The sequence below is a fragment of the Pseudomonas sp. 57B-090624 genome, assembly GCF_003234055.1.
Classification (GTDB): domain Bacteria; phylum Pseudomonadota; class Gammaproteobacteria; order Pseudomonadales; family Pseudomonadaceae; genus Metapseudomonas; species Metapseudomonas tohonis.
In genome coordinates, this window is sequence record NZ_QKRU01000001.1 from 1 (window position 1) to 56,651 (window position 56,651).

Genomic DNA, 56,651 nt, shown 5'->3' on the forward strand with positions numbered 1-56,651 from the left:
GGGGCGGAGCACTATCTACGTTGCAGGCTCGCGGCCTAAGGGTGGATACGACTTCCAGCCCCTCCCCCGATGATCAGTCGGGGACTATTACCCCTGTGGAGGTATTAGTCGAGATACAAGGGTGGATAACGCTCTTCTTATCCACCAAGCGGAGCCGATCCCAGCACCTCTGCTCACCCCGTGGAATTCATTCGCGACGAAGCCGCAGCCACCTGGGGCTATCCAGCGGGCTGCAAGCCTTTTCGCGGCTGAAGCCGCTCCCACAAGTGCCCCCCACACCTGCCGGTTACAGCCTCCACGCCTTGCGCAACGCCGCCAGCGCCTTGGCGATCTCCGCCTCGGGCACGGCGGCGAAGCCCAGCACCAGTCCCGCGCGGTTATCCACAGGCGGCTCGTCCCCCGGCAGCCAGTAGCTGCTGAGCCCGGTGAGTTCGACCCCGGCCTCGTCGGCCGCCGCGATCAGCTCATGCTCGCGGGCCAGGCTGCCGACCCGCACACACAGGTGCAGCCCGGCGTCCACCGCCGGCATCGGCGCGCAACCGGGGATATCCACAGGCCAGCCGGCCAGCAGCGCGTCGCGGCGGCTGAGGGCGGCGGCACGCATGCGGCGGATGTGACGCTGGAAGTGCCCCGCGGCGATGAACTCGGCCATCACCGCCTGGGTGCCGATCTCCGAGTGGCGCATGTCCAGCGCGCGGCGCCGGGCGAAGGGCTCCACCAGGGCCGGCGGCAGCACCAGGTAGCCCAGGCGCAAGGCCGGGAAGGCGATCTTGCAGAAGGTGCCGACATAGAGCACCCGGCCCTGCCGGTCCAGCGCCGCCAGGGGGGCCAGGGGCGTGCCGCTGTAGCGGTACTCGCCGTCGTAGTCGTCCTCGACTATCCAGCCATCGTGGCGCTCGGCCCAGTCCAGCAGCTCCAGGCGCCGCGCCAGGGACAGGGTCACCCCGGTGGGGTACTGGTGGGACGGCGTGACGTAGGCGAGGCGGCAATCCCCGGCCCGCTCCAGGGCGGCGGTATCCAGCCCTTCGGCGTCCACCGGGATGCCGGCGAGCTGCGCGCCGGCCACCGCGAAGGCATGGCCGGCGGCGCGGTAGCCGGGGTTCTCGATGGCCACCCGGTCCCCCGGCTCCACCAGCAGCTGCGCGCAGAGGCTGATGGCCTGCTGGGCGCCACAGGTGACGATCACCTGCGCCGGGTCGCAATGCAGCCCACGGCTGTTGCGCAGGTAGGCGGCGATCAGCTCGCGCAGCTGCCAGTCACCGGCGGGGTCGCCATAGCCCAGGCGCGCGGGCGAGGGCTTGCGCCAGAAGCGTGCCGAGAGCCGCGCCCAGGTCTGGAAGGGGAACAGGTCGAAGGCCGGCACGCCGACGCGGAAGGCCCGTGGCGGCCCGCTCAGCGGGGGCTTCAGGTGATGCGTGTCCAGGCGTGACAACGCCCCGCTGGCAGCCGCCCGCACCGGCAGGGGCGGCGCAGCGCGCGGGGCTGCGGATAACTCCGCCACGTAGGTGCCATCACCGATGCGGCCCTCCACGTAGCCCTCGGCGTAGAGCTGGTCGAAGGCGCGGGTCACGGTGTTGCGCGAGATGCCCAGCAAGGCCGCCAGGTCCCGGCTCGCCGGCAGCCGCGTGCCGCTTTGCAGGCGCCCATCGAGGATGCGTTCGCGCAGCCCCTCGTAGAGCTGGCGGGCCAGGCCCTGGCGCGCATCGAGGCGGATGCCGGAAAGATCGACGGGGAGCGGCACGGCAATCGGCATGGATTGGACCTATGGAAGTGGCAGGAAATGGATCTTACAACGGGCCAATATCCTGCCTAGGATGCGTCCATCACGCCAGGAGATTCGCCATGTACCTGCCCGCCTCCTTCCGCCGGGAAGACCTCGCCGAACTGCACCTGCAGATGCGCCAGAGCCGCCTGGCCACCCTGGTGTGCCAGGGTGCCGACGGGCTGGTGGCCAGCCACCTGCCGCTGCTGCTGGAAACCGGCGACGGCGAGTACGGCACCCTCCATGGTCACATCGCCCGGGCCAACCCGCAGTGGCGCGCGCTGGCCGACGGCGCCGAGGCGCTGGTGGTGTTCAACGGCCCGGACGCCTACGTCAGCCCCGCCTGGTACGCCGCCAAGGCCGAGCACGGCAAGGTGGTGCCGACCTGGAACTACATCGCCGTGCACGCCTACGGCCAGGCCGAGGTGTTCGACGACGCCGAGCGCCTGCTGCACCTGGTCGGCCGCCTCAGCGACCAGCACGAGGCCGGGCGCCCGCAGCCCTGGGCGCTCGGCGACGCACCCCGCGACTACATCGACGCCATGCTGCGCGCCATCGTCGGCTTCGCCCTGCCCATCCGCCGTATCGAAGGCAAATGGAAGCTCGGCCAGAACCGCAGCCAGGCCGACCAGGCCGGCGTGCGCGAAGGCCTGGCCGGCAGCGCCGACGAGCGTGATCGCGAGCTGGCCCGGCGCATGGCCCCCTCACTCTGACCCACCACGACAAGGAAGCAGCATGTCCCTCGAAATCCGCCCGGCCAGCGTCGCCGACCATGCAGCCTGGCTGCCGCTGTGGCAGGGCTACCAGCGTTTCTACAAGACCGAGATCGCCGCCGACACCACCGGGCAGACCTGGCGGCGCTTCCTCGATGGCACCGAACCCATGCACGCCGCCCTGGCCTGGCAGGGCGACCGCGCCGTGGGCCTGGTGCACTTCATCTACCACCGCTCCTGCTGGACGGTGGGCGACTACTGCTACCTGCAGGACCTCTACGTACAGGACGGCCTGCGCGGCGCCGGCATCGGCCGCGCGCTGATCCAGCACGTCTACGCCCAGGCCCGTGCCGCCGGCGCCTCGCGTGTGCACTGGCTGACCCACGAGACCAACACCGACGCCATGCAGCTGTACGACCGCATCGCCGACCGTTCCGGCTTCCTCCAATACCGCAAGATCCTCTGAGGCCCCTCCCATGACCCAGGAAGCGCAACTCGACTGGCACCCCGTACCCGCCCCGGCCCGCGCCCCGCTCGAGGGCCTTTACGTAGGCCTGGAGCCACTGGAACCCGCGCGTCACGGCGACGACCTCTGGCAGGCCCTGCAAGGGCCCGGCCACGACCCGGCGCTGTGGAGCTACCTGCCCTACGGCCCCTTCCCCGAGCGCGCGGCCTTCGACGCCTGGCTGGCGGGCAACCAGGCCAGCGCCGACCCGCTGTTCTTCACCGTCATCGACCGCACCAGCGGCCGCGCCGTGGGCCTGCTCAGCTACCTGCGCATCGCCCCCAACGACGGCTGCATCGAGATCGGCCACATCGCCTTCGGTGCCCCCATGCAGCGCTCGCCCGCCTCCACCGAGGCGGTCTGGCTGCTGGCACGCCTGGCCATGGACGAGCTCGGCTACCGCCGCCTGGAATGGAAGTGCAACGCCCTCAACGCCCGCTCCATGCGCGCCGCCGAGCGCCTGGGCTTCACCTACGAGGGGCTGTTCCGCCAGCACATGGTGATCAAGGGCCGCAACCGCGACACCGCCTGGTTCTCCATCATCGACAAGGAATGGCCGGCGATACGCGATGCCTTCGAGGCCTGGCTGGCTGTGGATAACTTCGATGCCGACGGCCGGCAGAAGCGCCGCCTGGAGGACTTCAGAAAATCCTAACGGCGGGCCACGCCTCGTAGGATGGGTAGAGGTACGAAACCCATCATTGCGGAGTACCCCATACCCGCATGGGTTTCGCTTCGCTCTACCCATCCTACGAACACGAAAACCTGCGCACCTGATGCACAAGGGTTTCGCTTCGCCGCCCAGCCCATTCGAATCAGCCCCCACGTAAACGGGAGCCCATCAAGAAAAAGCTCCCTTATTCCCGTAACCCTTCTGTTACGAAACCGTAAGACTTCTTCCTTATAAACAGCGGCCAACCAACAAGATCACGAACAAGGTTGCCGCCATGAACCGCACGCTGTCTCCGCTCGCCCGCTGCGTCGCCCTCGCCCTGACCGGTTTCTCCTCCTTCGCCGGTGCCGCCACCGTCAACGTGGACACCGCCACCACCACCGGCCAGGTGCTCACCGGGGAAACCACCCTGCAGGTGGGCAGCAGCGGCAGCATCACCACCAGCGGCAAGAGCGTGGAGCTGAAGAACGCCACCAGTGGCGCCGGCGTGGTCGTCGACAACAGCGGCCTGATCAAGTCCACGGGCGATCGCGGCCTCGACAGCTCGGGCAGCAACCCCTCGCGCACCTACCAGATCATCAACCGCGAAGGCGCCACCATCGACGCCTCCAAGCAGGGCATCCGCATCAGCGGCGACCTGGCCGGTACCCACGTGACCATCGATAACGCCGGCACCCTCATTTCCCAGACCGACCGCGCGATCATGCTCAAGGACCTCAAGACCAATGTGCAGATCGACATCACCAACCGCGCCACCGGCCTGATCCGCGGCGTGCGCGAAGACGCCATGCGCGTCGGCAACAACGCCACCATCACCAACTATGGCGAGATCAGCAGCGGTGACATGACCAACGCCGACGCCAAGTTCGACGGCATCGACTTCGACGCCTCCACCGGCGGCAAGGTTGAGAACCACGGCACCCTCTCCGGCGGGCGCCACGGCATCACCACCGATGTCGGCGCCGAGCTGATCAACTACGCGGGCGGCGTGGTCATCGGCCGCAACGGCTCGGGCTTCGGCTCCGACGGCAATGGTCGCGTCACCAACTACGGGCGCATCACCGGCGCCTACAGCGGCCTGGTGCCCGACGGTGACGGCGATGGCGTGGACATCGACGGCGAAGGCTGGATCGACAACCACGGCATCATCGAAGGCACCGGCGCCGGCGGCTTCAAGGACGGCGCAGCCAACACCAGCGAAGGCATCGCCATGGGCGGCGGCACCATTTATAACCGCGCTGGCGCCACCATCAGCGGCGCGGCCAACGCCATCCTCATCGACGACAGCGCCACAGGCGGCGCGCCCTATGCCACCTACCTGGAGAACTTCGGGCAGATCCTCGGCCTGGGCGGCGATGCCGTGCGCATCATCGGCGACAGGAACGACACCGTGATCAACGGCGGCCTGATCAGCAGCACCGGCGGCGCGGCCCTGGACCTGGGCGGCGGCGCCGACAGCCTGACCCTGCGCAGCGGCAGCCAGTTCGTCGGCCTGGTGGACGGCGGCGCCGGTCGCGACGTGCTGACCCTGGACGACGTCGACGGCGGCAGCTTCGGCAACAGCGCCCACTTCGAATGGCTGAAGGTCAGCGCCGGCCGCTGGACCCTGGATACGCAAGACTTCAGCGAAGGCGGCGAGGTGCTCGCCGGCGCCGAGTTGGTCAACCTCGGCCGCATCGGCGGCACCCTGAGCGTCGCCTCGGGCGCCACCTACGCCGGCGGCGGCCATGTGGATAACCTCGACCTGGCCGCCGGCTCCACCCTGGCCTTCGCCGTCGCAGCCGACGGCAGCCACAGCCCGTTGCTGGCCGACGGGCACGTGGCCCTCGACGGCGCCCGCCTGGAGGTGCGCGCCAGCGCCGGCACCTACCCGAACACCCGCCACTACCAGGTGATCCAGGCCGCCGACGGCGTCAGTGGCCGCTTCGCCGGCGTCACCAGCAACTTCGCCTTCCTCACCCCGACCCTGCGCTACGAAGCCGACGGCGTGGAGCTGGACCTGACCCGCAACGACGTCGCCTTCGCCGACATGGCCGGCAACGGCAACGGTGCCAATGCCGCCGGCAGCATCAGCGCCCAGAACAGCCCGCAGCTGTACAACGCCCTGGTCACCAGCAGCGCCGGCGAAGCCCGCCAGGCCCTCGAGCAACTGGCCGCACCGAACAACGCCAGCCTGGCCGGCAGCACCCTGGGCAGCACCAGCCAGGTCAGCGGCGCCATGCTCGGCGCCCTGCAATCCTTCAGCGGCGGCCTCGGCGGCAACCTGCAGAGTTCACTGAACGTCGCAGACGGCCCGCTGCTGGCCGCCACCGGCGTGCCGGCGGATGCCCGCAACCTCAACGACCCGTCCGCCCGCGGCCGCCTCTGGGTCCAGGCCCTGGGCAGCCACGGCAACCTCGACGGCAGCCAGGGCGGCCACGACCTGGACAGCGACACCCGTGGCGCCGTGGTCGGCGCCGACTGGGCCATGGGCGGCGATTGGCGCCTGGGCGTGCTGGGCGGCTACTCGCGTACCGACCTGGAGGCCGGCAGCAGCTTCGAGGGCGACGTCGACAGCCTGCACCTGGGCGTCTACGGCCTGCGCCAGGACGGCCCGGTGGCCCTGCGCCTGGGCGCCGCCTACAGCCGTCACGACGGCGACAGCAAACGCGAGGTGGCCTTCGGCGGCTTCACCGACCACCTGCGCGGCCGCTACGACGCCGAAAGCGTCCAGGCCTTCACCGAGGTGGGTTACGCCATGGGCAGCGGCAATGTGCAGGCCGAACCCTTCGCCGGCATCGGCTACCAGTACTACGCCCGCGACAGCTACGACGAGAAGGGCGGCGCCGCGGCCCTGCACGTGGACGACCAGGACCAGGGCAACCTCACCAGCACCTTCGGCGTGCGCATCGCCCGCCTCGACACCCTGGACAACGGCATGGCCTTCACCCCACGCCTGTCGGTGGCCTGGCGCCATGTGTACGGCAACGTCGACAGCAGCACCCGCCAGTCCTTCCTCAGCGGCGGCAGCGCCTTCAGCGTCGAGGGCAGCGCCCTGGACCGCAACAGCCTGCTGCTGGACGCCGGCTTCGACATCGGCCTGAGCAGCACCCAGAGCGTGGGCCTGGGCTACAGCGGCGAGCTGGGCGGCAACGCGCAGAACCACGCCATCGTCGCCCAGTGGCAGATGGGGTTCTGAAGGCGAAGCCGCTTCCACAGGTGGCCTCGAGCGTCGCCCGAACCGAGGAGCATCGCGCTGGGTAGGGTGGATAACGCTCTTTTATCCACCGAGCGGAGCCCAACCCAGCACCACTGCTAATCCCGTGGGGGCGAATTCATTCGCGATGGAGTCAATCGCCACCTGCCACGCTGTTCGGGTGGCAGATTCTTCGCTGCTGAAGCCGCTCCCACAGGGGGCACTGCGCACTGGCCGAGCAGGGAGGCATCCTGAAGTACCGCGACGGTGGACCGGTGAAGCGGGGTCCACCCTACGGTCGCCGGGTGCGGCGTGCCTCGGAATGCAGCTCGAGCCCCTACAACCCGCGAAGCGCTTTCTTCAATAGGTGCGGCAGGCGCCCTGGGCCACGGTCTCCAGCAGGCGTTCCTTGCGCTGGCTTTCGCCGTCGAACTCGGCCAGCGGCTGGCGCTTGTTGGCCGGCTCGGTGAATTCCAGGCTCACCAGCAGTCGGTAGATCTGATAGCGGTTGCGCACGGAGCGCGTGCCCGGGCAGTCGGGGAAGTTGCCGTTCTCGGTCACCAGCACCTCCTGGCAGCCTTCGTCACCCAGGTGCTTCTCATAGCGATCGGTGCCGCTGCGGTAGGTCTTGCCGGCGCATTTGAGGCGGCGCACCGTCTTGCTGCAGAAGCCCGGAGCGACGCAGTTCTCGCTGCTGTCGCGCTCCACCTTGTCCTCCTTCGACTCGCGCCAGCGCGCCTGGATGTCGTAGCGCAGGCCGCTCTCCCGGCTGGCGAGGAAGAAGGACCGGCCCTGATAGGCGCTCGACGGCACGCTGACGCTGAAGTCGCTGCGTTCGTTGTGCAACCGCAGGTCGGCGGACCACATCGGGTCGGGGTGGAACTCCAGTTCGATGTGGCCCTGGCGCAGTTGCGCGTCCTCGCTCAGTTGCAGGGGCTGGCTGTCGCGGGTGAAGAGGTAGCCCTTGCCGGTGAGGCCGCCGCAGCCGGTCAGCCCCAGCAGGAGGAAGGCCAGCAGGGCGCCGCGCGCGGCAGAGGGGGAAGGCGAAATCATGAGGTTCGGTCCTTGATCGGAAAATGGACGGTCCATCGGTGCCGCGGTCTTGCGCTCACTCGATCTCGAACAGCCCGTTCTTCAACGGCGCGACATCCAGGCGCTGGCGGATGTCGGCGTCGATGCGCGGGTCGTCGGGGCGGTACAGCATCACCTGGCGGTAGGCGCTGACCCGGTTGATCTCCGGGCCCAGGTATTCCCACACCACGCGGGTGCAGGCGGGGTTGCGCCGGTCGCCGCTGGAGACGCCGGTCTTCAGGCCGTTGAGGCGGGTGATGCGGCTCTTGAAGCTGGGGATGAGGATGGTCTGGCTCATCTCGTTGACGGTGAGCGACTCGTAGTCCATCAGGAACACCCGGTCCTGCAGCTGGAAGGCGGCGCCCAGGTAGCGGCAACGCACCCAGTCCTCGGCCTGCACGTCGGTGCTGCTGGAGCGCTCCTGGCGTTCCTGGCGCTCGAAGAGGAAGGTGCCGCGCTCCTCCCAGAGATGCACCAGCGACAGCAGGATGGTGCCGGGCACCGACATGCAGTTGGAGTATTCGAAGTAGTAGCCGCAGTAGCGCGACAGGTTGCCGGACTCCTCGCGCAGCGGCCGCAGCAGCTGCAACAACGGGTCGTCGCTGGGCACACTGCTGTCGTGGGGACGGCGCGCGCCGATCAGGCGAGCGAACGGCTCGGGCGGCATACCGAGTTCATAGTCCTCGACGCCGAAGAAATCGCCGATGCGCTTGAGGTTGTAAGCCGTGGGTACGCTCTGGCCGTTGAGGTACTTGTTGAACTGCGCCCGATTGATCGAAAGCTTGCGGCAAACCTCGGAGATAGAGCGGTAGTGGCTGCACAGCAACTTGAGGTTGGCACCTAGATTGTTCGACAATTCCCGGCCCTCCAGTTGACGCGAGCGGCGCGATTATAGCGTCAACTCGCAACAAGTGGTTACAAGCTGCGAAATTGCCCCGGGCGGGGTGCTTCCTCAAACATGCCCACCCTCCAGGCGCAGTGACGTTCGTATCCACTGCCGCTCCGAACAACAACAAACTGGATCAGGTGAAACGCCATGCTCGATCTGCTCAATGACTTCCTCTGGGGCAAGCTGCTGATCGTGGTCCTCGTGGGCCTCGGACTCTTCTTCACCCTCGCCTCCCGCTTCGTCCAGCTGCGCTACTTCGGCGACATGTTCCGCATCTTCGGCCAGGCGCTGCAGCGCAAGGAAGGCCAGCTCAGTTCGTTCCAGGCCCTGATGCTTTCCGTAGCCGGCCGTGTCGGCGCCGGCAACATCGCCGGCGTGGCGGTGGCCATCATGCTCGGCGGCCCCGGCGCGGTGTTCTGGATGTGGGTGGTGGCCCTGCTGGGCATGGCGACCAGCTACTTCGAGTGCTCCCTCGCGCAGCTGTACAAGCGCCGCGAAGCGGACGGCACCTACCGTGGCGGCCCGGCCTTCTACATCCTGCACGGCCTCGGCCAGCGCTGGCTGGCGGTGATCTTCTCGTTCCTGCTGCTGGTGACCTTCGGCTTCGGCTTCAACGCCGTGCAGTCCTTCACCGTGGCCACTTCGCTGCACGACACCTTCGGCCTGCCCACCTGGATCAGCGGCATCGCCCTGGTCGGCGTGATCGGGATGATCGTCTTCGGCGGCATCAAGCGCATCGCCAGCATGGCCGACGTGATGGTTCCGGTGATGGCCGGCGGCTACATCCTCATGGCCCTGGTGATCATCGGCATGAACCTGTCCGAGGTTCCCGCCACCCTGGCCCTGATCGTCAAGAGCGCCTTCGGCCTCGAGCCGGCCTTCGCCGGTGGCGTCGGTGCGGCCATCATCATGGGCGTCAAGCGTGGCCTGTTCTCCAACGAAGCCGGCCTGGGCAGCGCGCCCAACGTGGCTGCCGTCGCCGAGGTCAAGCACCCCGCTGCCCAGGGCATCGTGCAGTCCCTCAGCGTGTTCATCGACACCCTGCTGATCTGCACCAGCACCGCGCTGATCATCCTGCTCTCCGGCGTCTACCAGCCGGGCAGCGAAATGGCCGGCGTGGTCCTCACCCAGGCGGCCCTGGCGGCCGAAGTGGGCGAGTGGGGCCGCATCTTCGTGAGCATGGCGCTGCTGCTCTTCGTCTTCACCACCCTGGTCTACAACTACTACCTGGGTGAGAACGCCCTGAGCTTCTTCAGCTCCAAGCGCGCCCTGCTGATCGTCTACCGCGCGCTGGTCATGGCCCTGGTGCTGTGGGGTTCCATGCAGGACCTGTCCACCGTGTTCGGCTTCGCCGACGTCACCATGGGCCTGCTGGCCGTGGTCAACCTGGTGGCCATCACCCTGCTGTTCAAGGTCGGCATGCGCCTGATGCGTGACTACGACGCCCAGGTCAAGGCCGGCATCGACACCCCGGTGTTCGACGCCAGCAAGTTCGCCGACCTGGACCTGGACCCTGCCGCCTGGCCGGTCGCCAAGGCGTCCGAGAGTGCGCCGCAGCAGGCCCCCGCCGGCCTGGCGGAAAGCCACCGCTAAGCGCTCTTTCGCGCTGCACCGGATGCCGCTTCTCCGCCCTGCGGGGAAGCGGCATCTTCGTATCAGGCAAGGTTTTTCTGGTGGGATCGGCTCGCGATGGCAGCCTGATTCAGCGTTATGCTGGCCCACCGTTTTATTCCCGAGTGAGCAGGGCACGGCATGAGCGCAGTCAACAACCTCTTCGTCCTCTATACCGGCGGCACCATCGGCATGCTGCAGACGGCCGAGGGCCTGGCACCCGCCGGCGGGTTCGAGGCACGCATGCGCGAGCACCTGGCCAGCAGCGGTGCGCCGGCTCCGCAGTTCGCCTTCCAGGAGATGCTGCCGCTGCTCGACAGCGCCAACATGACCCAGGCCCAGTGGCTGGCGATGCGCGACCGCATAGTCGAGGCGGTGGTCGAAGGCGGCCATGACGCCGTGCTGCTGCTGCATGGCACCGACACCCTGGCCTACAGCGCTGCCGCCCTGAGCTTCCTGCTGCTGGGCCTGGGCATACCGGTGGTGCTCACCGGCGCCATGCTCCCGGCCGGCGCCGAAGGCAGCGACGCCTGGCCCAACCTGTGCGGCGCCCTGGCCGCGCTGCAGGCGGGCGTCGAACCGGGCGTGCACCTGTATTTCAATGGCGAGCTGATGCATGGCGCGCGGGTGAGCAAGCTGCGCAGCGATGCCTTCGATGCCTTCACCGTGTTGCCGCGCCAGCGCAGCGGCGAGCGCGCCGACGCCCTGCCCGCCCTGCTCGGCTTCAACACCCGCCGCGTACCGGTGAACCTGGCGGTGCTGCCGCTGTTCCCCGGCCTGCAGGCGAGCCACGTGCAGGCGCTGCTGGACTGCGGCGTGCAGGGGTTGTTGCTGGAGTGCTTTGGCAGCGGCACCGGCCCGTCGGACAACACCGAGCTGCTGGCCGTCCTCAAGGCCGCGCACCAGCGCGGCGTGGTACTGGCGGCGATCAGCCAGTGCCCGGCCGGGCACGTCGAGTTCGGCGTCTACGCCGCCGGCAGCCAACTGGCGGCCAGCGGCCTGGTCTCGGCCGGGGGCATGACCCGCGAAGCCGCCCTGGCCAAGCTGTTCGCCCTGATCGGCGCCGGCCTCGCCCCCACCGACGTCGAGCGCTGGTTCGCCCTGGATTTGTGCGGCGAACGGGTGGAGTGACGGACCTGCAGGGGCGACTCCAGTCGCCAGGGGCCGCGCCGCGGCCCCAACCACCGCCCGCACGACCTAACCGGCGTGCGTAGGGTGGACCCCGCTTCACCGGTCCACCGTTGCGGAGCTCCAGGCGACACCGCCGGTGGATGAAAAAGGCGTCATCCACCCTACACACGGATGGGAGACCGAGACATGCGGATCACCGTCACCCTCGACGACACGCTCTACCAGCAGGCATTGGAAATGGCCGATCCGGATATGGACGAGGCCGATATCTTCCACGAAGTCTTCAGGACCTTCGTACGCGTCCAGGCAGGGAAACGCCTCGCCGCCCTGGGGTCCAAGGCGCCCGAAATGCAGGACGTGCCGCGTCACCGTGAAGACGGGGCGTGACCATTAACGTTCCGGCGACACGGCTCAGGTCACCTCACCCCGGATGTACTGCTCCAGGTGCTGGATCAGCGCGTCCTGCTCGGCGATGGCTTCCTTGACGAGGTCGCCGATGGACAGCAGGCCGACCAGTTGGCCGTCCTCCACCACGGGCAGGTGGCGCAGGTGGCGGTCGGTCATCAGTGCCATGCATTCGCGGATGCTCTGCCGGCCGTTCACCGTGAGCACCGCCTCGGTCATGAATTCGCGCACCGGCGTGACCACCGACGAGCGCCCTTGCAATACGCCACGGCGGGCGTAGTCACGCTCGCTGACGATGCCCACCAGGCGGCCATCCTCGACCACCGGCAAGGCGCCGATATTGTGTTCGGCCAAGAGGCGCAGGGCGTCGAGCATCGGCACTTCGGCGCCGACGGTGTGCACCTGCTGCAGCGGCTTGGCGTGGAGCATCTGGGCAACGGTCTTCATCGGTGATCCTCCTGGGTTGAACCTGATGGGCGCCCAGCATGACGTCGGCGGCCAGGGCCCGGCCAGACGGCTATCTGCATGGCGGCCATTGAAAATATTACGGCCCGGGCAAAGACAAAAAAGGGGAGCCCGAGGGCTCCCCAGGGGACTTCTGGTTCGGGATCACTCGATCTCGATCAGGACCTCGCCCGGGTTGACCCGGTCGCCCTTGGCGATGTGAATCGCCTTGACGGTGCCGGCGATGGGCGCCTGCACCTCGGTTTCCATCTTCATGGCTTCGGTGATCAGCACGGCCTGGCCGGCCTTGACGCTGTCGCCTTCCTTGACCAGCACGTCGACGATGTTGCCCGGCATGGTGGTGCTGACATCGCCCGGCGCACTGGCGTGCTTGCGCTTGCTGCTGCTGCCGGCGACGAAGTCGTTGAGCGGCTCGAACACCACTTCTTCGGGCATGCCGTCGATGGACAGGTAGAAGTGGCGCTTGCCGTCGCTCTTCACGCCAACCCCGGTGATGTCCACGCGGTAGCTCTCGCCGTGCACGTCGACCACGAACTCGGTGGGCACGCCCTCGCCGCCGACCGGGGCCGAACCCTGGCCGTTGGGGATGGGCAGCAGTTCCTCGGGCTTGAGGGTGCCGGCTTCACGCTCTTCGAGGAACTTGCGCCCGATGTCGGGGAACATGGCGAAGGTGAGGACGTCCTCCTCGCTCTTGGCCAGGGCACCGATCTCCTTGCGCAGCTTTTCCAGCTCGGGCTTGAGCAGGTCGGCCGGGCGCACGTCGATGACTTCCTCGTTGCCGATGGCCTGGCGGCGCAGTTGTTCGTCGATCTCGCCCGGCGCCTTGCCGTAGCGGCCCTGGAGGTAGAGCTTCACCTCGTTGGTGATGGTCTTGTAGCGCTCGCCGGCCAGCACGTTGAACACCGCCTGGGTGCCGACGATCTGCGAGGTCGGGGTCACCAGGGGCGGGTAGCCGAGGTCCTTGCGCACCTTGGGGATCTCCTCGAAGACCTCGTTGATGCGGTTCAGGGCGCCCTGTTCCTTCAGCTGGTTGGCGAGGTTGGAGATCATCCCGCCCGGCACCTGGTTGACCTGCACGCGGGTGTCGACGCCGGTGAATTCGCTCTCGAACTGGTGGTACTTCTTGCGCACGGCGTGGAAGTACATGCCGATCTCCTGGATCAGCGCGAGGTCCAGGCCGGTGTCGTAGGGGGTGTTGCGCAGGGCCGCGACCATGGACTCGGTGCCCGGGTGGCTGGTGCCCCAGGCCATGCTGGAGATAGCGGTGTCGATGTGGTCGGCGCCGTTCTCGATGGCCTTGAGCTGGCACATGCTGGCGACGCCGGCGGTGTCGTGGGAGTGGATGAACACCGGCAGGTCGACGCTCTCCTTCAGGGCCTTGACCAGGTCACCGGTGGCGAAGGGGGTGAGCAGGCCGGCCATGTCCTTGATGGCGATGGAGTCCACGCCCATCGCCTGCATGGCCTTGGCCTGGGCGACGAAGGCGGCCTCGGTGTGCACCGGGCTGGTGGTGTAGGCGATGGTGCCCTGGGCGTGCTTGCCGGCGGCCTTCACCGCCTCGATGGAGACGCGCAGGTTACGCACGTCGTTCATCGCGTCGAAGATGCGGAACACGTCGATGCCGTTGACCGCCGCCTTGGCCACGAAGGCCCTGACCACGTCGTCGCTGTAGTGGCGGTAGCCCAGCAGGTTCTGCCCGCGCAGGAGCATCTGCAGGCGGGTGTTGGGCAGCGCGGCCTTGAGCTTGCGCAGGCGCTCCCACGGGTCTTCCTTGAGGAAGCGCACGCAGGCGTCGAAGGTGGCGCCGCCCCAGACTTCCAGCGACCAGTAGCCGACCTGGTCGAGCTTGTCGCAGATGGGGAGCATGTCTTCCAGGCGCATGCGGGTGGCCAGCAGGGACTGGTGCGCGTCACGCAGGATGGTGTCGGTGACGGTGATCTTCTTGGCTTCCGGGGTCTTGCTCATGTTCTGCATCCTTCCCTTACAGGCCCGCGTGGGCGGCAATGGCGGTCGCGATGGCGATGGCCAGGTGCGACGGGTTGCGCTTGATCGAATACTGGGTCAGCTCCGGGTGGCTCTCGACGAAGCTGGTGTTGAACTGGCCGCTGCGGAACTCGGGATCGCGGAGGATCTCCTGGTAGTAGGCGGCGGTGGTCTTGACCCCCTGCACGCGCATGTCGTCGAGGGCGCGCAGGCCACGGTCGAGGGCTTCTTCCCAGGTCAGCGCCCAGACGATCAGCTTCAGGCACATCGAGTCGTAGTAGGGCGGGATGGTGTAGCCGGTGTAGATCGCCGTATCGGTGCGCACGCCGGGGCCGCCGGGGGCGTAGTAGCGGGTGATCTTGCCGAACGAGGGCAGGAAGTTGTTCTTCGGGTCCTCGGCGTTGATGCGGAACTGCAGGGCGAAACCGCGGTGGATGATGTCGTCCTGCTTGACCGAGAGCGGCAGGCCGGAGGCGATGCGGATCTGCTCGCGGACGATGTCGATGCCGGTGATTTCCTCGGTGATGGTGTGCTCCACCTGCACCCGGGTGTTCATCTCCATGAAGTACACCTCGCCCTCGGCGAGCAGGAACTCCACGGTGCCGGCGTTCTCGTAGCCCACCGCCTTGGCGGCGCGCACGGAGAGGTCGCCGATGTAGGCGCGCTGCTCGGGGGTGAGCTGCGGGCTGGGGGCGATCTCGATGAGCTTCTGGTTGCGGCGCTGGATCGAGCAGTCGCGCTCGAACAGGTGCACGGTGTTGCCGAAGCTATCGGCCAGCACCTGGGCCTCGATGTGCTTCGGGTTGACGATGCACTTCTCCAGGAACACCTCCGCCGAGCCGAAGGCCTTGGTCGCCTCGGAGATCACGCGCGGGTAGGCCTGCTCCAGCTCCTCGCGGCTGTTGCAGCGGCGGATGCCGCGACCGCCACCGCCGGAGGTGGCCTTGAGCATCACCGGGTAGCCGATGCGCTCGCCTTCGCGCAGGGCCTCCTCGAGGTCCGCCACGTTGCCTTCGGTGCCCGGGGTGACCGGTACGCCGGCCTTGATCATGCTGCGGCGGGCTTCGGTCTTGTCGCCCATGCGGCGGATCACTTCCGCCGACGGGCCGATGAAGCGGATGCCGCGCTCGGCGCAGATCTCGGCCAGTTCGGCGTTCTCCGAGAGGAAGCCATAGCCGGGGTGCAGCGCGTCGCAACCGGTCTCCACGGCCAGGTTCACCAGCTTGCGCGGGTTGAGGTAGCCGGCCAGCGGGTCCTCGCCGATGCTGTGGGCCTCGTCGGCACGCTTGACGTGCAGGGCGTGGCGGTCGGCCTCGGAGTAGACGGCCACCGAGCGGATGCCCATCTCGGCGCAGGCGCGCACGATTCGGACGGCGATCTCACCCCGGTTGGCGATGAGGATTTTCTTGATCACGAGCGTTCCCTCGACCAAGTGGGCAGGCGAACGGCGGGCCGTTCGGCGAGTGACCGCCGGTGCTGTAGCGGTGCGTGATTAACCTACGCCCAGCCCTGGGATAACCCAAATCAATAATTATTGGGGTATCCATTAGGAAAGCCTTATAGTCGGCGCCGCGATCCCCTTTTCCGAGGCTTCCACCTATGCGCAAGACCCTGCTGCGCATGACGCTGCGCCAGCTCCAGGTGTTCCGTGCCGTGTTCGAGAGCCGCTCGTACAGCCGAGCGGCGGAAGAGATGGCGCTGACCCAGCCGGCCGTCAGCCTGCAGATCCGCCAGCTCGAGGAGCTGGTGGGCCAGCCGCTGTTCGAATACGTCGGCAAGAAGCTCTACCAGACCGATGCCGCCGAGGCGCTGTACGTGGCCAGCAGCGACATCTTCCAGCGCCTGGCCAGCCTCGACATGCAGCTCTCGGATCTGCAGGGCTCGCTGCAGGGCCAGCTCAACCTGGCGGTGGAATCCAGCGCCAAGTATTTCGTGCCTCACCTGTTCGCCGCCTTCAAGCAGCACCACCCGGACGTCAGCCTGCACCTGACCGTGGTCAACCGCGCCCAGGTGATCAAGCGCCTGGCGGACAATCGCGACGACCTGGTGATCATGTCCCTGGTGCCCCAGGACATGGCCCTGGAGTTCCTGCCGTTCCTCAACAACCCGATCATCGCCGTGGCGCCGCCGGACCACCCGCTGTGCCACGCGCGCAGCCTGACGCTGAAGGACCTGGAGCCCTTCCCGCTGCTGATCCGCGAAGCCGGCTCGGGCACCCGCAAGGCCTGCGAGGAATACTTCCAGCAGAAGCGCGCGCATTTCGCCCAGACCCAGGAAGTCGCCTCCCTGGATGCCCTGCGCGAATGCGTGGTGGCCGGGCTCGGCCTGGGCCTGCTGCCCCGCCACGCGGTCAGCCTGGAACTGGCCACCGGCGTATTGCGCGAGCTGCCCGTGGAGGAGCTGCCGCTCTACCGCAGCTGGTGCGTGGTCCACGCCAAGGGCAAGCGGCTGTCACCGGTCGCCCAGGCGTTGATGGCCTTTATCCGCGAAGAACGCGCCCAGATCAGCACGCTTTCCCAGCGGTTCGACGGCGCTCTGCCGTTGACGACAACAGGTAGTTGATCGCGATCAGGTCGGGATAGTCATCCAGGTCCGCCAGCAGACGGCGCTGTTCGGCGCGCTCCTCGATGGCGCGGCGGAACTGCATCCGGCGCTGGTCTTCGAGCTTGCGCCGGGTCTTGCTGTCGATGGCCGGCTCGTCAAAACGCTGTGCATGGTGTCGAGGCATGTCAGGTCTCCCAGGACGAAGTGCGGGGAGCACCAGCATCGGCCAGCGGCATGACGCTTTGACGGCAGGGTCGTGAAGCTCCGATGACCGTCCTGCGACAGCCACCGGCCGGTCAGAGCAGGGCGTCGAGCAGGCGGTACCAGGCGATCCCCGCGCCCAGGTAGAGGCGCTGCAGGCCGTGCAGGGGAATGCGCCGCAGCGGCGTGATCGGGAAGGGGAAATCCCCGCCCTGCCCCGCCAGGCGCGCCGCCATGTGCCGCCCCAGGCAGGTGGCCAGGGCGATGCCGCGACCGTTGTAGCCCAGCAGCATCGACAGCCCCGGCGCCGGTTCGTGGACATGGGGCAGGAAGTCCTGGGTCAGCGCCACGCGCCCGCTCCAGCGGTATTCGATGGGCACCCCGGCGAGCTGCGGGAACAGCCCGGTGAGCGAGCGTTCCAGATGCGCCCAGTCGCTGGCCTGGCGCGGCTCGGGGAAGGGACCGCGCCCACCCAGCAACAGGCGCCCCTGGGCGTCCTGCTTGAAGTACAGCAACAGGCGCCGCGCATCCGAACAGACTTCGCCACCCGGCAGTACGCTGTGGCGCAGGTGCGCCGGCAACGGCTGGGTGGCGACGATGAAGCTGTTGGCGGCGATCAGCGTCTGGCGCAGGCCGGGCCAGAGGCCGTCGGTGTAGCCGTTGCCGGCCAGCAGCACGCGCTCGGCCCGCACCTGGGCGCCGGCGGCTGTGGATAACATCCAGCCGCCCTCTTCGCGACGCAGGCCGGTCACCCGGCTGTGGCCATGAATCATCGCGCCCCGCTCGATTGCCGCACGCGCCAGCCCACGGGCGTAGCTCAGGGGCTGGACGCTGCCGGCGCGCGGGTCGACCCAGCCACCGAGGTAATTGACGCTGCCGATGCGCCGCGCCACGGCCGGCTCGTCCAGCAGCTCCACCTCCACGCCGCGCGCGCGCCATTGCCCGGCGCGCTGCTCCAGGCCGCGCATGGCCACGGCCGAGGCGGCCGGCTGGATCCAGCCCTTGCGCGTGGCATCGCAGTCGATGCCGAGCCGTTCGATCAGCGCGAACACCTCGTCGGCGGCGCCACCGGCGGCCTGGATCATCGCCTCGCCACGAGCCGCGCCGAACTTGGCGATCAGTTGCTCGGGGTCGAACTTGAGGCCGGGGATCACCTGCCCGCCGTTGCGCCCGGAAGCGCCCCAGCCCGGCTCGCCGGCATCCAGCACGCAGACGCGCACGCCCGCTTCGGCCAGGTGCAGGGCGGTGACCAGCCCGGTGTAGCCGGCGCCGACGATGGCGACGTCGGCCTGGGTGCTCTCGTTCAAGGGCGGGGTGGCGACAGCGGGTTTCGCGGTGGCCGCCCAGAGCGAGGACGGCAGCGCGGGCACCAGGGGCGCGTTCATGCCGGCACCTCGCCGCTGTTCAGCAGGCGCTTGAGGAAATCCTGGGTGCGCGGGTGGCTCGGCGTGCTCAGCACCTCGCGGGCCGGGCCCTGTTCGACGATGCGACCGCTGTGGAGGAAGCAGACCTTGTCCGCCACATCGCGGGCGAAGCCCATCTCGTGGGTGACCACGATCATGGTCATGCCCTCGTCGGCGAGGCGCCGCATCACCGCCAGCACCTCGCCCACCAGCTCGGGGTCCAGGGCCGAGGTGGGCTCGTCGAAGAGGATCGCCCTGGGCTTCATCGCCAGGGCGCGGGCGATGGCCACGCGCTGCTGCTGGCCGCCGGAAAGCTCGTCCGGGTAGGCGTTCATGCGGTGGGCGAGGCCGACCTTCTCCAGCAGCGCCTCGGCCTGGCGCCGGGCTTCGCGGGGGTCTTCCTTCTTCACGTAGATCGGCCCCTCCATCACGTTTTCCACAGCCGTGCGGTGGGGGAACAGGTTGAAGCGCTGGAACACCATGGCCACCTGGGTGCGGATCTCATGGATGCTGTCGTGATGGCGGTCCACCGGCTGGCCGCTGACCAGGATCTCGCCCCGGTCGTGGGTCTCCAGGCCGTTGATGCACCGCAGCAGGGTGGACTTGCCGGAGCCCGAGGGGCCGATCAGGCAGACCACCTCGCCGCTCTCGATGCTCAGGTCGATGCCTTCGAGCACCGCCAGGCTGCCGAAGCTCTTGTGCAGCTGCTTGATCTCGATCATGGCTTGCTCCTCTTGCCGATTCGCGCTTCCAGCCGGCGCAGGCCGTAGGACAGCGGCAGGCTCAGCGCCAGGTAGAGCAGCGCCACCAGGGTGTAGACGGTCATGTTCTCGAAGGTCGAGGAGGCGATCAGCTGGCCGGCGCGGGTCATCTCGGCCACCGTGATGGTGGAGACCAGCGAGGAGTCCTTGAGCATCATCACCAGGGTGTTGCCGTACGGCGGCAGGGCGATGCGGAAGGCCTGGGGCAGCACCACCCGGCGCATCACCATGGCGCCGCGCATGCCGAGGGATTCGGCCGCTTCGATCTGCCCCTGGTGGATGGCCTGGATGCCGGCGCGGAAGTTCTCCGCCTGGTAGGCCGAGTAGGCGATGCCGAGACCGATGACGCCGGCCTGGAAGGCGCTGAGCTGGATGCCGAAGTCCGGCAGCACGAAATAGATGTAGAAGAGCTGCACGATGATCGGCAGGCCACGGATGACGTTGACCACAGCGATGGCGAACAGCGAGATGGCGCGGACCTTCGACACCATCATCAGGGCGAAGACCAGGCCGATGATGGAACTGAGCAGGAAGGACCCGGCCGTGACCTGCACGGTGACCACCGCCCCTTTCAGCAGAATGGGGAGGAAGTCCAGAGCGTTCTGGAGAAACATGGAGGCTACCCGTGGATGGGTTCAGGGAAAGGCCCGCCGCGACGGCGGGCCGCGAGCGCGGTCAGTCGAGCTTCCACTTCGCGATAATGCGGTCCAGCGAGCCATCGGCCTTGATCGCGGCGATGCCCGTGTTGACCCGCTCCAGGGTCGCGGCATCGCCCTTGCGCACGATCAGGCAGACATCACCCATGATCACCGGCTGGTAGCCCTGCACCAGGCGCACCTTGTCCTGGGTGCCCTGGGCCAGCTGGTAGGCGAGGATCGGGCGGTCGGCGAAGCCGGCCTTGATCCGCCCCAGCGCCAGGTCGCGCATCAGGTCGGCGATGGAGTCGTAGCCGCGCACTTCCTTGAAGATGCCGCGCTTGTTCAGCTCGTCGATGAACACGGTGCCGACCTGGGCGCCCACCACCTCGCCCGCGAGGTCCTCCATGCGGGTATAGGCGCTGGCGTCGTCGGCGCGGACGATCAGGCCCTCGCCGTAGCTGAACACCGGGTCGGAGTACTGCACCACCTTCTCCCGCGCAGGGGTGCGCAGCATGGCGGCGGAGATGACGTCGATCTTGTTCGCCGTCAGCGAGGGGATCAGCGCGGCGAAGGTGGTCTGCTGGATCTCCACCTCGAAGCCGCCGGCCTTGGCCACGGCCTGGGCGGCGTCGACCATCATCCCCTGGATGCTCTGGCTCTTGACGTCGAGGAAGGTGAAAGGCACGCCGGTGGCGGTGGCGCCGACCCGGTAGCTCTCGGCGCTGGCGGCGACGGACGTGGCGAGGCCGGCGACGAGGACGCAGGCACAGGTGAGGGCACGAAGGCGAGGATGCATGGCGAGTCTCCCATTGGACGCTGTTTATTGTCGTTGTGCGCTATGGATAGCCCCTTCTGAATCGGCAGGGGGCGTTTTCTCGACTATAAACAATTTACAAGAATCGTAAAGAGATTTATAAATATCGAATATCGATATTCAAAACAGCAGAAAACCCGCTGAAAGGACGCGACATGAGCGATAACAACAATTCACTGTTCAACCAGTCGCTGGAGAAAGGCCTGGCCGTGCTGCGTGCCTTCAACGCCCGGCAGCGCACCATGAACCTGGCCGAAGTGGCCGAGGCGGCGGGCATCAACAAGAGCTCGGCGCAGCGCATGATCCACACCCTCGAAGAGCTCGGCTACGTGCGCAAGCACCCGCAGACCAAGCGCTTCCAGCTCACGCCGCGGGTGATGGAGATCGGCTACAACTACCTGGCCGCCGACACCCTGGTGGACGTGGCCAACCCCTTCCTCGCCGAACTGGCGCAGATCACCGGGGAAACCACCAACCTCACCGAGCCCGACGGCCTGGAGATGGTCTACGTGGCGCGTTTCGTGGCGCCCAAGTTCATCCCCATCCACATGCCCATCGGCAGCCGCATCCCCATGTACTGCACCGGCTCCGGCCGCGCCTACCTCAGCGCCCTGGACGATGAAGCGGTGCATGCGGCACTGGCCGCCAGCGAACTGAAGCGCCACACCCAGCAGACCCTGACCGGCCCGGAGGAAATCTTCGCGCAAATCGAGGCGACCCGGCGCAAGGGCTATGCGATCAACAACGAGGAGCTGTTTCTCGGCGACATGACCATCGCCGCGCCCATCCTCGGCAGCCAGGGCCAGCCGGTGGCCGCCGTGCACGTGGTGGCGCCGACCAGCCGCTGGAGCCTGGAGGAAGCGGAACGCAAGCTGGCACCTGCGGTGATCGAGTGCGCGCGGGCGATCCGCACCTCGATCAGGACCCTCTGAACGGCGCGTGGCGCCCGGGGCGGGGGACGTCGATCAGTCTTCCATCGCCTTGATCGACTTGGGCGACAGGCGCAGGCTGCGCAAGCTGCGCTTCACGCTCTTGAGGTGGTTGACCAGGCTCGGGCCACGGGCCATGGCCACGCCCATCGCCAGCACGTCGATCACCACCAGGTGGGCGATGCGCGAGGTCAGCGGGGTGTAGATCTCGGTGTCTTCCTGCACGTCGATGGCCAGGTTCACCGTGGCCAGGTCCGCCAGCGGCGTCTGGCTCGGGCACAGGGTGATCAGCGTGGCGCCGGCCTCGCGCACCAGGTTGGCGGTGATCAGCAGGTCCTTGGAGCGGCCCGACTGGGAGATGCAGATGGCCACGTCGGTGGGCTTGAGCGTCACCGCCGACATCGCCTGCATGTGCGGGTCGGAATAGGCGGCGGCAGTCAGCAGCAGGCGGAAGAACTTGTGCTGGGCATCGGCGGCCACCGCGCCGGAGGCACCGAAGCCGTAGAACTCCACGCGCTGGGCCTGGGCGCAGGCGGCGATGGCACGTTGCAGGGCCTGGGGGTCGAGCTTCTCGCGCACGTCCATCAGGGTGTGCAGGGTGGTGTCGAAGATCTTCAGGCTGAAGTCGGCGACCGAGTCGTCCTCGTGGATCGCGAACTGGCCGAAGCTGGCGCCGGCAGCCAGGCTCTGCGCCAGTTTCAGCTTGAGGTCCTGGAAGCCCCCGCAGCCGATGGCGCGGCAGAAACGCACGATGGTGGGTTCGCTGACGCCGACGCTCTGCGCGAGGTCCGCCATGGAACTGTGCATGACTGCAGCGGGATCGAGCAGGACGTGGTCGGCGACCTTCAGTTCCGACTTGCGCAGCAGGTGGCGCGACTGGGCGATGTGTTGCAGCAGATTCACAGGGCAGGCTCTTCGAAGTGGGGGATACGCTTCACGGCTCGATCAACGCGTGGGGACAACTCGGTTATGATCGACGGCCGTCGGGCTGTAGTGACCTTGTAGTTATACTACATGACCCGCTTTTCCGCCCAGGTAAACCACGCAGGAGTGCACCCTTGACCCAGCCCTGTGACATGTTGGTCTTCGGCGGTACCGGCGACCTCGCCCTGCACAAACTGCTTCCGGCGCTCTACCACCTGCATCGCGACGGGCGCCTGCATCCGCAGCTGCGCATCCTCGCCATCGCCCGCAATCCCCTCGATGCCCAGCAGTACCGGGCCCTCGCCGAGCGCCACTGCCGCGCCCAGGTGGCTCGCGCCGATTTCACCAACGAGGCCTGGGCGGGGTTCGCCGCGCGGCTCGACTACTTCGTCATGGATGTCTCGCAGAGCGCCGACTTCGGGCGCCTGGCCCGCCACCTGGGGCCAGGCGAGGATCGCGGCCGCGTCTACTACCTGGCCATCGCCCCGCGCCTGTTCGAGGACATCGCCCGGCACCTGCAGATCGCCGGCCTCGCCGGGCCCCAGGCGCGCATCGTGCTGGAGAAACCCATCGGCCACTCCCTGGAATCGGCCCTGGCGATCAACGCCGCCATCGGCGCGGTGTTCGACGAGCGCCAGGTGTTCCGCATCGACCACTACCTGGGCAAGGAGACGGTGCAGAACCTCATGGCCCTGCGCTTCGCCAACGCCCTGTTCGAGCCGGTGTGGCGCGCCGGGCACATCGACCATGTGCAGATCAGCGTGTGCGAGACCCTGGGCGTGGAGAACCGCGGCAGCTACTACGACCACGCCGGCGCCATGCGCGACATGGTGCAGAACCACCTGCTGCAGCTGCTCTGCCTGGTGGCCATGGAGGCGCCGGTGCGCTTCGACGCCGACGCGGTGCGCAACGAGAAGGTGAAGATCCTCGAAGCCCTCAAGCCCATCTCCGGGCTCGACGTGCAGGACAAGACCGTGCGCGGCCAGTACGCCGCCGGCAAGATCGGCGGCCAGGAAGTACCCGCCTACTACTTCGAGAAGAACGTCGACAACGACAGCGACACCGAGACCTTCGTCGCCGTGCAGGCGGAGATCGACAACTGGCGCTGGGCCGGCGTGCCCTTCTACCTGCGCACCGGCAAGCGCCTGGCGCGCAAGTACTCGGAGATCGTCATCCAGTTCAAGCCGGTGCCGCACCGCCTGTTCAACGGCGGCGAGGCCAACCGCCTGCTGATCCGCCTGCAGCCCGAGGAGCGCATCAGCCTGCAACTGATGGCCAAGAACCCCGGCAAGGGCATGCGCCTGGAACCGGTGGAGCTGGACCTCAACCTCGCCCAGGCCTTCACCCAGCGGCGCTGGGATGCCTACGAGCGCCTGCTGCTGGACGTGATCGAGGGCGACTCGACGCTGTTCATGCGCCGCGACGAGGTGGAAGCCGCCTGGCGCTGGGTCGACCCGATCCTCGAAGGCTGGCACGAGTACTACCAGAGCCCACGCAGTTACCCCGCCGGCTCCACCGGCCCCGAGCAGGCCCACAGCCTGCTGGAGCTGCAGGGGCGGGCGTGGAATGACTGAAGCGCCCTGCCCCGCCGATCGCGAATGAATTCGCTCCTCAAAAAAAGCCGAACCGCTAAGTAGGGTGGACGTCGCTCTTTAGGTCCACCGGCTGAGCACGGCACGACACCGCTGGTGGACCGATGAAGCGGGGTCCACCCTACATCCACGGCACCCAAGCCCCCGTAGGTTGGCGCCGAGCGCAGCGAGGCCCAACACAGCAACGCCCGCCCCTTCGCGAATGAATTCGCTCCTCAAAAAAGCCGGACCGCTGCGGGGTGGACGTCGCTCTTTACGTCCACCGGCTGAGCACGGCCCGACACCGCTGGTGGACCGATGAAGCGGAGTCCACGCTACATCCACGGTACCCAAGCACCCGTAGGTTGGCGCCGAGCACAGCGAGGCCCAACGCAGCGACGGCCATCCTTCGCGAACGAATTCACTCCGCGCCGGCATTGCTCCAGCGCAATACCCGGTCCGGGCGGCTTGCCTAGAATCCGCGGCTTTTCGCGCAACGAGCCCCGCCCATGTCCAGCCGCCAAGCCCCCGAACTGCTCTGCCCCGCCGGCACCCTCAAGGCCATGCGCCACGCCTTCGCCTACGGCGCCGACGCGGTGTACGCCGGCCAGCCGCGCTACAGCCTGCGGGTGCGCAACAACGAGTTCGACCACGCCACCCTGGCCGCAGGCATCGCCGAGGCCCACGCCCGGGGCAAGCGCTTCTACGTGGTGGTCAACATCGCCCCGCACAACGCCAAGCTGAAAACCTTCCTCAAGGACCTCGCGCCGGTGGTGGCGATGGCGCCGGACGCGCTGATCATGTCCGACCCGGGGCTGATCATGCTGGTGCGCGAGCACTTCCCGCAGATGCCGGTGCACCTCTCGGTGCAGGCCAATGCGGTGAACTGGGCCAGCGTGAAGTTCTGGCAGGCCCAGGGGCTGACCCGGGTGATCCTCTCCCGCGAGCTGTCGCTGGAGGAGATCGGCGAGATCCGCCACGAGGTGCCGGAGATGGAGCTGGAGGTGTTCGTCCACGGCGCCCTGTGCATGGCCTACTCCGGCCGTTGCCTGTTGTCCGGCTACATCAACCACCGCGATCCCAACCAGGGCACCTGCACCAATGCCTGCCGCTGGCAGTACAAGGCCGGGGAAGCCCGCGAGGACGCGCTGGGCGATGTGGTGCACGCCTGCACGACGCAGCCAACCCTGGGCGAGGGCGCACCCAGCGAGCGCCTGTTCCTGCTGGAGGACGGCAGCCGCCCGGGCGAGTACATGCCCGCCTTCGAGGACGAGCACGGCACCTACATCATGAATTCCAAGGACCTGCGTGCCGTGCAGCACGTGGGCCGCCTGCTGGAGATGGGCGTGCATTCGCTGAAGATCGAGGGCCGCACCAAGTCGCACTTCTACGTGGCGCGTACCGCCCAGGCCTATCGCCAGGCCATCGACGACGCCCTCGCCGGCCGCCCCTTCGAGCCGCGCCTGCTGGAGCGCCTGGATTCACTGGCCAACCGCGGCTACACCGAGGGCTTCCTGCGGCGCCACACCCACGACCACTACCAGAACTACGCGCACGGCAGCTCGCGGCCCTCGCGTCAGCAGTTCGTCGGCGAGCTGACCGGCGTGCGCCGGGGCGAGCTGGCGGAAGTACGGGTGAAGAACCGCTTCGAGGTGGGCGACCGCCTGGAGCTGATGACCCCGACGGGCAACCTGGGCTTCATCCTCCATGGCCTGGAAGGCGCCAACGGCGAGAGCCGCCAGGTGGCGCCCGGCGACGGCCACCTGCTTTACATCCCGCTGCCCGCGGACCTCGACCTGGAATACGCCCTGCTGCTGCGCGACCTGCCGGAGCCGGTCAGCGCCACAGCGCCGTCGCCTGCTCCTTGAGCAGCGCGGCGAACACCGGCGCCTCCACCGGCGGGCTGATCAGGTAGCCCTGGATCTCGTCGCAGCCCTGGGTCTTGAGGAAGTCCATCTGCGCCTGGGTCTCCACGCCCTCGGCCACCACCTTGAGCTCCAGGCCGTGGGCCATGGCGATGATGGCGCGGGTGATGGCGGCGTCCTCGCCCCCGGAGGACAGGTCGCGGATGAAGGTCTGGTCGATCTTCACGTAGTCCACCGGGAAGCGCTTGAGGTAGCTCAGGGACGAGTAGCCGGTGCCGAAGTCGTCGATGGCCAGCTTCACCCCCAGCTCGCGCAGCTGGCGGAAGGTGGCGATGACGTGCTCGACGTTCTCCAGCAGGTGGCTCTCGGTCAGCTCCAGTTCCAGCAGGCGCGGCGACAGGCCGGTTTCGTCGAGCACCTGGCGCACCAGGCTGGTGAGGTTGCCCTGGCGCAGCTGGTGGCCGGAGAGGTTGACCGAGACGCGGATGTCCGCCAGCCCCTGGCGCTGCCACTCACGCGCCTGCAAGCAGGCCTGGCGCAGCACGAATTCGCCGATGGGCGCGATCAGCCCGGTCTCCTCGGCCAGGCCGATGAAGTCCCCCGGCGGCACCAGCCCCAGTTGCGGATGGCGCCAGCGCACCAGCGCCTCGGCGGCGTTGAGGCTGTCGTCGGCCAGACACAGCTTGGGCTGGTAGAAGACCTCCAGCTGGCCTTCATCGATGGCCTTGCGCAGCTGGGTCTCCATCTGCAGGCGTTCGAGGGTGCAGGCCTGGAGGTTGTCGGTGAAGAACTGGAAGGTGTTGCCGCCCAGGTGCTTGGCATGCTGCATGGCCATGTTGGCCTGGCTGATCAGCGTGGAGATCTCGCGGGCGTTGTCCGGCAGCAGGCTGATGCCCAGGGAGGCGCTGACCACCAGTTCCTCGCCGCCCACCGTCATCGGCGTGCGCAGCTTGGTCAGCAGGCGGCTGGCGGTGCGCGCCAGGCTGGAGAGGCTGCCGTAGGCGTCGAGGATCACCGCGAATTCGTCGCCGGACAGCCGGGCGATGGTGTCCGCCTCGGGCGCGGCCTGGGCCAGGCGCCGGCTCATCTGCCGCAGCAGCTGGTCGGCCACTTCATGGCCGAGGCTGTCGTTGAGCACCTTGAAGCGATCCAGGTCGATGTGCAGCAGGGCCAGGCTGCGGCCGCTCTGGCGCGCGCGCTGGCTGGCCTCGTGCAGGCGGTCCTTGAACAGGGTGCGGTTGGCCAGGCCGGTGAGCTCGTCGTAGTGCGAGAGGTAGCGCAGGCGCTCCTCGGCATCGCGGCGTGCGGAGAGGTCGGCGAAGAAGCCGACGATGTGGCTGGCATTGCCCCGGGCATCACGCACCACGTTGAGCTGCAGCCACTGCGGGTAGAGCTCGCCGTTCTTGCGGGTGTCCACCAGTTCGCCCTGCCAGCTGCCGCTCTGCTCCAGCTCCTGGCGGATCAGGTGGTACTGGCGGCGGCTCTCGCGGGTGCTGTTGATCTCCACCACCGTGCGGCCGAGCACCTCGTCGCGACGGTAGCCGGTGACTTCGCTGAAGGCCTGGTTGACCGCCAGCAGGCGGTAATGCGGGTCGAGGATGACGATGCCCTCGCTGGCCGCCTCGAAGACCATGGCCGAGAGGCGCTGCTGCTCCTCGGCCTGCTTGCGCTCGGTGACGTCGCGGCGGGTGCCGAGCATGCGCAGCACCTTGCCCTGCTCGTTGCGCTCCACCACCCGTCCGCGATCCTCGACCCAGAGCCAGCGGCCGTCGCTGTGGCGCACCCGGTAGTCGATGGCATAGCCGTCGCTGCGGCCCTTGAGGTGGTCGACCAGGGCACGGCGCAGCAGCGGCAGGTCGTCCGGGTGCAGGCGCGGCTTGAGGTCGCTGAGCACGCGGGTGACGTCGTCCATCTCGATGCCGAAGATCTCCTTCAGGTGCGAGTGGTGGACTTCGTCGGTCTCCAGGTTCCAGTCCCACAGCCCCAGCTCGCTGGCCTCCAGGGCCAGGGCCAGGCGCGCCTCGCTCTTGGCCAGGGCGTGGCTGGCGTCGGCCAGTTCCAGGGTGCGCTGGGCGACGCGGATCTCCAGGTCGTTGTGAGCGGCGCGCAGCTCGCGCTCGGCGCGCCGGCGCTGCTCCACCTCCCGCGCCAGCTCGCTGTTGAGCCCCTCGGCGCGGACCTTGGCGTGCTCCAGGTTGTCGATCAGCGCCTGGTTGTGGAAACGCTGGATCAGGCTGCGCTGCACCAGGCGGTTGACCTGCCAGGCCACCACCATCAGCGCGGCCAGGAGGATCAAGCTGAGCAGGCCCCAGCCACGCTGCAACGGCTCGCCGCTGGCCAGCAGCCAGGACACGGTGGGCACCAGGCACGGCAGGGCGAAGGTGAGGAAGGCCTGCAGGCTCACCGCATAGGCGACGCTGGCGGAGAGGATGGCGGCGGCGATCAGGCCATAGACCAGCGCCTGCTGCAGGAAGGCATCGCCCGGTACCAGGAAGATCACCGGGAAGGCCAGGGTCAGGCCGGAGGCGGCGGCGCCGAGAAGGAAGGTGCGGTGCCACTGGGGCTGGGCCTGGCGCGAGGGCAGCGCGGCCTTGAAGGCGGCCACCTGGGTCAGGCGCAGCACCGCCAGCAGCACCAGCCACACCAGCCAGCCGCCCAGCAGCAGGCCGTTGGCGGGCTCCCACAGCAGGTAGGCGCAGGCCAGGCCGTTGAGCAGCATGAACAATGTGGGGGTTTGCGAGCCCTGGTAGAGCAGGCGCGTGCGCTCCACGGCCAGGTCCGTTGCGAAGTGCTGGCTGAGGGCGCGGCTGTCACCGCCGGGCAGGTCGATCTGGGCTTCGTTGGGTGTCGCGGTCATAGGCGATTTTCTTGTAATGGTTGCCTAGGCGTCGGCGGAGCTTACCCGAGCGGAACGTGCCGCCAAAGCTTTATGTGCCCGGTTTTGACAGCGCGCCGCCTAACTTTCGGCGGGCCTTTTGGATGCAGCGCCCGCACCGTCTGGCTGACCATCCGGTCATCGGTTTGCCCTCGCCTGGGCCGGTCAATAGAATGCCGCGATGCATGACGATCTCTCTCTCCTCCTGAACTCCCTGAACGACGCTCAACGCCAGGCCGTAGCGGCCTCGCTGGGGCGTCAACTGGTCCTCGCCGGTGCCGGCTCGGGCAAGACCCGCGTGCTGGTTCACCGCATCGCCTGGCTGATCCAGGTGGAGCAGGCCTCGCCGCACTCGATCCTGTCGGTGACCTTCACCAACAAGGCCGCCGCCGAGATGCGCCACCGCATCGAGCAGCTCCTGGGCATCAACCCGGCGGGCATGTGGGTCGGCACCTTCCACGGCCTGGCCCACCGCCTGCTGCGCGCGCACTGGCAGGAGGCCGGCCTGGCCGAGAACTTCCAGATCCTCGACAGCGACGACCAGCAGCGCCTGGTCAAGCGGGTGATCCGCGAGCTGGGCCTGGACGAGCAGCGCTGGCCGGCGCGCCAGGCGCAGTGGTTCATCAACGGGCAGAAGGACGAAGGCCTGCGCCCGCAGCACATCCAGGCCGGGGGCGACCTGTTCCTCGGCACCATGCTGAAGATCTACGAAGCCTACGAGGCCGCCTGTGCGCGCACCGGGGTCATCGACTTCTCCGAGCTGCTGCTGCGCGCCCTCGACCTGTGGCGCGACAAGCCCGGCCTGCTGGCCCACTACCAGCGGCGCTTCCGCCATATCCTGGTGGACGAGTTCCAGGACACCAACGCCGTGCAGTACGCCTGGCTGCGCCTGCTCGCCCAGGGCGGCGACAGCCTCATGGTGGTGGGTGACGACGACCAGTCGATCTACGGCTGGCGCGGCGCGCGCATCGAGAACATCCAGCAGTTCTCCAGCGACTTCGCCGACGCCGAGACCATCCGCCTGGAGCAGAACTACCGCTCCACCGCCGGCATCCTCAAGGCCGCCAACGCCCTGATCGCCAACAACCAGGGGCGCCTGGGCAAGGAGCTGTGGACCGACGGCGAGGACGGCGAGCCGCTGGGCCTGTACGCCGCCTTCAACGAGCACGACGAAGCCCGCTACGTGGTGGAAAGCATCGAGAGCGCCCTGAAGGACGGCATGGCGCGTAGCGAGATCGCCATCCTCTACCGCTCCAACGCCCAGTCGCGGGTGCTGGAAGAGGCGCTGCTGCGGGAGAAGATCCCCTACCGCATCTATGGCGGCCAGCGCTTCTTCGAGCGCGCCGAGATCAAGAACGCCATGGCCTACCTGCGCCTGCTCGACGGCCGTGGCAACGACGCCGCCCTGGAGCGGGTGATCAACGTCCCCGCCCGCGGCATCGGCGAGAAGACGGTGGAAAGCATCCGCGAATTCGCCCGCGGCCAGGACGTCTCCATGTGGGAGGCGATCCGCCTGCTGGTGGCCAACAAGGGCCTGCCGGGCCGCGCGTCCGGCGCCCTGGCGGTGTTCATCGAGCTGATCGAGAACCTCGCCGCCAAGGTCATGGAGATGCCCCTGCACCTGATGACCCAGACCGTCATCGAGCAGACCGGGCTGATCACCTACCACAAGGAAGAGAAGGGCGAGAAAGGCCAGGCCCGGGTGGAGAACCTGGAGGAACTGGTCAGCGCTGCCCGTGCGTTCGAGAACGGCGAGGACGACGTCGAACTCACCCCGCTGCAGGCCTTCCTCAGCCATGCCTCGCTGGAAGCCGGCGACACCCAGGCCGACGCCTTCGAGGACAGCGTGCAACTGATGACCCTGCACAGCGCCAAGGGCCTGGAGTTCCCCCTGGTGTTCCTGGTGGGCATGGAAGAAGGCCTGTTCCCGCACAAGATGAGCCTGGAGGAATCCGGCCGCCTGGAAGAGGAGCGCCGTCTGGCCTACGTCGGCGTCACCCGCGCGATGCAACGCCTGGTGCTGACCTACGCGGAAACCCGCCGCCTCTATGGCAGCGAGACCTACAACAAGGTCTCGCGCTTCGTCCGCGAGATCCCCCCGCAACTGATCCGCGAAGTGCGCCTGGGCAACAGCATCAGCCGCCCGGTGGCCGGCGGTGCGCGCAGCGGCGGCTCGATGTTCTCCGGCGCGGAGATCCCGCAGACCGACTTCAACCTCGGCCAGCGCGTGCAGCACGCACTGTTCGGCGAAGGCACCATCCTCAACTTCGAGGGCTCCGGCGCCCAGGCGCGGGTGCAGGTGAAGTTCGAAAGCGAAGGCAGCAAGTGGCTGATGCTCGCCTACGCCAAGCTCCAGGCCCTCTGACCGCCCCCGGGCCCCGCCGCCCTGGCGGAGCCCGGCACAACACCTACTTGGCAGTTATCCACAGCCACGGCAGGATGGCCGCTCCCCTCCTTCCTGCGGAAACACGGACGTGCGCCTTCCCCTGCTGCTGCTCAGCCTGATCATCGCCACCAGCATCGAGGCCGCCCCCGGCTTCGAGGTGAAGCGCGAAACCGACAGCTACCGCGACTGGAACACCGGACAGCGCCGCGAGCGCACCGAAACCTCCCTGCGCCTGGACGGCGGCACCCTGTCGATGAAGGCGCTCGCACAGCTGCTGGCGACCGACGGCAAGCCCATCTACCCGACCCTCTGGGACGCCCGCGTGAGCGGCCCCGACCAGGCGCTGATCCTCTTCAACCGTGGCAGCGGCCAGGACTTCGAGCTGGCCCGCCTGTACCGCAAGAACGGCGGCAAGCCGCAGGCCGAGGTGTTGCTGCGCGACCTGCCTTACAACTGGTTCAACGACGCCCGCCGCAAAGGCTGGGTGAGCGTGGGCGGCGCGGACCGCCTGTACCTGGTGCAACTGCAGCCGCTGCGCATCGTCGATGCAGGCCCCGGCGCGCTGCTGGATGTGCGTGGCGAGCTGGCCGTGCTCGCCGACCCGGGCTGGAACAAGCGCCCGCCGGCCTTCCGCGCGGTGGACATGCAGCGTGGCCGCGAGGTCGCCCGCCTGGAGCTGGACCCCGCCTGCTTCGTGCTGCCCGACTTCGAGTTCAGCCACCCGCTCATCTATTCCGGGCTGGGTGCCTCCACTCCCGAGCGCCTGCGCTTCCAGGACGGCCCCGCCTGGCTCGAGCGCAACCTGGAACTGGTCACCGGCCCCGCACCGGCCCTGCGCCTGCGCGCGGCCCAGCAACTGCCGCGCCCCGACCCGGTGCGCTGGGGCGTGACCTTGCGCGAGGTGGACGCCGGCCCGCAGCCCCGCACGCCGCAGACCCTCGACTACGCCTCCAGCCCCGAGCCCGACGACTTCGTCGACACCCTCGACCTGGTCCCCGCGCAGTGCCAGGCCATCAACCCCAATCCACCCCTGCACGCCGACCGGGCGCCCTACCCCAGCAGCCATGTGCCAACCGACGACCTGTGCCTGGGCGAGCCGCTGCCCGGCGTGCCCGCCACCCTGCGCAAGGAGCGCTGCGTCCTGCCGGCACGCACCCGCGTGCTGGCCGGGAGTCCGCGCTGGTCGCTGGAGGAAGTGCGCTATGCGTATCGCCCAGGCGGCAAGGGCGCGGCCATCGAGCAGACGATCTACCAGCTGCGCGAAGGCCAGGCGGTGAACCGCTACGTCGCCAGCAGCATGGGTTATGGCGAGGCCCTGGCGATCCGCGAAGTGCTGGCCACCGGCCAAGGCGAGGCGCTGTTGAAGACCCGCGGCGACGGCGCCTACGAACTGCTGCGCGCCTCGACCGAGGCCGACGGCAGGCTGCGCCTGGAGTACCTGGACATGCTGCCCTACCCCGCCAGCCCCTTCGATTCCAGCCGCCCAGGCTGGGTCTACCTGCGCAAGCCGGGCCTGCTGGTGCGCCTGGCTCCCTTCGCCCATGAGCAGGCCGGCGAGAACCTGCTGGATATCCGCAGCGACACCCTGCTGTACGCCTATGGCGACAGCGAGAAAGACCGCCTGACCCTCGGCCAGCGAGCCTTCGGCAGCGACTACGCCGACGACTCGTCGCTGCCGGGCCTGGTACTGAGCGCCAGATGCCGGCAGGAGGACGACCCCTATTGGGAATTCACCCTGCCACCGGTCAACGCGACGCTGGAGCAATCCGCCGCCTGGTTCGCCCGCAACTTCGACTACCAGCCCGGCGCCAAGGGTGCCATCCGATTGCGCACCGACCACCAGCTGCGCGCCCGCCCGGGCTGCGCCGCACGGTAGATCGATCCGGGTTCACCGTGGGAGCGGCTCCGGCCGCAAGAAGCCCGCCGCCTCGCTGCCGGCTCCGCGTAGCCGGCAGCTCCATCGCGAATGAATTCGCTCCTACGGGTAGCCGAGCTTGCGCCTGAAGCGCAGCCGTAAAAAATCCCGATACATTCTGCCGCTAGCCATCGCAGGCACGACTGGGCAGCATGGCGCGCGTGGACCCCTAACCAAGAGATGCCTCTGATGCGCCGATTCCTCAGTATCGCCCTGGCCCTTTGCGTCGGCCTGACGCTCAGCCTGGATGCCAACGCCAAGCGTATGGGCGGTGGCAAGACCTTCGGCTCCGCGCCGACCCACCAGACCCGCCAGGCGCAGCCCAACACCCCTGCCGCCACCCCGACCGCACCCGGTCGCCAGCCCGCTGCCGCCAGCGGTGCCTCGCGCTGGCTCGGCCCGCTGGCCGGCCTCGCCGCCGGTGGCCTGCTCGCCTCCATGTTCATGGGCGACGGCTTCCAGGGCATGCAGATCTTCGACTTCCTGATCATCGCCCTGATCGCCTTCGTCATCTTCCGCTTCATCGCCGCCCGCAAGCGCCAGCAGCAGGGCCATCAGCCCGCCATGGCCGGCGGCCCGTTCCAGCGCGAAATGCCGCAGCAGCAGGCGCCGATCTTCGGTGGCAGCGCCGCGCCGGCAGCGGTGGCACAGCGCGCGTTCAACGCGCCGAGCTGGTTCAACGAAGAGCGTTTCATCGAAGCCGGCCGGGAGCACTTCATGTCCCTGCAGCAGCACTGGGACGCGGCCGAGATGGACAAGATCGCCGAGTTCGTCACCCCGCAGATGCTCAGCTTCCTGAAGGAAGAGCGCGCCAGCCTGGGCGACGGCTTCCAGTCCACCTACATCGACAACCTGCAGGTGCAACTGGACGGCATCGACGAGCTGGCCGACAAGACCGTCGCCACCCTGACCTTCAACGGCGTGTCGAAGACCTCGCGCTTCGACCAGGGTGAAGTGTTCAGCGAAAGCTGGCGCATGGAGCGTGCCAACGGCGACGACCAACCCTGGCTGGTGGCGGGCATCCGCCAGAACTGATCAGCGTTCGCGCAATGAAGAAACCCCGGGCATGCCCGGGGTTTTCTTTTGTGTGTTCGACCAGCCGCTGGGCTGATCGACATGTAGGGTGGATGGCACTCTTTTCATCCACCAGGCGATGCCACAGGAAACACCCTGCATGGGCCACAGCAGGGACCGCTACGCGGTCCTTGGCGAATGAATTGGCTCTGTCTGCGTTGAGTGTTGCTAGAGGATTTGAGTCCAGCTGATTGCCGAGCTCTGGTGATGTTTCTGGTTTCGCCCCCCGGGCGAGTCCCTTTTCCAATCGCTGGAACGCCAGCCCGGTGAAAAGGAACCAAAAAACTTGCCCCATCATCCGGCCCCGGCTTCGCCGGGGTTCCCTCACTCCATCGGTGCGCACAGGCTTTCGTAGGATGGGTCGGGCGGCGTTCCGCGAGCGAAGCGAAACCCATGCGGTGAAGGTGGCACAAACCCTCAAGCGCCCGGAAAGTACCGTGCTTGAGCGCCTGCATTAAAAACACAACAGCTAACGCCGACAGAGCCAATGAATTCGCCCCTACAGGGTAATAGCCACCGGCGTCAGACCGCCGCCTTGCGCATACCGATATGGGGGATGTCGTCCTCCAGGTAGACCTCGGTCACCGGCACGAAGCCGTAGCGCCCGTAGTACTTCTGCAGGTGCGCCTGGGCCGAGAGGTACACCGGCAGCCCCGGCCAGCGCCGCTGGCAGTCTTCCAGGGCGCGCTCCATGAGCTGGTGGCCCAGGCCGGTGCCGCGCGCCGCCTCGGCGATCACCACGCGGCCGATCACCACCTCGCCCTGGTTGCGCTGCGGGTCCAGCAGGCGCAGGTAGGCCACCAGCGCATCGCCGTCGCGGGCCATGAGGTGGCAGCTGTCGCCTACCAGGTCCAGGCCGTCCACTTCCAGGTAGGGGCACTTCTGCTCGACGACGAACACCTGGGTGCGCAGGGCGAGGATGTCGTAGAGCGCCTGCTTGTCGAGGTCGCTGTGGTGGCTGCAGGTCCAGGTGATCGGCATGGGGGCTCCGTCGTGGTCGGGGGAAGGGGGCAGTATGCAATGCACCACCACCGGACGAGTGGTCCGCTCGCGGTTTTTTTCTTCCGGGCGCCAGCTACTGTATAAAGCGCATCCCAATGCACGAGGACCTGTCGCCGTGGAAGAAGTCATCGAACAGCTGCGCGAACTCAACGAACCCGTACCGGTCCCGCTGGAGCTGCCGGACGACGAGCTGCTGGTGGAGATCGAGGAGCAGTTGCTGATCAACCTGCCCTTCGAGCTGCGCGAGTTCCTGCTCAAGGTCAGCGATGTGGTCTACGGCCGCCTGGAACCGGTGACCGCCACCGACCCGCAGTCCCACACCTACCTGCCGGAAGTGGCCTCGGTGGCCTGGGACCTGGGCGTGCCCCGCGACCTGGTACCGATCTGCCAGGACGGCCGCGACTACTACGTGGTCGACCTGGAGGGCGAAGTGCTGCTCTGGTCCGGCGAAGAGGGCGACATGACCGATGAGAGCTGGGACTCCGTCTGGCACTGGGCGCGCGACGTCTGGCTGGAGAGCTGAGCGCCCGCCCCCTCAGGGGTGGCCCTGGTCGCGACTCTGCTCCAGGGTCTCCAGCAAGGCGATCTGCATGCGCGAGTGCACGCGGATCAGCCAGCGCCACAGCAGCGCGATGACCCCGGCCGCCAGCAGCGCGATCAGCACCAGCAGCTCCAGGGTCGGCAGGATGCTCGCCGACAGCGCCATGAGCAGCAGCATGATCACCCCCAGCGACAGTGCCGGGATCACCTCGGCGATCACCTTGCGCACCCGCGCGGTGTGCCGCCCGGCCTTCTCCGGCGTCACGCCCATCTCCGCCAGCAGCATCGACAGTGCCTTGAGCTTGCGGTACGCGGCGATCAGGAAGGGCAGCGACAGCAGGAGCGCAGCGCCCCAGACCAGGCCCTTCTGCAGGTTCCGCTGCGCCACCCAGTCGCTCAGGTACTCGCCCAGGGCGCCGGCGAAATAGGCGCCGGAAAGGAAGATCGCCACCACCAGCGCGATGTTCACCCCCACCTGCAGGAGGATCTTGCGGATCATCCCCGCCAGCACGGCGCCCTGGCCCTGGGGCTGGATGCTGCGTAGCCAGTCGCCATAGAGGTTGAACACGCGCGCGATGCGCAAGGGCACCATGCCGGCGAGCGTCTGCGACAGCGGGTCGGCGGCGCGGATCAGGTAGGGGGTGAGCAGCGTGGTGATGGCCGAGACCGCCACTGCCACCGGGTAGAGGAAGTCGCTGGTGACCTGCAGGGTCATGCCCAGCGCGGCGATGATGAAGGAGAACTCGCCGATCTGCGAAAGGCCCATGCCGACGCGCAGCGAGGTGCGCCCGTCATTGCCGGCGATGAACGCGCCGATGCCGCAGGAGACCATCTTGCCCAGCACCACGGCGACGGTGATGACCGCGATGGGCCAGGCGTAATCGAGCAGGATGCCCGGGTCGATCATCAGGCCGATGGCGACGAAGAAGATGGCGCTGAACATGTCGCGCACCGGCTCCACCAGGCGCTCGATCTGCGCCAGCTGGCGCGACTCGGCGATGATCGCGCCGATCAGGAAGGCGCCCAGCACCATGCTGTATTCCAGCTTCACCACCAGCAGGCAGAAGCCGAAGCACAGCCCCAGCACCGTCACCAGCAGCATCTCGTTGCTCTCGAACTTCGCCACGTAGGCCAGCAGGCGCGGCACCAGCAGGATGCCGATGACCAGCGCGACGACCATGAACAGGCTGAGCTTGCCCACCGTGGCGAACACCTGGCCGGTCTCCACCGAGCCGGACAGGGCGATGCCCGAAAGCAGCGCGATGATGCCGATGCCGAGGATGTCTTCGACTATCAGCACGCCGAAGATCAGCTGGGCGAAGCGCTCGTTCTTCATCTTCAGGTCGCTGAGCGCCTTGATGATGATGGTGGTCGAGGAAATGGCCAGGATCGCGCCGAGGAACAGCGAATCCATGGTGCTCCAACCGAAGAAGCTGCCGATCTCGTAGCCGATCCAGATCATCAGCACGATTTCCAGGAAGGCGGCGATGAAGGCCGTGGCGCCCACCTTGAACAGCTTGCGCAGGCTGAACTCCAGGCCCAGACAGAACATCAGGAAGACCACCCCGAGCTCGGCGAGGATCTTGATCGTCTCTTCTTCGTGGATCAGCGCGAAGGGCGGGGTATGCGGGCCGATGAGGAAGCCGGCGATGATGTAGCCCAGCACCACCGGTTGCTTGAAACGGTGGCAGAGGATGGTGACCAGGCCGGCCACCAGCATGATCACCGCCATGTCCTGGATGAAACTGATGGCATGCATGGCGCACCGGCTCCTTCTGGCTCATCAGTGCGCAGGACGGAGGCCGCGCCCGGGGTTGCTCGCTTGGCTCCTGGGAGCCCCTGTATGAAATAGGGAAGTTCCTAGTCAGAACTTTCGGCAGAGTAACACCGGGCACCGCACCGTCATTTTCGGCGAAACAAACCGAAACAGCTTTGCTGGTCAGCTGCCGTTCTTCGCCTGGGCAGTCTCCAGCTCCAGCAGGTTCATGAGGAAATTGCCGAAGTAGGTCATGTCCTGCTCGATCGCCGCCCGCGCGCCCTTGGCATCGCCGGCGAGCAACGCCTCGAAGGCGTCCTCGTGGAAATCGTTGAGGCGCAGGGACAGGTCGGCCTCGGTGAACAGCTGGTTGAAGAAGGGGCCGACCTGCAGCCACAGCGACTCGATCATGCGCAGCAGCGTGGGGTTGGCGCAGGCGCGGTAGAGGGTCATGTGGAACAGGCTGTTGTCGTCCAGGTAGCCCTGCACGTCGCGCCGTTCCAGGGCCCGCTCCATGTTCTCGACGCAGCGCCTCAGCTGCTCGATGTCCTGCGCGGTGAGCCGCGGCGTGGCGGTCTCCACGGCCAGTCCCTCCAGGGACAGGCGCACCAGGAAGATCTGCTGGAAGCGTTCGCGGGTCATGATCGGCACCCGCAGCGAGCGCTGCGGCTCGCCTTCCAGGGCGCCCTCGGCCACCAGGCGCTGCAACGCCGCACGGACCGGCATCGGGCTGGTGCCCCACTCGGCGGCGAGGTCGCGGATCTTGAGGCGCTCGCCGGGCTGGAAACGCCCCGCCAGCAAGCCTTCACGCAGTCGTAGGTAAAGCTGTTCCTGCAGGTTGTCGGCCATGGGTCACTCCTGAATGGCCGGTGGTGCCGGCAGTTGGGCAAGGGTCAGGCTGCAGTTGCGCATGCTGGTGGATCTCCTGGATGGACGGATGGCCAGGCCTATGGATAACTGCCCGGGCGCACTGCAAGCGCAGCGACCGCCTGGGGACAAGATCGACAGGCCTGCCGATAGTGTGATCACAAAATCAGTTCGATCATAGGCTTTTGCCATGAACAGTCCAGCTATTGACATATCTGTGATCACAAAACAGGATGTGCGGAAATTCGAACGAGGTGTTCAAACATGACCGCCAGTGGCATTGCAGAATCCGCCGTTGAAACCTTCGCCGCCGCCGAGCGTGCCCGTTTCATCGCCCACAACCCCAAATCCCTGGCGCTCGCCGAGCGTGCCCGCCACTCGCTGTTCGGCGGCGTGCCCATGCACTGGATGAGCGACTGGTCGACGCCCTGCCCGCTCTTCGTCGAGCGCGCACAGGGCGCGCGCTTCCATGACGTCGACGGCCACGAATACGTGGACTTCTGCCTGGGCGACACCGGCAGCATGTTCGGCCACTCCCCCGAGCCCATCGCCCGTGCCATCGCCGAGCAGGGCGCGCGCGGGCTCACCACCATGCTCCCGGGCGAGGACGCCGTGGTCGCCGGCGAACTGCTGGCCGAGCGCTTCGGCCTGCCCTACTGGCAGGTGGCGACCACCGCCACCGACGCCAACCGCTTCGTCATCCGCTGGGTGCGCGCCATCACCGGGCGTAACGTGCTGCTGGTGTTCGACGGCTGCTACCACGGCACCGTCGACGACGTCATGGTGCGCCACCGCGATGGCCGCACCGTGCACCGCAGCGGCCTGATCGGCCAGGCGCGCAACCTGGCCAAGACCAGCCGCGCCGTGCCCTTCAACGACCTCGACGCGCTGGAACAGGCCCTGGCGCAGAACGACGTCGCCGCCGTGCTCTGCGAACCGGCGATGACCAACATCGGCATGGTCCTGCCCGATGCCGGGTACCTGGAGAAGCTCCGCGAGCTGACCCGCCGCCACGGCACCCTGCTGATCATCGACGAGACCCACACCATCTCCACCGGCCCCGGCGGCTGCACCCGCGCCTGGAACCTGCAGCCGGACTTCATCACCCTCGGCAAGCCCATCGCCGGCGGTGTGCCCTGCTCCGTCTACGGCTGCACCGCCGAGATGGCCCAGGCCATGAAGCTGGCCCGCAAGCACGCCAGCGAACAGTCCGGCGGCCACGGCCACAGCGGCATGGGCACCACCCTCTCGGCCAACGCCCTGGCCATGCACTGCATGCGCGCCAACCTGGAACAGGTGATGACCCCGGCCGCCTATGACCACATGCTGCCCCTGGCGGCGCGCCTGGCCGAAGGCTTCCGTGGACTTATCCACAAGCACGGCCTGGCCTGGTCGGTGACCGAGCTAGGCGCCCGCTGCGAGTTCCAGTTCTGCGCCACCTCGCCGCGCACCGGTGCCGAGGCCGAGGCCGCCTTCCACGACAGCCTGCAGATGGCCCTGCACCTCTACCTGATCAACCGGGGCATCCTCATCACCCCGTTCCACAACATGACCCTGTGCTGCCCGGCCACCACCGAGGCCGACGTCGACCGCCTGATCACCACCCTCGACCAGGCCCTGGCCGAGCTCCTGGCCATCCCCGGCGCCCGACTCTGAACGCGAGAACCCCCATGCGATTCGCCGACCCCCAGGAAGCCCGTGACTTCCTCGCACGCCACCCCGAGGTCCGCAGCATCGAACTGATGCTGTTCGACGCCAACGGCATCCCGCGCGGCAAGCTGCTGCACCGCGACGAGCTGCTGGCCATCTACGAGAACGGTCGCCCGCTGCCCAGCTCCATCCTCTCGCTGACCATCCAGGGCGAGGATGTGGAAGCCAGTGGCCTGGTCTGGGAAGTGGCCGACGCCGACTGCTGGACCTACCCGGTGCCCGGCTCCCTGGCCCTGCAAACCTGGCGCAGCAGCCCCACCGCCCAGGTGCAGGTCAGCATGCACCCGACCCAGGGCCTGCCGGCCACGCCCGGCGACCCGCGCCATGTACTGGCCCGCGCCATCGACCGGCTCAAGGCCGACGGCTACCACCCGGTGATGGCGGTGGAACTGGAGTTCTACCTGCTGGACAAGGCCCGTGACGCCGGCGGCCGCCCGCAGCCGGCGCTGCAGGCCAATGGCGTACGCCCGCAGGCGCCGCAGGTCTACGGCGTGTACGAACTGGAGCAGCTGCAGCCCTTCCTCGACGACCTCTACGCCGCCTGCGAGGCCCAGGGCCTGCCGCTGCGCACCGCCATCTCCGAGTACGCCCCCGGCCAACTGGAACTGACCCTGGAACACCGCTTCGACGCACTCCAGGCCATCGACGAGGGCGTGCGCTACAAGCGCCTGGTCAAGGGCGTGGCCAACAGGCACGGCCTGGTGGCCTGCTTCATGGCCAAGCCCTTCGGCGACCTGGCCGGCAGCGGCATGCACCTGCACGTCAGCCTGGCCGACGAGGCGGGCAACAACCTGATGGCCAGCGAGGACCCGCACGGCACCCCGCTGCTGCGCCACGCCATCGGCGGGATGATGGCGACCCTCGACGACGCCCTGGCGATCTTCTGCCCCAACGCCAACTCCTACCGGCGCTTCCAGGCCAACAGCTACGCGCCGCTGGCCAAGAGCTGGGGGGTGAACAACCGCACCGTGTCCTTCCGCGTGCCCGGTGGCCCGGCCCAGAGCCGCCACGTCGAGCACCGCATCTGCGGCGCCGACGCCAACCCCTACCTGGCCGCTGCCGCGCTGCTGGCGGGCATCCATAAAGGCATCCGCGAGCAGATCGACCCGGGCGAGGCCATCACCGGCAACGGTTACGAACAGGCCCGCGAAACCCTGGCCACCGACTGGCTCACCGCCCTGCGCACCCTGGAGCGCTCGGCCTGGGCGAAGGAGGCGCTCGGCGAAGACTTCCTCGACATCTTCCTCGCCATCAAATGGGAGGAGTTCCGCCAGTTCGTCAGCGAGGTGGGCGAGCAGGACTGGCGCTGGTACCTGACCCACGCCTGATACATGGGGTTGTGGACAAGTTGCTTATCCACAGCCCCACCAGCCGCAAACCGCAACTCGTAGGACGGGTAGAGCGGAGCGAAACCCATCAATTCCGAGTACCGGCATGACGTCGGCGTCGGGCGGGCAGCATGGGTTTCGCGGGGCTCTACCCATCCTACGGGGCGGAGTGCGGCCAGGTGTTTATCCACAGGCGCTGTCCCTGTGCTCCGTCTCTGTCTCGCTGCGTCTACAGTTTCACTTCCCAGCCCCGAGACAGAGCCCCTCCATGGAACCCGGCAACGCGCAACTGACGATGACCGTCCTCATGACCCCGGACATGGCCAACTTCTCCGGCAACGTCCACGGCGGCACCCTGCTCAAGTACCTCGACGAGGTCGCCTACGCCTGCGCCAGCCGCTATGCCGGGCGCTACGTGGTGACCCTCTCGGTGGACCAGGTGGTGTTCCGCGAGCCGGTGCACGTGGGCGAGCTGGTGACCTTCCTCGCCTCGGTGAACTACACCGGCACCACGTCCATGGAGATCGGCATCAAGGTGGTGACCGAGAACATCCGCGAGCGCTCGGTGCGCCACACCAACAGCTGCTTCTTCACCATGGTGGCGCTGGACGACGACCGCAAGGCGGCCCCGGTACCGCCCCGCCAGCCGGAGACCGCCGAGGAGAAGCGCCGTTTCGTCCAGGGCCAGCAACGGCGGCAGATCCGCCAGGAGATGGAGCGCCGCTACCGCGAGCTGCGCGAGAACGGCAGCGAGAGCACCGCTACATCCTGAAAAATAATCTGACGGACTTTTCATACAATCACCGTCAGCCAACGGCTAACCTGACGCACGCGGCGGCAGCCGCGTTCGCCACGGGCCAGGCCCCGTGAACCACCTTCGAACCACTCCCCGCAGCGCCGCGAGCCGCCGTTGCGGCCGGGTCGTTCCCTGCGTGCAAGGAGCCGCCGCATGCCCCACCACACACCGCTGATCGCCACCCTCTCCGCCGGCCTGGTGCTGGCCTTCCTGCTCGGCAGCCTGGCCAACCGCCTGCGCATCTCGCCGCTGGTGGGCTACCTGCTGGCCGGCGTACTGGCCGGCCCCTTCACCCCGGGCTTCGTCGCCGACCAGGCACTGTCCCAGGAGATCGCCGAGCTGGGGGTGATCCTGCTGATGTTCGGCGTCGGCCTGCACTTCTCCCTCAAGGACCTGATGTCGGTGAAGAACATCGCCATCCCCGGTGCCGTGGTGCAGATCGCCGTCGCCACCCTGCTGGGCATGGGCCTGGCCTGGGGCCTCGGCTGGCCCCTGGGCGGCGGGCTGGTGTTCGGCCTGGCGCTGTCGGTGGCCAGCACCGTGGTGCTGCTGCGGGCCCTGGAGGAGCGCCAGCTGCTGGACACCCAGCGCGGCCGCATCGCCGTGGGCTGGCTGATCGTCGAGGACCTGGTGATGGTGCTGACCCTGGTGCTGCTGCCGGCGCTCTCCGGCATGCTCGGCGGCAAGGCCCATGGCGGTGGCGAAATCAGTCTCGGCGTCGAGCTGCTGCTGACCCTGGGCAAGGTCACCGCTTTCGTGGTGCTGATGCTGGTGGTGGGCCGCCGCCTGATCCCCTGGGTGCTGGCCAAAGTCGCCGGCACCGGCTCGCGGGAGCTGTTCACCCTCGCCGTGCTGGCCATCGCCATGGGCATCGCCTACGGCTCGGCGATCCTCTTCGACGTGTCCTTCGCCCTGGGCGCCTTCTTCGCCGGCATGGTGCTCAACGAGTCGGAGCTGAGCCACGACGCCGCCGAGAAGACCCTGCCCCTGCGCGACGCCTTCGCGGTGCTGTTCTTCGTCTCGGTGGGCATGCTCTTCGACCCGCTGATCCTGATCCGCGAGCCGCTGCCGGTGCTGGCCACCTTCCTGGTGATCGTGCTCGGCAAGTCGGTGGCGGCCTATGTCATCGTGCGCGCCTTCGGCCACCCCAAGAGCACCGCCCTGACCATCTCCGCCAGCCTGGCGCAGATCGGCGAGTTCAGCTTCATTCTCATCGGCCTCGGGCTGGACCTGGAGCTGATGCCGCAGACCGGCCGCGACCTGCTGCTGGCCGGCGCCATCCTGTCGATCCTGGTCAACCCGCTGCTGTTCATCGCCATCGGCCGCTGGCAGGCGCGCCAGGACCGCAAGGCGGCGGAGCTGCCGCCGGAGCAGGCACCGGTCGAGGACGTACCGCCCGCCATCGAGGAACACGACCACGCCATCCTCATCGGCTACGGCCGCGTCGGCCGCAAGATCGCCCTGCGCCTGCGCGAGGCCGGCACGCCACTGGTGGTGATCGAGGACAGCCGCGCGGGGCTGGATGAGCTGCGCGAGTCGGGCATCAGCGCGGTGCTGGGCAACGCGGCGCGACCCGAGGTGCTGGAACTGGCGCAGCTGGCGCGGGCGCGCTGGCTGCTGCTGGCGATCCCCAATGGTTTCGAGGCCGGGCAGATCGCCCAGCAGGCCCGTGCGGTGAACCCGCGACTGACCATCATCGCCCGTGCCCACTTCGACGCCGAGGTGGAGCACCTGGAGCAGAACGGCGCGGACCTGGTGATCATGGGCGAGCGCGAGATCGCCCGCGCCATGATCGATCGCGTCGCCGCCGACCAGGCCACGCCGGACGCACCGGTCGCGGCCTGACGGCGGCGCGGGCCGTCACTCGGCGTGCTGGTGGGCGCCGTGGTCCATGTGCTGCATCTGCCCGTCGGCCTTGGCGGGCGCGTCCTTCTGCACGGCGATCTCCACCTGCAGGTCGCCGGCCTTCTCGAAGTGCAGGGTCAGCGGGAAACGCTCGCCGTCCTTCAGCGGCTGCTTCAGGCCGAACAGCATCAGGTGGTAGCCGCCCTGCTCCAGGCGCACCTCGCCACCGGCGGGGATGACCAGGCCGCCCTGCACCTGCTGCATCTTCATCATGCCGTTGACGTGGGCGTGCTCGTGGACCTCGGCCTTGGCCGCGCGCGGGGTGTCGGCGCCCAGCAGGCGGTCCGGCGTGTCGCCACCGTTGTGCACCACCAGGTAGGCCGCGCCGTTGGGCGAGACCGGCGGCACCTCCAGGGCCCAGGGATGCTCGATGTGCAGCTTGCCCAGTTCGTATTCGTGGGCCTGGGCGAAGGGGACGAAGCCCAGCAGGGCGATCAGGGTCAGCAGTGTCTTGTGCATGTTCAACTCCATCGATAAGCAGATTGGGCGCCCGCCACGCGAACGCCCGTGAAGAATCGTGACGGGATCAGCCCGCCATCACCCGGTCGCCGCCGAAGCGCGACAGCACCAGCCGGTCCAGGGCCCAGACCAGCACCAGGGACAGGCCCACCAGGGGGAAGGCCACTCCCAGCACCAGCATGACCACCACCGCGCCACGCCACAGGGGCAGGCCATGGGGCAGCGGCGGCACGCCGAGGCGGCCACTGGGCCGGCGCTTCCACCAGAGCACCAGGCCGCTGATCGCGCTGAGCAGGATCATCAGGCACACGGCGAACATCAGCAGCTGGTTGGCCAGGCCGAAGAAGCGGCCCTCGTGCAGCATCACGCCCATCTCCACGCTCTTGGCCACAGCGCCATAGTCTTTCCAGCGCACATCGGCCAGCACCTTGCCGCTGTAGCGGTCCAGGTGCAGGGTCGCGTCGTTGCGCGGATCGTCGGCGAACACCGCGATGCTGAACACGCCCGTGGGCGTGGTCGGCAGGGTGATCCCGTAGCCGGGCACCACGCCGCGCTCGCGGGCGGTGTCGACCACCCGCTGCAGCGGGATGCTCGGGGCTTCGCCGGCCTGTGCCCCGTCGTGCCCGGCGTGGCCACGGTGGGCGGCATGGGCATCCGATTCGGGCAACGGCGTGTTCTCCACCGCCCAGGGCACGGTCTGGTCACTGGCGCTGTTGAGGCTGCGCGCCAGCTCGCCGGACTTCGGCACCTCGTTCCACATGGCGGCGGGGAAGCGGTTCCACACATCGGCGAAGCTCGCCCCCCAGAAACCGGTCCAGGTCATGCCGGTGAGCAGCATGAACAGCAGCAGCAGGCTGCCCCAGAAGCCGGTGACGCCGTGCAGGTCGCGCCAGAACAGGCGCCCGCGCGCGGACAGGCGCGGCCACAGCACGCCGGCGCCGGACCGCCCTCGCGGCCACCAGAGGTAGAGCCCCGACACCACCAGGACGATGCCCCAGCCGGCGGCCAGTTCGATCAGCCGGTCACCGACCGTGCCGATCATCAGCTCGCCGTGCAGGGCGCGGGTGGCCGCCTGCAGGTTCCAGAAGGCGTCCTGGGTGCCCAGCACCTTGCCGCTGTAGGGGTCGAGGAACAGGTTCAGGTCGCGGCCGCCGTCGGCGATGACGAACTGGGCGCTGTGCCCGGCATCCACCGGCGGCAGGTACTGGCTGACGCTGGCCTGTGGATAAGCCTCGCGCACCCGCTGCAGCTGGGCGTCGGCGTCCAGCGCGTGGTGGCCCGGCTGCACCCGCAGCAGGTCGGCGTACATCAGCGCGTCGAGCTGCGGCTTGAACAGGTAGATGCTGCCGGTGACCGACAACAGGATCATGAAGGGGATGACGAAGAGGCCGGCGTAGAAATGCCAGCGCCAGGCCAGGTTGTAGAACGAGACTGCAGGTTTGCTCATGGTTGTGCTCGCCTAGAAAGCGCCTCTCTGGGTTCGCGCGCAGCGACGTGGCTGGCGCGGCGGAGGCTTGTCGCCAGCCGACTCGCCCAGAGCAGGCGGGGAAGGATGGCGCGGTGCGTGGATCAGGCGAGGGCGACGGGCGGCGCGCGGGAGCGTGAGCCGGGGAAGACCGCCGAGCCGGCATGGCCGGCATCGACCGGGGCCAGGCGAGGCGCCCGGGCGAGGTCCGCCAGGGCGGCGGCCACCAGCGGCGCGGAACTCAGCGCCGGGCAATTGAGCAGCAGGGTGCAGTAGCCGCACTTGGCCCAGACCACCTCGTGGCCGGGCTCGCCCGGCGCCTTCGGTGCGGTGCCATGCTCGGCGGAACAGGCCAGCTCGCCCATCCAGGCCGGTACGCCCTGGTGGTCCATGGCACGGGCCTGGGACAGCAACGGACCGGCGAACACCAGCAGCATGGCCAGAAGGCCAAGCCAGGCGCCGCTGCGGATTGTCGTGTGTCGAGCCACTGCTGCCGTCCCGGAATCGAGGGGGTGAAGAGCGGGCGCCATGCTAGCCGCACGCCGCCACGGGTTGAAGCATAGCGGCTGAGTCAGATGGCCGCAGCGGGCGGCGGCAATTTCCCCCTCAGCCCAGGCGCCGGGCCTCGAACCTCACCCGGGGGTGGGCGATGCGGTCCTGGGCGCGCACCAGTTCCAGCTCGTAGCTGCCGCATGCCTGGGTCTCCAGCAGCACCTCGTGCACCGCGGCGGCGCTGAATTCGAAGGCGCCGCGCGTGTCGTCACCCAGCAGCAGGCGCGCCAGGAACACCCCGGAGGTGAGGTCGCCCACGCCCACCGGCTGGCGCGGGAAGGCCAGCAGCGGGCGGCGCAGGTGCCAGGTGCCCTCGGCGCTGGCCAGCAGCATCTCGAAGTCCTCGGCGGCGCGGCCCGGGTAGTCCAGGTGCTTGACCAGGATCGCCTTCGGCCCGCGTGCAAGCAGCGCCCGGGCCATGCCCACGCAATCCTCCAGCGAGGTGGGGCGACGGCCGGCGAAGCTGTTCAGCTCCAGCTGGTTGGGGCACAGCAGGTCGGCCACGGCGGCGGCTTCCTCGAGGAGGAAGCTGCTGACCTCAGGCGCCACGATGCAGCCTTTCTCCGGGTGGCCCATCACCGGGTCGCAAAGATACAGGGCACGGGGGTTGGCCCGCTTGATGCGCGCCACCACCTCGAGGATCTCGCGCCCCTGGGCCGCGCTGCCGAGGTAGCCCGAGAGCACCGCGTCGCAATTGCCCAGTTCGCCGATGGCGGCGATGCCCTCCACCAGCGTCGGCACCTGGTTCGGCGGCAGCACCTCGCCCGTCCATTGCCCGTACTGGGTGTGGTTGGAGAACTGCACGGTGTTCAGCGGCCAGACATTGACCCCGAGACGCTCGACGGGAAACACCGCCGCGCGGTTGCCGGCGTGGCCGAAGACCACATGGGACTGGATGCTGAGGAGATGGGGCGTTCGCGACATTGGGTGAACCCTGGGCTCGACGGGTGGGAGGACGGGCCTGGCTTACGGCGACAGGCTCACTACCATGATGGCAAGATTCTCCCATCCTCCGCCGCCAGAGCCACCATGGAATCCCTGTATTTTTCGCCGATGCTGCTGGGTCTCAACCTGATGCTCGGCAGCGCCGTCGCCTGCACCGGCCTGTGGTACTTCTCGCGGCCCTACCGCGGCCCGGGCCTGTGGATGGCCGGCGCCTGGCTGCTGATCCTCGGCATCCTCGCCTTCTTCGTCTTCGTCGCCACCGGCAACCGCCCGCTGAACGTGCTCGGCAACGCCACGCAGCTGGCGGGCGAGGCGGTGCTGATGCTCGGGGTGTTCCGCTTCCTCGGCCGCCCGCTGCCCTGGTGGACGGTGCCCGCCAGCGCCGGGCTGATGGCCGCCGCCAACAGCTGGCACTGGTGGGTGGCGCCGCTGAACAGCGAATTGCTCATCGCCATCTACGCCGGCATCGGCGGGCTACTGCCGCTGCAGGCCGCCAGCGCCCTGTTGCGCCACCCGCGCGATGCGGAGCTGCGCGTCGTCTGCCGTTGCGTCGGCATCGTCCTGCTCGGCTACGCCTTGGTCACCCTGCTGCGCGGCGCCATCGCCGTGCACGACTGGCTCAATGCCGTCGAGCACGCCGACGTGACCCGCTCCATGGCCTACCTGCTGCCCTACAACTTCGGCATCCCGCTCTGGGTCATCGCGCTGCTCGGCCTGGCGCTGATGACCATGCGCCGCATCCTCCTCGACAGCCAGCGCAACGCCCGCCACGCCGAGGCCAGCGCGCAGCGTTTCGAACGGCTGATGGGGGTGACCAGCGCCGGCGTCCTGGTGCTGCAGGACGGGCGCATCCTCGACAGCAACCCGACGCTCGAGGCGCTCTTCGACCAGCCGCGCGAAGCACTGCAGCGGCAGGCGCCCGAGCAGTTGTTCGTCGAGGCCGAGCGGGCGCGCATCGGCCAGTTGCTCGCCCGTGGGGACGGCGCCCCCGCCGACGCGCTCGCGCTGCGCCGTGATGGCTCGACCTTCCCGGCCGAGCTGGCGGTCACCAACCTCGACGGCAGCGGCCAGCAGCTCATGGAGGTGCGCGACGTCAGCCACCGCAAGGCCCTGGAGGAGCAGTTGCGCCTGCAGGCCACCACCGATCCGCTGACCGGCGCCCTCAACCGCCGCGCCTTCCAGGCCCGCGCCGAGCAGGAGCTGCAACGCGCGCGGCGCCAGGAGCAGCCCCTGTGCCTGGCGATGCTCGACCTCGACCATTTCAAGCGCATCAACGACACCCACGGCCACGCCGCCGGCGACCTGGTGCTTTGCGCGTTCAGCCAGTTGTGCCAGCGCGAGGCACGCAGCACCGACCTGTTCGCGCGCTTCGGCGGCGAGGAGTTCGTCTTCCTGCTGCCCGACACGACCCTCGAGGCCGCCCGCGCCTTCCTCGATCGCCTGCGCGAAGCGGTCGAGCACCTGCGCATCGACGCCAACGGCACCGCCCTGAGCGTCAGCGTCAGCATCGGCCTGGCCGGCAGCCCGCCGAACGGCGATCTCCTGCGCTTGCAGGCGGCCGCCGACGCGGCCCTCTACCGCGCCAAGCAATACGGTCGCAACCGTGTCGAACTGGCCCGCTGAAATCGCCAAGGATGGGTTAAGCTTCTGAGCATTCCAGGGGAGTGATCATGATCAGTCTGGGCGATGTCTTCCTGTTCCTGCTCTTCGCCGCCGGTGCCGCCTGGCTCTGGCGCGGCCACGGCATTCGCGAGCGCGCACTGGCGCTGGTGAAGCAATACTGCACGCGTTTCGACGTGGAGCTGCTCGACGGCAACGTCGCCCTGCAGCGCCTCGCCATCGTCCGCGACGCCAGGGGCCATCGGCGCCTGGCGCGGATCTACGGTTTCGAATTCACCGTCACCGGCGAGCAACGCCTCACGGGGACCATCCAGATGTTCGGCAACCACGGTGGCCGCATCGAGCTGGACGCCCACCCCTTCCAGCCGCCCGTCGCCTCCGAAGGCAACGTCATCCAGATCAGCGACTGGCGGCGCAGCCACCCGCGCCCGGACGAGCAGCGCCACGTCGAATGACGCTGCGGTTTTCCACAGCGCGTGCTTGTGGATAAACCTCGCGATCAGGCGCCTTCGACCAGCCTGTGGATAACCTGCTGCCACTGCTCGCGGTTGGTGTAGGTCATCGGCCAGCGCAGTAGCCGGCAGCGCCAGCGGAACCAGCGGCTGGCACGTCGCGCCCGGTTAACCCGGCAATGCTCGAAGAGCCATTCGGGATCGAAGCCGATCCACTCCCCCGCCACGCTCCAGGCGTTCAACCAGACCACCGGTGCCACCTCGTAGAGGTAGATGGCCTCCAGCTCGGCCGGGGGCAGGGCGCTGGCGCGCAGCGTGTCGGCGATCACGCGCAGGTCGGCCTCATCCCGTTGCGTGTCCAGCCACAGCCCGGACAGCGCCAGCCAGACCCGCTCCCGCGCCGCGTCGCTCATCGCTGCAGGAGGAAATCGGCCGCGCGCTCGGCGGCGGCGTCGGGAAACTCCTGCATGAAGCAGTGCCCGCCCTCCACCACCTGGGCGCCGACGTGGGGATTGAGGGCGCTGATCCGCGCCACCGAGCGGGCGACGAAGGGATAGCTCGTTTGGCCATGGAAGATCCGCGTCGGCGTGACGATGCGTGTCAGCGATGGCCACAGGCGCTTGGGGCAGGAGCTGAAAATCTCCGCCTCGCGGCTGGGTCGGCATTTCAGCTCGACACCGCCGTCCACCTCCTTCAGCGCGTGCTCCACGTAGGCACCCAGGGCCGCGTCCGTCCAGCCCTTGAAGATGCCGCGCCCGTGCAGCGCGGCGAAGGCGGCCGGGCGATCGGTCCAGTGGTTGCGCCGGGCTCGGGCGCGCTTGGCCATGGTGGTGCGGCGATGCAGGCCGAGCACTTCGGAGAAGGCCATGACCCCGATCATCGCCGGGGTGAAGAGCACCGGGTCGAGCAGCACCGCGCGCTGGAACAGCCCGGAGTGGCGCGCCAGCACCAGGCTGGTGAGCACGCCGCCGAAGCTGTGGCCGAGGGCGAAGCGGGGGGCATCGCCGAAGATGCCGCGCCCGGCCTCGAAGGCTTCCACCGCCAGTTCGGCATTGCGGTTCCAGCCGAGGAAACGCCCGCCGTGGTCGCTGTCGCCATGCCCCTGCACATCGCACAGCCAGAGGTCGAAGTCCTCGCTCAGGGCTTCCAGCAGCGGCGTGTAGGCGCGGCCGCAGAAGCCGTTGCCATGGAGGAAGTGCAGCAGGGGCTTGCCGCTGGGCTGGCTGTGCCAGCCGCGCAGGGTGAAGCCGACGGAACTCGGGTGGGACCAGGCGGACAGCAGCATCGCAACGCACTCGAAGGAAAGAACGCGCAGTTTATCCGCCGGGCCGCCTCCGGCGCAGCCGTTGCCTTCAGATGGCCGCGTGTTCGCGGACGAAGGCGTCCAGCAGGCGGTTCAGTGCCTCGGGCTGGTCCAGCGGCGTGGCGTGGCCGGAGTCGGCGATCACCTCCAGGCGTGCGTTGCGCAACTGGGCGACGTAGGCCGCCTTGGCGGCCACCGGGGTGTAGTCGCGGTCACCGCTGATCACCAGCAGCGGAGTGTTCGCCCGGCGGGCCCCGGGCAACGCCGACCAACCCGGGATGGCGCCCATCGCGTGCAGGTAGGAGCGCCGGTCGTTGCCGGCGATGCGCGCCATCACCTGCTGGCGCAGCGCCGCCTGCTCCGGCTTGGGGAACAGCTTGCCGGCCAGCAGCCGCGCCATCCCCGCCGGGCCGAACAACCGCACCAGGGCGAAGCGCAGCAGCACCTGCCAACGCACCTGCCAGCTGTCCAGGGGGAAGCACGGCGAGCTGTTGATGACCGCCGCCGCGCGCACCAGGTGCGGGTGCTCGGCAAGCAGCTGGAAGGTGATCATGCCGCCCATGGAGATGCCCACCAGGATGCACGGCTCCAGGTCCATGGCGACGATGAACTCGGCCACGTCGGCCGCCAGCTCGGCCATGCTCACCGGTGCCCGCAGCGGCTCGCTGGCGCCGTGGCCGCGCAGGTCCAGGGCGTAGACGCGAAAGTGCCGCGACAGCGCCTCGACCTGGGGCTGCCAGTCCTCCAGGGACGACCCCAGGCCATGCACCAGCAGCACGGCGGCCCCTTCTCCCTGGCGGATATAGTTGAAACGCCCGCCCGACAAGTTGATCTGTTCCATGGTCGAGTTAATTCCCTTTCGAATAATCATCGGCCAATAAAAAGGCGCCGTTCCTTATTAAACGGACCGATGAAAAGTTGGTTGATCGGATAACTTCCGAGGCGCCCGACGAACAAGTTTCCGGTGTTTGCCTTTGTCCTTCCAAACCTCCTAGAATCGCCCAGCGCCGACTCGAGAAACCACCATGTACAGCATTGCCAGTCCGACCCAGGCACGCAGCAGAAAGGCCCTGGAACGCTACCTCAACGTCGCCGCCGAACTGCTCGCCAACGACAGTTTCGAAGAAACCGGCATTTCCCAGATCGCCCAGCTCGCCGAGTCCTCGGTGGGCACTTTCTATCGCCTGCTCGGTGACAAGGACGTGCTGCTCTATGCCGTCCACGAGCGCTTCGTCGAGCAGAGCCGGGACGCCGTCGACACCGTCATCGCCAACCTCGACGGCCTCCCGCTGACCACGCAGATCGAGGGTTTCATCGAAGGCGTGACGCGTCTTTTCGATGGCAGCGAGGGCCTGCTCCGCGCCCTGATCCGGCGTAGCTCGATGGACGTGCAGTTCCGCGAGCGCTTCCACCAGCTCAATGCCTACATCGGCCAGGCCTTCTGCCGCATCGTCCTCGCCCACCCGCAGCAGATCGGCCATCGGCAACCGCAACAGGCCGCCGACCTGACGGCCCACATGCTGCTCGCCAGCCTCAATTACCTGACCATGGTCGGCACCCTCGGCGTCACCCCCCGGGAAGTTGTCCCGGGGGAACTTTCCCAGCTCGTCTGCAATTACCTGGAAGTTCGCCGGGTTTAACGCCGGCTGTCCCGCCTTAGTTGTGCCGGGGTGAAGTCGGACGCTTTCAGCGCTATATCGAATTCATCCGCCGGTTCTTCGTTGGACAATATGCCGATTACATAACGCCCGCCGATCAGGTCATATACGGCGTCGCCCTTGGTCCATACCAGCGGCTGGTCGTAGAGGTTGATGGTGTAGGACTCGCCGACCCGCCACAGCTGGTCGCGGTTGTCGTAGTGGTCCACCAGGAGGATCTGGTAGCTGTCCTCGTCGAAATAGAAGTCGCGCTGCTTGTACTGGTGGCGCTGGCCGTCCTTGAGGGTGGCGCGCACGTGCCAGACGCGGTGCAGCTCGTAGCGCAGCAGGTCGGGGTTGACGTGGCCGGCCTGGACGATGTCCGCGTACTTGCTGCTGCGCGAGGCGAAGCGGTAGCTGTTGTAGGGCACGTAGAGCTCTTCCTTGCCCACCAGCTTCCAGTCGTACTTGTCCGGTGCACCGGAGAACATGTCGAAGTTGTCGGTGGTGCGCAGGCCCTCCGAGGCGGTGCCGGGGGAGTCGTAGGCCACGTTCGGCGTGCGCCGCACGCGGCGCTGGCCGGCGGCGTAGAGCCAGGCCAGGCGCGGCTCCTTCACCTGGTTGACGGTCTCGTGCACCAGCAGCTCGGTGCCGGCCAGGCGCGCCGGCGCCAGCACCGACTGGCGGAAGTAGAACAGCACGTTGCCGTTGTCCTTGCTGTAGTCGCCGGCATCCTGGTTGAACAGGAACAGGTCTTCGATGCGGGTCATGAAGTAGTCGCCGCTGGCGTGGGGCACCGCCTGGGCGTAGTAGCGCTTGACGCTGTTGCCGCGGAAGCGCACCAGGTGGTTCCACAGGACCTCCAGCCCCGACTGGGGGATGGGAAACGGCGTGGCGACCTTGAAGTCGGCGATGCCGTTGCCGTTCTCGATCAGCCGCGCACGGGTGGCGTTGCCCTTGATCGCGGCGTACACCGCCTCGGGGTAGGAGGCCGAGCGCCGGGTCGGGTAGACCACCAGCTTCCAGCTGTCCGGGTAGCGCTTGAGCATGGCCAGCTGGCCGGGGCTGAGGTGGGCACGGTACTGCTCGGCGTTCTGCGCGGTGATGCTGAACAGCGGCGGGTCGGCGGCGAAGGGGTCCTTGTACCCCGTGCTCTTGTCATAGGCGCTGGTGCTGCGGGCCAGGCCGCCGTCCCAGGCGGGGATGGTGCCGGCGGCGTTGCCGGCCTTCTCCGCGCCCAGCGGGGTCAGGTCGGCCCCCAGGCGCGCAGCCTGGTCGGCGTCCACCTGGGCCTGGACGAGAGGCGCGGCCAGCAGCATGGCGGCGAGCAGGCCGCTGTGGATAAGTCCTGATCTGTGCATGGCGTCGAATCCCTTCTCAGAAGCTGTACTTGATGTTGAAGCTGACGAAATCGCGGTCGCTGCGCTTGTTCGACACGCCACCGCCGCTGTAGCCCACGTAGCGGGTGCCGACGGTGAACGACTCCTTGTAGATGGCGTCGATCCCGGCGGACCAGCTCTGCGCCTCTTCGTCCAGACCGTTGGTGAGCTGGGGCGCGACGCCGTTGATGCTGTACTGGTAGCCGAAGGACGGCACCAGGTTCACCAGGTTGAACACGTTGGTGTAGGTCAGCTGCAGGCTGGCCTGGGCGCCGGTGGCGGTGCTGGTGGCCTCGTAGTAGTCGATGTCGGATTCCAGGCCCTGCACGCGACTGGCCACCAGTTCGGTGAACAGGGTCGCCGAGTCGGCGCCCAGCACCCCGGTGAAGTTGTAGATGGCAGCGAGCGAGGCCTGGTACATGTCCTTCTCGCGGTAGCCGTCCAGGTGCGTGCCCACGGGCAGCCCGTTGGGGTTGAACAGCGCGTCGGGCAGGTACTCGTTGAGGCCGAGGGCGATGGGCGTGTCCGGGCGGTAGCTCAGCTCGCCGGCCAGCGACAGGCCGTTGAAGATGCTTTCGCCGCCGATGGAGGTGTTGAAGCTGATGCCGAACAGGTCGCGCTTCTCCAGGTACTCGGCGTAGTAGCGCGAGCTGCTGGCGTTGGGCAGGGTACCGACGATGGGCAGCGTCACCGGCTGGCCGACGGTGAGCCCGAGCATGGGCACCTGCATGTTGTAGCGCAGGTAGTAGAAGCCCAGTTCGGTGTCGTTCAGCTCCGGCACGTACCAACGCAGGGCGAGGCCGTATTGCGCGGCGTCATCGCCGTCGATGTCCTGGGCGCGGGGGATGAAGGTGGTGGGCAGGTAGGCCTTGAGCAGGTTGTTCAGGCCGCCCGGCGCCAGGGCATCGGCGTAGGCCTGGGCCAGGGCCGGGTTGTCGAAGGCGCGGCCACCGGCCACCGCTTCCTGCAGCGGCGAGACGGACAGGTAGTTGCAGCCCTCGCCTATCACGTCGAGGGTCGAGTAGTAGGTGCCGCAGGGGTCGATCTTCGAGGCTTCCCACGCCTTGCCCGGTTGCCAGTAGCCCTCGACGCTGAGGTTGTCGCGCAGCTCGAAGGAGGCGTAGGCCATGAAGGTCGGCATGTACGCCTCCTTCACCTCCGAGCCCGGCGCGCGCAGGGCATTGATGTCCACGGGGTTCGTGGCACCGATGCCGTTCTGGTAGAACAGCCCCTCGCCCCAGTTGATCACCTGGCGCCCGAGCCGCGCGTTCAGGGCGCGGTCATTCACCGTCCAGCTGCCGTAGACGAAGGCGTCCAGCAGGTCGGCGCTGGAGCCGGCTTCATCGAGGCCGGCATGACTGATCTGGCGGTGGCGGCGCTCGTCGTCCTTGAGCTCGAAGTCATAGAAGGCGCGCCCCCGGACGAACACGCCGAAGCGGTCCTGGTAGCGCAGGTCGAGTTCGGACACCGCCTTGACCACTTCGGAGAAGAGGTCGCCACGGCGGAAGTTGAGGTCGCCGTCATCGGAGTTGATCAGCCCGGCGTTGTCGCCGGTACCGCCATTGGCGCGGGCGATCAGCTTGCTGTCCTGCCCCTCCACGCGGTAGCTGAGCCCGTAGGCCAGGGTGGTGTCGAGCGAGGTGGTCCAGTCTCCGGAACGCACCTGAAACGCCTGTGCGCCGCCCAGGGGCAACGCGCCGAGCAACGCCAGGCCGGCGGCTGCCAGGCCTCTTCCTTGATTTGCCACGATGATCTCCAGCTGTTGTTTTTATCGGAATCGGAACATCGGTTCCGAAATAATCTAATCCGGCGCTTTACGGCTGGCAAGACGGCCACCGCATTATTTTTTATCCACAGCTCGGGCACCGCAGCCGGGATCGGGCGGCGTGCCGGACCAGGCTGTGGGCGGACGGGCGCAACGCACGCCGTCCGTCGCCTTGCGGAACCTGTCCACAGGCTCTGCAACGGCCCTCCTCCACAGCGTCCTGGACGAATATCGAACAGCCCTATTGACGGAATCGGAATTTCTGTTTCGATTTAAAGGCGGTCGAACAACAACAAATAGGAGACCCGTCATGCCCCTTCGTACCCTGCTCTGCGGCCTGCTGCTGGCCGCCTGCCTGGGCCAGCACGCCCTGGCCGCTTCCCGCTGCAGCGAACGCCCCCGCACCCTGCTGCGCCCTGCCGAAGTCAGTTGCTCCTACCAGAGCACCTGGCTGGATTCCGGCCTGGTCGGCCAGCGCAAGATCATCTACCAGACGCCCCTGGGCACCCCGCCGGCCGGCGGCTGGCCGGTGGTGCTGGTCTACCAGGGCTCGTTCTTCCCCCTCAACGACTTCAGCTACCACGGCAACCTGCCCTTCGGTGGCTACTACGAGGGCAAGCTGGTACAGGCCCTGCTGGACAATGGCTATGCGGTGATCGCCCCCAGCGCGCCGGCGGACCTGTTCTGGCAGACCAACATTCCCGGCCTCGCCCAGGCCTATGAGCTGAGCACCGACTACGACTTCCTCGCCAATGTCCTCGCCGCCATCGCCAGTGGCCACTTCGGCCCGCTCAACGCCCAGCGCCAGTACGCCACCGGCATCTCCAGCGGCGGCTACAACACCAGCCGCATGGCCGTGTCCTTCCCCGGCAGGTTCCGCGCCCTGG

The 56,651-nt window shown here is 68.0% G+C and carries 48 protein-coding genes (1 of these 48 running past the window's edge); 23 read left to right on the top strand and 25 right to left on the bottom strand.

All coding sequences use genetic code 11. The features are described from left to right. Positions 1-286: 286 nt before the first annotated feature. Positions 287-1,753 carry a PLP-dependent aminotransferase family protein gene (locus DMX10_RS00005; protein ID WP_111259159.1) on the bottom strand — a complete coding sequence of 489 codons (1,467 nt, stop codon included), beginning with the start codon at positions 1,751-1,753 and terminating at the stop codon, positions 287-289. An 89-nt stretch (positions 1,754-1,842) separates the two neighbouring features. On the opposite strand from DMX10_RS00005, the gene DMX10_RS00010 reads away from it, so the two are divergent. The 4 genes from DMX10_RS00010 to DMX10_RS00025 all read left to right on the top strand — a co-directional run bounded on the left by DMX10_RS00010 (position 1,843) and on the right by DMX10_RS00025 (position 6,831). Beyond that, a complete protein-coding gene (locus DMX10_RS00010) occupies positions 1,843-2,475 on the top strand; it encodes an FMN-binding negative transcriptional regulator (protein WP_111259160.1) in 633 nt (210 codons plus the stop codon). Between the two features lie 22 nt (positions 2,476-2,497). Next, positions 2,498-2,941: a GNAT family N-acetyltransferase gene (locus DMX10_RS00015; RefSeq protein WP_111259161.1), complete on the top strand. Its 444-nt coding sequence runs from the start codon at positions 2,498-2,500 to the stop codon at positions 2,939-2,941. Between the two features lie 10 nt (positions 2,942-2,951). Further along, the gene (locus DMX10_RS00020) at positions 2,952-3,635 is read left to right on the top strand and encodes a GNAT family N-acetyltransferase (RefSeq protein WP_111259162.1); all 684 of its coding nucleotides are present in this window, start codon (positions 2,952-2,954) and stop codon (positions 3,633-3,635) included. A 292-nt stretch (positions 3,636-3,927) separates the two neighbouring features. After that, positions 3,928-6,831, top strand: a complete 2,904-nt coding sequence (locus DMX10_RS00025; RefSeq protein WP_111259163.1) for an autotransporter outer membrane beta-barrel domain-containing protein — start codon at positions 3,928-3,930, stop codon at positions 6,829-6,831. Between the two features lie 357 nt (positions 6,832-7,188). On the opposite strand, the gene DMX10_RS00030 is transcribed toward DMX10_RS00025, so the two are convergent. Both DMX10_RS00030 and DMX10_RS00035 read right to left on the bottom strand, forming a co-directional pair. Further along, on the bottom strand, positions 7,189-7,881 hold the full coding sequence (locus DMX10_RS00030) for a hypothetical protein (protein WP_111259164.1): 693 nt from the start codon (positions 7,879-7,881) through the stop codon (positions 7,189-7,191). A gap of 55 nt (positions 7,882-7,936) precedes the next feature. Further along, positions 7,937-8,755 carry a helix-turn-helix transcriptional regulator gene (locus tag DMX10_RS00035; RefSeq protein WP_111259165.1) on the bottom strand — a complete coding sequence of 273 codons (819 nt, stop codon included), beginning with the start codon at positions 8,753-8,755 and terminating at the stop codon, positions 7,937-7,939. 180 nt (positions 8,756-8,935) lie between these two features. Here DMX10_RS00035 and DMX10_RS00040 point away from each other — a divergent pair, with 180 nt between their 5' ends. The 3 genes from DMX10_RS00040 (at position 8,936) to DMX10_RS00050 (ending at position 11,917) form a co-directional block, all read left to right on the top strand. Next, a complete protein-coding gene (locus DMX10_RS00040; RefSeq protein ID WP_111259166.1) occupies positions 8,936-10,381 on the top strand; it encodes a sodium:alanine symporter family protein in 1,446 nt (481 codons plus the stop codon). A 159-nt stretch (positions 10,382-10,540) separates the two neighbouring features. Then, positions 10,541-11,530 (top strand): asparaginase, encoded by a 990-nt coding sequence (locus DMX10_RS00045; RefSeq protein WP_111259167.1) that lies wholly within the window; start codon positions 10,541-10,543, stop codon positions 11,528-11,530. Positions 11,531-11,716: 186 nt separating this feature from the next. Next, positions 11,717-11,917, top strand: coding sequence for a DUF2191 domain-containing protein (locus DMX10_RS00050; RefSeq protein ID WP_021220965.1), 201 nt, complete (start codon positions 11,717-11,719; stop codon positions 11,915-11,917). Between the two features lie 24 nt (positions 11,918-11,941). On the opposite strand, the gene DMX10_RS00055 is transcribed toward DMX10_RS00050, so the two are convergent. The 3 genes from DMX10_RS00055 to DMX10_RS00065 form a co-directional block, all read right to left on the bottom strand. Then, positions 11,942-12,382 carry a CBS domain-containing protein gene (locus DMX10_RS00055; RefSeq protein ID WP_111259168.1) on the bottom strand — a complete coding sequence of 147 codons (441 nt, stop codon included), beginning with the start codon at positions 12,380-12,382 and terminating at the stop codon, positions 11,942-11,944. Positions 12,383-12,544: 162 nt separating this feature from the next. Then, positions 12,545-14,365, bottom strand: coding sequence for a sodium-extruding oxaloacetate decarboxylase subunit alpha (oadA, locus tag DMX10_RS00060; RefSeq protein WP_111259169.1), 1,821 nt, complete (start codon positions 14,363-14,365; stop codon positions 12,545-12,547). A gap of 16 nt (positions 14,366-14,381) precedes the next feature. Continuing rightward, a complete protein-coding gene (locus DMX10_RS00065; RefSeq protein WP_111259170.1) occupies positions 14,382-15,797 on the bottom strand; it encodes an acetyl-CoA carboxylase biotin carboxylase subunit in 1,416 nt (471 codons plus the stop codon). A 200-nt stretch (positions 15,798-15,997) separates the two neighbouring features. Here DMX10_RS00065 and DMX10_RS00070 point away from each other — a divergent pair, with 200 nt between their 5' ends. Beyond that, positions 15,998-16,945 (top strand): LysR family transcriptional regulator, encoded by a 948-nt coding sequence (locus DMX10_RS00070; protein ID WP_111259375.1) that lies wholly within the window; start codon positions 15,998-16,000, stop codon positions 16,943-16,945. Here the strand turns inward: DMX10_RS00070 and DMX10_RS00075 are convergent. The 5 genes from DMX10_RS00075 to DMX10_RS00095 all read right to left on the bottom strand — a co-directional run bounded on the left by DMX10_RS00075 (position 16,887) and on the right by DMX10_RS00095 (position 20,726). After that, positions 16,887-17,111 carry a PA3496 family putative envelope integrity protein gene (locus DMX10_RS00075; RefSeq protein WP_111259171.1) on the bottom strand — a complete coding sequence of 75 codons (225 nt, stop codon included), beginning with the start codon at positions 17,109-17,111 and terminating at the stop codon, positions 16,887-16,889. The two genes, DMX10_RS00070 and DMX10_RS00075, sit on opposite strands and share 59 nt — an antisense overlap. Positions 17,112-17,223: 112 nt before the next feature. Next, complete coding sequence (locus DMX10_RS00080; RefSeq protein WP_111259172.1) at positions 17,224-18,513, bottom strand: FAD-binding oxidoreductase; 1,290 nt, start codon at positions 18,511-18,513, stop codon at positions 17,224-17,226. Further along, positions 18,510-19,253 carry an amino acid ABC transporter ATP-binding protein gene (locus DMX10_RS00085; protein ID WP_111259173.1) on the bottom strand — a complete coding sequence of 248 codons (744 nt, stop codon included), beginning with the start codon at positions 19,251-19,253 and terminating at the stop codon, positions 18,510-18,512. Before DMX10_RS00085 ends, DMX10_RS00080 begins: the two co-directional genes overlap by 4 nt. Next, the gene (locus DMX10_RS00090; protein ID WP_111259174.1) at positions 19,250-19,906 is read right to left on the bottom strand and encodes an amino acid ABC transporter permease; all 657 of its coding nucleotides are present in this window, start codon (positions 19,904-19,906) and stop codon (positions 19,250-19,252) included. The genes DMX10_RS00085 and DMX10_RS00090 overlap by 4 nt, the downstream gene beginning before the upstream one ends. Positions 19,907-19,967: 61 nt before the next feature. After that, a complete protein-coding gene (locus DMX10_RS00095) occupies positions 19,968-20,726 on the bottom strand; it encodes an ABC transporter substrate-binding protein (protein WP_111259175.1) in 759 nt (252 codons plus the stop codon). Between the two features lie 173 nt (positions 20,727-20,899). Between DMX10_RS00095 and DMX10_RS00100 the strand changes: the two genes are divergently transcribed. Next, positions 20,900-21,676 (top strand): IclR family transcriptional regulator, encoded by a 777-nt coding sequence (locus tag DMX10_RS00100; protein WP_111259176.1) that lies wholly within the window; start codon positions 20,900-20,902, stop codon positions 21,674-21,676. Positions 21,677-21,709: 33 nt separating this feature from the next. Here the strand turns inward: DMX10_RS00100 and hexR are convergent, their stop codons facing one another. Continuing rightward, positions 21,710-22,576 (bottom strand): transcriptional regulator HexR, encoded by an 867-nt coding sequence (hexR, locus tag DMX10_RS00105; protein ID WP_111259177.1) that lies wholly within the window; start codon positions 22,574-22,576, stop codon positions 21,710-21,712. A gap of 173 nt (positions 22,577-22,749) precedes the next feature. Here hexR and zwf point away from each other — a divergent pair, with 173 nt between their 5' ends. Further along, a complete protein-coding gene (gene zwf / locus DMX10_RS00110; protein WP_218281303.1) occupies positions 22,750-24,171 on the top strand; it encodes a glucose-6-phosphate dehydrogenase in 1,422 nt (473 codons plus the stop codon). Positions 24,172-24,677: 506 nt separating this feature from the next. Further along, on the top strand, positions 24,678-26,036 hold the full coding sequence (yegQ, locus tag DMX10_RS00115; protein ID WP_111259179.1) for a tRNA 5-hydroxyuridine modification protein YegQ: 1,359 nt from the start codon (positions 24,678-24,680) through the stop codon (positions 26,034-26,036). Here the strand turns inward: yegQ and DMX10_RS00120 are convergent. Next, entirely contained in the window at positions 26,005-28,890 is a 2,886-nt protein-coding gene (locus DMX10_RS00120) for an EAL domain-containing protein (protein ID WP_111259180.1), read from the bottom strand. The two genes, yegQ and DMX10_RS00120, sit on opposite strands and share 32 nt — an antisense overlap. 199 nt (positions 28,891-29,089) lie before the next feature. Between DMX10_RS00120 and uvrD the strand changes: the two genes are divergently transcribed. The 3 genes from uvrD (at position 29,090) to DMX10_RS00135 (ending at position 34,244) form a co-directional block, all read left to right on the top strand. After that, positions 29,090-31,273 (top strand): DNA helicase II, encoded by a 2,184-nt coding sequence (gene uvrD / locus DMX10_RS00125; protein WP_111259181.1) that lies wholly within the window; start codon positions 29,090-29,092, stop codon positions 31,271-31,273. A 109-nt stretch (positions 31,274-31,382) separates the two neighbouring features. Beyond that, positions 31,383-33,170: a hypothetical protein gene (locus tag DMX10_RS00130; protein WP_111259182.1), complete on the top strand. Its 1,788-nt coding sequence runs from the start codon at positions 31,383-31,385 to the stop codon at positions 33,168-33,170. A gap of 228 nt (positions 33,171-33,398) precedes the next feature. Further along, positions 33,399-34,244 carry a Tim44 domain-containing protein gene (locus tag DMX10_RS00135; RefSeq protein ID WP_111259183.1) on the top strand — a complete coding sequence of 282 codons (846 nt, stop codon included), beginning with the start codon at positions 33,399-33,401 and terminating at the stop codon, positions 34,242-34,244. A 561-nt stretch (positions 34,245-34,805) separates the two neighbouring features. On the opposite strand, the gene DMX10_RS00140 is transcribed toward DMX10_RS00135, so the two are convergent. After that, positions 34,806-35,264: a GNAT family N-acetyltransferase gene (locus tag DMX10_RS00140; RefSeq protein WP_111259184.1), complete on the bottom strand. Its 459-nt coding sequence runs from the start codon at positions 35,262-35,264 to the stop codon at positions 34,806-34,808. Between the two features lie 136 nt (positions 35,265-35,400). Between DMX10_RS00140 and DMX10_RS00145 the strand changes: the two genes are divergently transcribed. Then, positions 35,401-35,808 (top strand): SMI1/KNR4 family protein, encoded by a 408-nt coding sequence (locus DMX10_RS00145; protein ID WP_111259185.1) that lies wholly within the window; start codon positions 35,401-35,403, stop codon positions 35,806-35,808. Positions 35,809-35,820: 12 nt separating this feature from the next. Here DMX10_RS00145 and DMX10_RS00150 read toward each other — a convergent pair whose 3' ends face one another. Together DMX10_RS00150 and DMX10_RS00155 are read right to left on the bottom strand one after the other, a co-directional pair. Beyond that, positions 35,821-37,584 carry a cation:proton antiporter gene (locus tag DMX10_RS00150; protein WP_111259186.1) on the bottom strand — a complete coding sequence of 588 codons (1,764 nt, stop codon included), beginning with the start codon at positions 37,582-37,584 and terminating at the stop codon, positions 35,821-35,823. 180 nt (positions 37,585-37,764) lie between these two features. Next, positions 37,765-38,430, bottom strand: coding sequence for a GntR family transcriptional regulator (locus DMX10_RS00155; RefSeq protein ID WP_111259187.1), 666 nt, complete (start codon positions 38,428-38,430; stop codon positions 37,765-37,767). A gap of 282 nt (positions 38,431-38,712) precedes the next feature. Here DMX10_RS00155 and DMX10_RS00160 point away from each other — a divergent pair, with 282 nt between their 5' ends. The 4 genes from DMX10_RS00160 (at position 38,713) to ybaL (ending at position 44,127) form a co-directional block, all read left to right on the top strand. After that, positions 38,713-40,104 carry an aspartate aminotransferase family protein gene (locus tag DMX10_RS00160; RefSeq protein WP_111259188.1) on the top strand — a complete coding sequence of 464 codons (1,392 nt, stop codon included), beginning with the start codon at positions 38,713-38,715 and terminating at the stop codon, positions 40,102-40,104. Positions 40,105-40,118: 14 nt separating this feature from the next. Then, positions 40,119-41,486: a glutamine synthetase family protein gene (locus DMX10_RS00165; RefSeq protein WP_111259189.1), complete on the top strand. Its 1,368-nt coding sequence runs from the start codon at positions 40,119-40,121 to the stop codon at positions 41,484-41,486. A 268-nt stretch (positions 41,487-41,754) separates the two neighbouring features. After that, complete coding sequence (locus DMX10_RS00170) at positions 41,755-42,258, top strand: acyl-CoA thioesterase (protein WP_111259190.1); 504 nt, start codon at positions 41,755-41,757, stop codon at positions 42,256-42,258. 177 nt (positions 42,259-42,435) lie between these two features. Then, positions 42,436-44,127, top strand: coding sequence for a YbaL family putative K(+) efflux transporter (gene ybaL, locus DMX10_RS00175; protein WP_111259191.1), 1,692 nt, complete (start codon positions 42,436-42,438; stop codon positions 44,125-44,127). A gap of 15 nt (positions 44,128-44,142) precedes the next feature. Here ybaL and DMX10_RS00180 read toward each other — a convergent pair whose 3' ends face one another. From DMX10_RS00180 to pdxY, 4 genes are all read right to left on the bottom strand, one after another. After that, positions 44,143-44,646, bottom strand: a complete 504-nt coding sequence (locus DMX10_RS00180) for a copper chaperone PCu(A)C (protein WP_111259192.1) — start codon at positions 44,644-44,646, stop codon at positions 44,143-44,145. A gap of 67 nt (positions 44,647-44,713) precedes the next feature. Next, entirely contained in the window at positions 44,714-46,093 is a 1,380-nt protein-coding gene (locus DMX10_RS00185; RefSeq protein ID WP_111259193.1) for a PepSY domain-containing protein, read from the bottom strand. A gap of 122 nt (positions 46,094-46,215) precedes the next feature. Further along, complete coding sequence (locus DMX10_RS00190) at positions 46,216-46,599, bottom strand: DUF2946 domain-containing protein (RefSeq protein ID WP_256604735.1); 384 nt, start codon at positions 46,597-46,599, stop codon at positions 46,216-46,218. Between the two features lie 118 nt (positions 46,600-46,717). After that, entirely contained in the window at positions 46,718-47,587 is an 870-nt protein-coding gene (pdxY, locus tag DMX10_RS00195) for a pyridoxal kinase PdxY (protein WP_111259195.1), read from the bottom strand. 105 nt (positions 47,588-47,692) lie between these two features. On the opposite strand from pdxY, the gene DMX10_RS00200 reads away from it, so the two are divergent. Together DMX10_RS00200 and DMX10_RS00205 are read left to right on the top strand one after the other, a co-directional pair. Further along, entirely contained in the window at positions 47,693-49,231 is a 1,539-nt protein-coding gene (locus DMX10_RS00200; protein WP_158545556.1) for a sensor domain-containing diguanylate cyclase, read from the top strand. A gap of 47 nt (positions 49,232-49,278) precedes the next feature. Continuing rightward, a complete protein-coding gene (locus tag DMX10_RS00205; protein ID WP_111259376.1) occupies positions 49,279-49,683 on the top strand; it encodes a DUF3301 domain-containing protein in 405 nt (134 codons plus the stop codon). Between the two features lie 44 nt (positions 49,684-49,727). Here the strand turns inward: DMX10_RS00205 and DMX10_RS00210 are convergent, their stop codons facing one another. From DMX10_RS00210 to DMX10_RS00220, 3 genes are all read right to left on the bottom strand, one after another. Continuing rightward, positions 49,728-50,093: a hypothetical protein gene (locus DMX10_RS00210; protein ID WP_111259197.1), complete on the bottom strand. Its 366-nt coding sequence runs from the start codon at positions 50,091-50,093 to the stop codon at positions 49,728-49,730. Further along, positions 50,090-50,965, bottom strand: coding sequence for an alpha/beta fold hydrolase (locus DMX10_RS00215; RefSeq protein WP_111259198.1), 876 nt, complete (start codon positions 50,963-50,965; stop codon positions 50,090-50,092). Before DMX10_RS00215 ends, DMX10_RS00210 begins: the two co-directional genes overlap by 4 nt. A 67-nt stretch (positions 50,966-51,032) precedes the next feature. Then, a complete protein-coding gene (locus DMX10_RS00220; RefSeq protein WP_111259199.1) occupies positions 51,033-51,824 on the bottom strand; it encodes an alpha/beta fold hydrolase in 792 nt (263 codons plus the stop codon). A gap of 184 nt (positions 51,825-52,008) precedes the next feature. Between DMX10_RS00220 and DMX10_RS00225 the strand changes: the two genes are divergently transcribed. Continuing rightward, the gene (locus DMX10_RS00225) at positions 52,009-52,623 is read left to right on the top strand and encodes a TetR/AcrR family transcriptional regulator (RefSeq protein ID WP_111259200.1); all 615 of its coding nucleotides are present in this window, start codon (positions 52,009-52,011) and stop codon (positions 52,621-52,623) included. Here DMX10_RS00225 and DMX10_RS00230 read toward each other — a convergent pair. Further along, positions 52,620-53,981, bottom strand: coding sequence for a DUF1329 domain-containing protein (locus DMX10_RS00230; RefSeq protein WP_111259201.1), 1,362 nt, complete (start codon positions 53,979-53,981; stop codon positions 52,620-52,622). The genes DMX10_RS00225 and DMX10_RS00230 overlap by 4 nt on opposite strands. A gap of 16 nt (positions 53,982-53,997) precedes the next feature. After that, the gene (locus DMX10_RS00235) at positions 53,998-55,746 is read right to left on the bottom strand and encodes a DUF1302 domain-containing protein (RefSeq protein WP_158545557.1); all 1,749 of its coding nucleotides are present in this window, start codon (positions 55,744-55,746) and stop codon (positions 53,998-54,000) included. Positions 55,747-56,074: 328 nt separating this feature from the next. On the opposite strand from DMX10_RS00235, the gene DMX10_RS00240 reads away from it, so the two are divergent. Next, positions 56,075-56,651, top strand: the 5' portion of a protein-coding gene (locus DMX10_RS00240) for a plasmid partitioning protein (RefSeq protein WP_111259203.1). 260 nt of this gene lie beyond the right edge of the window; 577 of the gene's 837 nt are visible here — the first part of the coding sequence; the start codon lies at positions 56,075-56,077; the stop codon falls past the right edge of the window.

What these genes read in the sequence shown, in the direction of transcription:
- DMX10_RS00015 (WP_111259161.1), top strand. Translation starts at nt 2,498, where the DNA reads ATGTCCCTCGAAATCCGCCCGGCCAGCGTCGCCGACCATGCAGCCTGG.
- pdxY (WP_111259195.1), bottom strand. Translation starts at nt 47,587, where the DNA reads ATGTCGCGAACGCCCCATCTCCTCAGCATCCAGTCCCATGTGGTCTTC.
- DMX10_RS00215 (WP_111259198.1), bottom strand. Translation starts at nt 50,965, where the DNA reads ATGCTGCTGTCCGCCTGGTCCCACCCGAGTTCCGTCGGCTTCACCCTG.
- DMX10_RS00055 (WP_111259168.1), bottom strand. Translation starts at nt 12,382, where the DNA reads ATGAAGACCGTTGCCCAGATGCTCCACGCCAAGCCGCTGCAGCAGGTG.
- DMX10_RS00170 (WP_111259190.1), top strand. Translation starts at nt 41,755, where the DNA reads ATGGAACCCGGCAACGCGCAACTGACGATGACCGTCCTCATGACCCCG.
- zwf (WP_218281303.1), top strand. Translation starts at nt 22,750, where the DNA reads ATGTTGGTCTTCGGCGGTACCGGCGACCTCGCCCTGCACAAACTGCTT.
- DMX10_RS00185 (WP_111259193.1), bottom strand. Translation starts at nt 46,093, where the DNA reads ATGAGCAAACCTGCAGTCTCGTTCTACAACCTGGCCTGGCGCTGGCAT.
- DMX10_RS00050 (WP_021220965.1), top strand. Translation starts at nt 11,717, where the DNA reads ATGCGGATCACCGTCACCCTCGACGACACGCTCTACCAGCAGGCATTG.
- DMX10_RS00020 (WP_111259162.1), top strand. Translation starts at nt 2,952, where the DNA reads ATGACCCAGGAAGCGCAACTCGACTGGCACCCCGTACCCGCCCCGGCC.
- DMX10_RS00180 (WP_111259192.1), bottom strand. Translation starts at nt 44,646, where the DNA reads ATGCACAAGACACTGCTGACCCTGATCGCCCTGCTGGGCTTCGTCCCC.
- DMX10_RS00225 (WP_111259200.1), top strand. Translation starts at nt 52,009, where the DNA reads ATGTACAGCATTGCCAGTCCGACCCAGGCACGCAGCAGAAAGGCCCTG.
- DMX10_RS00135 (WP_111259183.1), top strand. Translation starts at nt 33,399, where the DNA reads ATGCGCCGATTCCTCAGTATCGCCCTGGCCCTTTGCGTCGGCCTGACG.
- DMX10_RS00230 (WP_111259201.1), bottom strand. Translation starts at nt 53,981, where the DNA reads ATGCACAGATCAGGACTTATCCACAGCGGCCTGCTCGCCGCCATGCTG.
- yegQ (WP_111259179.1), top strand. Translation starts at nt 24,678, where the DNA reads ATGTCCAGCCGCCAAGCCCCCGAACTGCTCTGCCCCGCCGGCACCCTC.
- DMX10_RS00205 (WP_111259376.1), top strand. Translation starts at nt 49,279, where the DNA reads ATGATCAGTCTGGGCGATGTCTTCCTGTTCCTGCTCTTCGCCGCCGGT.
- DMX10_RS00150 (WP_111259186.1), bottom strand. Translation starts at nt 37,584, where the DNA reads ATGCATGCCATCAGTTTCATCCAGGACATGGCGGTGATCATGCTGGTG.
- DMX10_RS00085 (WP_111259173.1), bottom strand. Translation starts at nt 19,253, where the DNA reads ATGATCGAGATCAAGCAGCTGCACAAGAGCTTCGGCAGCCTGGCGGTG.
- DMX10_RS00090 (WP_111259174.1), bottom strand. Translation starts at nt 19,906, where the DNA reads ATGTTTCTCCAGAACGCTCTGGACTTCCTCCCCATTCTGCTGAAAGGG.
- DMX10_RS00220 (WP_111259199.1), bottom strand. Translation starts at nt 51,824, where the DNA reads ATGGAACAGATCAACTTGTCGGGCGGGCGTTTCAACTATATCCGCCAG.
- DMX10_RS00005 (WP_111259159.1), bottom strand. Translation starts at nt 1,753, where the DNA reads ATGCCGATTGCCGTGCCGCTCCCCGTCGATCTTTCCGGCATCCGCCTC.
- uvrD (WP_111259181.1), top strand. Translation starts at nt 29,090, where the DNA reads ATGCATGACGATCTCTCTCTCCTCCTGAACTCCCTGAACGACGCTCAA.
- DMX10_RS00010 (WP_111259160.1), top strand. Translation starts at nt 1,843, where the DNA reads ATGTACCTGCCCGCCTCCTTCCGCCGGGAAGACCTCGCCGAACTGCAC.
- DMX10_RS00120 (WP_111259180.1), bottom strand. Translation starts at nt 28,890, where the DNA reads ATGACCGCGACACCCAACGAAGCCCAGATCGACCTGCCCGGCGGTGAC.
- oadA (WP_111259169.1), bottom strand. Translation starts at nt 14,365, where the DNA reads ATGAGCAAGACCCCGGAAGCCAAGAAGATCACCGTCACCGACACCATC.
- DMX10_RS00030 (WP_111259164.1), bottom strand. Translation starts at nt 7,881, where the DNA reads ATGATTTCGCCTTCCCCCTCTGCCGCGCGCGGCGCCCTGCTGGCCTTC.
- DMX10_RS00165 (WP_111259189.1), top strand. Translation starts at nt 40,119, where the DNA reads ATGCGATTCGCCGACCCCCAGGAAGCCCGTGACTTCCTCGCACGCCAC.
- DMX10_RS00075 (WP_111259171.1), bottom strand. Translation starts at nt 17,111, where the DNA reads ATGCCTCGACACCATGCACAGCGTTTTGACGAGCCGGCCATCGACAGC.
- DMX10_RS00080 (WP_111259172.1), bottom strand. Translation starts at nt 18,513, where the DNA reads ATGAACGCGCCCCTGGTGCCCGCGCTGCCGTCCTCGCTCTGGGCGGCC.
- DMX10_RS00160 (WP_111259188.1), top strand. Translation starts at nt 38,713, where the DNA reads ATGACCGCCAGTGGCATTGCAGAATCCGCCGTTGAAACCTTCGCCGCC.
- DMX10_RS00040 (WP_111259166.1), top strand. Translation starts at nt 8,936, where the DNA reads ATGCTCGATCTGCTCAATGACTTCCTCTGGGGCAAGCTGCTGATCGTG.
- ybaL (WP_111259191.1), top strand. Translation starts at nt 42,436, where the DNA reads ATGCCCCACCACACACCGCTGATCGCCACCCTCTCCGCCGGCCTGGTG.
- DMX10_RS00025 (WP_111259163.1), top strand. Translation starts at nt 3,928, where the DNA reads ATGAACCGCACGCTGTCTCCGCTCGCCCGCTGCGTCGCCCTCGCCCTG.
- DMX10_RS00200 (WP_158545556.1), top strand. Translation starts at nt 47,693, where the DNA reads ATGGAATCCCTGTATTTTTCGCCGATGCTGCTGGGTCTCAACCTGATG.
- DMX10_RS00140 (WP_111259184.1), bottom strand. Translation starts at nt 35,264, where the DNA reads ATGCCGATCACCTGGACCTGCAGCCACCACAGCGACCTCGACAAGCAG.
- DMX10_RS00100 (WP_111259176.1), top strand. Translation starts at nt 20,900, where the DNA reads ATGAGCGATAACAACAATTCACTGTTCAACCAGTCGCTGGAGAAAGGC.
- DMX10_RS00210 (WP_111259197.1), bottom strand. Translation starts at nt 50,093, where the DNA reads ATGAGCGACGCGGCGCGGGAGCGGGTCTGGCTGGCGCTGTCCGGGCTG.
- DMX10_RS00095 (WP_111259175.1), bottom strand. Translation starts at nt 20,726, where the DNA reads ATGCATCCTCGCCTTCGTGCCCTCACCTGTGCCTGCGTCCTCGTCGCC.
- DMX10_RS00045 (WP_111259167.1), top strand. Translation starts at nt 10,541, where the DNA reads ATGAGCGCAGTCAACAACCTCTTCGTCCTCTATACCGGCGGCACCATC.
- DMX10_RS00155 (WP_111259187.1), bottom strand. Translation starts at nt 38,430, where the DNA reads ATGGCCGACAACCTGCAGGAACAGCTTTACCTACGACTGCGTGAAGGC.